This is a genomic window from Pseudomonas arcuscaelestis (genome assembly GCF_016881005.1).
In the GTDB taxonomy this organism is placed as follows: Bacteria; Pseudomonadota; Gammaproteobacteria; order Pseudomonadales; family Pseudomonadaceae; genus Aquipseudomonas; species Aquipseudomonas arcuscaelestis.
In genome coordinates this window covers 53,905-110,012 of record NZ_JACOPV010000005.1, presented here as the reverse complement: position 1 = coordinate 110,012, position 56,108 = coordinate 53,905, and the positions used below count along the sequence as shown (strand labels likewise).

The window sequence follows — 56,108 nt, the reverse complement described above, 5'->3', positions numbered from 1 at the left end:
GCTTCGAGCATCAGTGCGTCCTTGCTATCGAAGTGAGCGTAAAAGCCCCCGACGGTCAGCCCTGCGGCGCCCATCACCTGATTGACGCTCGGTTCGGCCGGGCCCTGCTGAATCAGCGCACTGCAGGCGGCATCGAGAATCCGCTCGCGGGTTTTCGCCTTTTTGTCGTTCATGACTCGCCTCCAAATATTATGGATAGAATATTATTCTCATAATATTTTTCTGCAAGCGATTTCGCCGAACACGTGTGATGAGCCGAAGAAAAAGAGGGAGGGAGAACTTTTTTCGAGGAAAAAACAAAAGGCTCATTCAATAATCGAATGAGCCTTGAAATCCCACAAAGTGGGTAAAATGGCGTCCCCTAGGGGACTCGAACCCCTGTTACCGCCGTGAAAGGGCGGTGTCCTAGGCCACTAGACGAAGGGGACTTGTAACCTTCGTACAGATCCGTTTTCACGAATCCTGGCAAAATTGGTGGAGCTAAGCGGGATCGAACCGCTGACCTCCTGCATGCCATGCAGGCGCTCTCCCAGCTGAGCTATAGCCCCAGATTTCTAGCCTCGCGGCCCAGCGACTCTTTCGATATCGCTTGTGTAAAACTGGCGTCCCCTAGGGGACTCGAACCCCTGTTACCGCCGTGAAAGGGCGGTGTCCTAGGCCACTAGACGAAGGGGACGAACCTTCTTACCTTCACAACCCGACTGCTGGAGCCCGGTTGACTTCGCATTCAGTCTAGCTGACTACGAATCGGAATTTGGTGGAGCTAAGCGGGATCGAACCGCTGACCTCCTGCATGCCATGCAGGCGCTCTCCCAGCTGAGCTATAGCCCCACTATGTCGCTTTGAACTGAATCGCTTGGCTGGGTGCTTCGCGCTTCGTTTCGTTCATCGCTGTGGACGGGGCGCATATTAAGTTCGGAACACAGAGCTGTCAAATTTATTTTCAACAAAACCCTAAAAAAATTTCCGAGATAACAAACACTTACCGTCCAAAGCGTGGAACAACCCCGGTTTTACGGGATTGCAGGCCCTTTGGCGAAGACTGTCAGGCGATCGTAGCCAACAGCTTTTCCCATTCCTTGTTCTCTTTCTTCGACACACCACCCAGCAAGTCCAAGGCCTGACGCAGGCGATAACGCGTCAGGTCCGGGCCAAGGATTTCCATGGCATCGAGTACCGACACCGAACTGGCCTGGCCGCTGATCGCGGCGAACATCAGCGGCATGGCATCGCGCAGCTTCAGCTCAAGGGCTTCAACCACCGCCTGAATGCAACCGGTGATGCGGTCTTTTTCCCACTGGCGCAGGCCTTCCAGTTTCCACAGAATCAACTGGATAACCTGGCGAACCTGATCAGCCGAAAGCTTCTTGTGCTCGAACAGCTTGGCATCGAGCTTCAGCGCGCCTTCAAAGAAGAAGCCGCCCAGCGGAGCGATCTGGCTGAAGGTCTCTACCCTGCCCTGCACATGCGGGGCGATTTTCATCATGTAGTCGCTATTGAACGCCCACTTCTGAACCCGTGCGGCAAACTCTTCGACTGGCAGCTCACGCAACCACTGACCGTTGAGCCAGGACAGCTTCTCGATGTCAAAGATCGGCCCACCCAGGGAAACCCGCGACAGGTCGAAATGCTCGACCATTTCGTCCAGGGAGAACTTTTCCCGCTCGTCAGGCATCGACCAGCCCATGCGTCCCAGGTAGTTGAGCATGGCTTCAGGCATAAAACCCATGCGCTCGTAGAACGTCACCGAAGTCGGGTTCTTGCGCTTGGACAGCTTGCTCTTGTCAGGGTTACGCAGCAGCGGCATGTAGCACAGGGTTGGCTGCTCCCAACCGAAGTACTCATAGAGCTTGATCAGCTTGGGTGCCGAGGGCAGCCACTCTTCGCCACGCAGTACGTGCGTAATACCCATCAGGTGGTCGTCGACCACGTTGGCCAGGAAGTAGGTCGGCAGGCCGTCAGTCTTCATCAATACCTGCATGTCCATGCGGTCCCATGGAATCTCGACATCGCCACGCAGCATGTCCGGTACCACACACACACCTTCGGTCGGTACCTTCATGCGAATAACGTGCGGTTCGCCAGCGGCCAGGCGGCGCTGTACTTCTTCAGCCGACAACAGCAAGGCACGGCCGTCGTAACGTGGGGTCTCGCCGCGCGCCATTTGCTCGGCACGCATCTGGTCCAGTTCTTCTGCCGTGCAGAAGCATGGGAACGCGTGCCCCATATCGACCAGTTGCTGGGCGTACTGCTTGTAGATATCACCGCGCTCGCTCTGGCGGTACGGGCCATGCGGGCCACCCACATCCGGACCTTCGCTCCACTCGATGCCGAGCCAGCGCAGGGCATCGAAGATCTGCTGTTCGGACTCACGGGTCGAACGCAACTGGTCGGTATCTTCAATACGCAAGATGAACTCACCGCCGTGCTGTTTGGCAAAGCAGTAGTTGAACAAGGCGATATAAGCGGTGCCTACGTGGGGATCGCCAGTAGGCGAAGGCGCGATACGCGTGCGAACGGTGGTCATGGGAGTCTCGGACTAGAGATGAATCAAAGGCAGGATGTTAACAGGGAGCGGGCACTCGGCTCCAGCAATGGGCGTGATCGGCACTTGTGGCAATGGATCCAAACACGGTTAAATTTGCTTACATTTTTGGAACGATAGTACCCATGCCCGCCCAACTCAAACGCCGTCTGCTGGTTTTCCTGACACTGGTCCTGCTCATCTCCCTCGGCTTTCTGGCCCACTGGTACTTCAAGGGACGCTTCTACGAAAGTACTGACAACGCCTATGTCCAAGGCGAAATCACCCGGGTATCCAGCCAACTCAGCGCGCGCATCGATGAAGTGCTGGTGCAGGACAACCAGCATGTAGCCAAGGGTGATCTACTGGTGCGCCTTGAGCCGGATGATTTTCGCCTGGCAGTGGAACGCGCCCGTGCCGCCCTCGACACCCGTGAAGCCGAGCGCATTCAAGCTGAAAGCCGCCTGACCCAGCAATCCAGCCTGATTGCTGCAGGCCAGGCTCAAGTCGCCGCCAACCAGGCAACCCTGGGCCGCGCCGCGCTTGATCTCAACCGTGCCCAGGCCCTGCGCAAGCCTGGTTTCGTTTCCGAGGAGCGGGTAACCACGCTGTCCGCAGAAAGCAACGTCGCCCGCTCACAGGTGAGCAAGGCCCAGGCCGACCTGCAAGGCCAGCGCCAGCAGATCAACGCCCTGACTGCGGAAATCAAGCGCCTCGATGCACAAATCGCCAACGCCCGCGCCGACCTGGCCCAAGCCGAATTGAACCTGACCCGCAGTGAAATTCACGCGCCGATCAGCGGCATGATCGGCCAGCGTGCCGCGCGCAACGGCCAAGTGGTGCAGGCCGGTGCCTACCTGCTGTCGATCGTTCCGGACGAGGCCATCTGGATTCAGGCCAACTTCAAGGAAACCCAGATCGGCCACATGCAGCCCGGGCAAAAAGCCGAACTGGTGTTCGACAGCTACCCCGATACTCCAATCCAAGCACGAGTCGACAGCCTGTTTGCCGCCTCTGGCGCACAGTTCAGTCTGCTGCCACCCGACAACGCCACCGGCAACTTCACCAAGGTGGTCCAACGCATTCCGGTGAAGCTGACCTTCGCTGCGGACAACCCATTGCAGGGTAGAATCCGTCCAGGCATGTCAGTTACTGCAACGGTGGATATCCGGGATAGCGCCGACAATGGCCGGTGATTCGCTGATCCGTCCCGTCGGCGAGCCCAGCCGACGCGACTGGATCGCCGTGATGAGCGTGATGCTTGGCGCGTTCATGGCAGTACTGGACATCCAGATCACCAATTCCTCGCTCAAGGATATTCAGGGCGCCCTTTCGGCCACCCTGGAAGAAGGCTCGTGGATCTCCACCTCCTACCTGGTGGCGGAAATCATCATGATCCCGCTGACGGCCTGGCTGGTGCAGTTGTTGTCGGCACGCCGCCTGGCGGTATGGGTGTCGCTGGGTTTCCTGGTGTCGTCGCTGCTGTGCTCGATGGCTTGGAACCTTGAGAGCATGATTATCTTCCGTGCCATGCAAGGCTTCACCGGCGGCGCACTGATCCCCCTGGCGTTCACCCTGACCCTGATCAAACTGCCCGAACACCATCGTGCCAAGGGCATGGCCATGTTCGCCATGACCGCTACATTCGCGCCCTCCATAGGCCCGACTCTGGGTGGCTGGCTGACCGAGAACTGGGGCTGGGAATACATCTTCTACATCAACATCCCGCCAGGACTGTTGATGATTGGCGGGCTGATGTATGGCCTGGAAAAGAAAGAAGCGCACTGGGAACTGCTCAAAAGCACAGACTATGCCGGCATCGTCACCCTTGGCGTCGGCCTGGGCTGCCTGCAGGTGTTTCTGGAAGAAGGTCATCGCAAGGATTGGCTGGAGTCGAGCCTGATCGTCGGTCTCGGCAGCATCGCCCTGATCAGCCTGATCACCTTCGTAATCGTGCAGTTTTCCAAGCCCAACCCGCTGATCAATCTGCGCATCCTCGGCAACCGCAACTTCGGCCTGTCGAGCATTGCCAGCCTGGGGATGGGGGTGGGCCTGTATGGCTCGATCTACCTGCTGCCGCTGTACCTGGCGCAAATCCAGAACTACAACGCCCTGCAGATCGGCGAAGTGATCATGTGGATGGGCATCCCCCAGCTGTTCCTGATACCGCTGGTTCCGCAGTTGATGAAAGTGATCTCGCCAAAGATTCTCTGCACCGTGGGTTTTGGGTTGTTTGGCCTGGCCAGTTTCAGCTCCGGGGTGCTCAACCCGGACTTTGCCGGCGAGCAGTTCAACCATATCCAGATCATCCGCGCCCTTGGCCAACCGATGATCATGGTGACCATCTCATTGATCGCCACCAGCTACATCCTGCCCCAGGATGCAGGCTCTGCTTCAAGCCTGTTCAACATCCTGCGCAACCTCGGCGGCGCGATTGGCATTGCCTTGCTGGCGACGTTGCTGGATGCACGGACCAAGGTGTACTTCGATTACCTGCGTGAAGCGCTGGTACCGAGCAATCCACACGTAGCGGAGCGTCTGGCGCTGCTGTCGGAGCGCCTGGGCGGTGACACTGCTGCGCTTGCCAAACTGAGTGAGATCACCCACCAGCAAGCCATGATCATGGCCTACAACGATGCCTTCCACTTTGTTGGCATTGGACTTGCGATCAGCATGGTCGCAGTGATGATGACGCGCAAACTGCCGCAGGGGCTGAAGGCTGGGGAAGCGCATTGAGCGAATCGCGGGGCTAGCCCCGCGATAACGCCGTCATGCTGTGATCATGCGCTCGCGCAGCGCGGCGATCTCGTCGCGCATTTGCGCTGCGGCCTCGAACTCCAGGTCGCGCGCCAACTGATACATTTTCTCTTCCAGCGCCTTGATTCGCTTGGCAATCTCGCCAGGGGTACGCAGTTCGGCCTCGTAGCGCGCACTCTCTTCGGCCGCCTTGGCCATGCCTTTGCGCTTCTTGCTGCGCGAACCTGGCACGCTGGCGCCTTCCATGATGTCGGTGACATCCTTGACCACGCCCTTGGGTACGATGCCATTGGCTTCGTTGAAGGCAATCTGCTTGTCACGACGGCGCTCGGTTTCGCCAATCGCCCGCTCCATGGAACCTGTCATTCTGTCGGCGTAGAGAATCGCCCGGCCATTGAGGTTACGCGCCGCACGGCCAATCGTCTGGATCAGGGAGCGTTCGGAGCGCAGGAAGCCCTCCTTGTCGGCGTCCAGCACTGCCACCAGCGACACCTCGGGCATATCCAGGCCCTCGCGCAACAGGTTGATGCCGACCAGCACGTCGAACGTACCCAAGCGCAGATCGCGAATAATCTCGACGCGCTCAACGGTGTCGATGTCCGAGTGCAGGTAGCGCACGCGGACGTCGTGATCGGCAAGGTAATCCGTCAGGTCTTCGGCCATGCGTTTAGTCAGGGTGGTCACCAGCACCCGCTCCTCCACCGCCACGCGTTTACGGATCTCCGAAAGCAGGTCATCGACCTGAGTAATTGCCGGGCGCACCTCGATCTGGGGATCGACCAGGCCGGTCGGACGCACCACTTGCTCCACTACCCGACCGGCATGCTCAGCCTCATAAGGCCCCGGGGTCGCAGAAACGAAAATGGTCTGCGGACTTACGCTTTCCCACTCGTCGAAACGCATCGGCCGGTTATCCAGCGCCGACGGCAAGCGGAAGCCATACTCCACCAGGGTTTCTTTACGCGAACGGTCACCTTTGTACATCGCCCCTACCTGCGGAACGCTGACGTGGGACTCGTCAATGACCAGCAGCGAATCGGCGGGCAAGTAATCGTAGAGCGTGGGCGGTGGCGCTCCAGCCGGACGACCGGAGAGATAGCGCGAGTAGTTTTCGATGCCGTTGCAGTAACCAAGCTCAAGGATCATTTCCAGATCGAAACGGGTACGCTGCTCCAGACGCTGAGCCTCGACCAGCTTATTGGCCTTGTGCAGATACTCAAGGCGTTGCTGCAGCTCCTCCTTGATGCCCTCGACTGCTTCGAGCAAGGTTTCCCGCGGGGTTACGTAGTGGCTCTTGGGATAGAAGGTGAAGCGCGGCAACTTGCGGATTACTTCACCGGTCAGCGGGTCGAACGCTGCAATATTCTCGACCTCATCATCGAACAGTTCGATGCGGATGGCTTCCAGGTCCGATTCAGCCGGGAAGATATCGATCACATCACCACGCACCCGGAAGGTCGCGCGGGCAAAGTCCATTTCGTTGCGGGTGTACTGCAAGTCGGCCAGACGGCGTAGTAAGGCGCGCTGATCGAGTTTGTCACCGCGATCAACGTGCAAGACCATCTTCAGGTAGGTTTCCGGGCTGCCCAAGCCATAAATACAGGACACCGTGGTAACGATGATCGCATCACGACGTTCCAGCAGCGCCTTGGTCGCCGAAAGACGCATTTGTTCGATGTGATCGTTTATCGAGGCATCTTTCTCGATGAAGGTGTCCGAGGAAGGCACATAGGCTTCGGGCTGGTAGTAGTCATAGTAGGAAACGAAGTATTCCACGGCATTGTTTGGGAAAAATGCCTTGAACTCGCCGTACAACTGCGCCGCGAGGGTCTTGTTCGGCGCCAGCACCAGGGTTGGTCGCTGCACGTGAGCAATGACGTTGGCAATACTGAACGTCTTGCCCGAACCGGTCACCCCGAGCAGCGTCTGGTGTGCAAGGCCTGCCTCGATACCCTCGACCATCAAGCGAATGGCTTCAGGCTGGTCGCCTGCCGGCTGGAAACGGGTAACGAGCTGGAACTCGGACATGACAAACCTCTGTGTTATCGCGACGTATTCACCGCAGGCGCGGACACCTGTGTTTATAAACAGTACTTATACCCAAATAGTGGCCCTGAGCGCCAGTTTCAACGCAATGTCATGGGTATTTCTGATTATGGACCGGTCAATTCGACTAACGGTCGAAAAATATTCTGCGAAACAACAGTAAAAGCTGCGACAAGCTGTCGCCGTGACCGGTGGGTATCACTATACTGACTCCCCGTTTGTGCACCGCTCTAGTGCATCCGACTGGAGCGTGCGACCCCTATCACTCTCCATTCAGAGCCAAGGTAATAATGAGCCTGTTTTCCGCTGTCGAGCTGGCACCACGCGACCCCATTCTGGGCCTCAACGAAGCTTTCAACGCCGATCCCCGTAGCAACAAGGTCAACTTGGGTGTTGGTGTGTACTGCAACGAAGAAGGGCGTATCCCACTGCTGCGCGCAGTGATCGAAGCCGAAACCCAGCGTGCTGCGCAGCACGCTTCCCGCGGTTACTTGCCGATCGATGGCATCGTCGCTTATGACCAGGCCGTGCAGAAGCTACTGTTCGGCGCAGAGTCGCCGCTGTTGGCCGCAGGCCGGGTTATCACCACTCAAGCTGTCGGCGGCACCGGCGCACTGAAAATTGGTGCCGACTTCCTCAAGCAGCTGTCGCCCAACGCCGTCGTTGCAATCAGCGACCCAAGCTGGGAAAACCATCGCGCCCTGTTCGAAACCGCCGGTTTCCCGGTGCAGAACTATCGCTACTACGACGCCGCCACGCACGACGTCAACCGCAGCGGTATGCTCGAAGACCTGAACGCCCTGCCGTCGGGCTCGATCATTGTGCTACACGCCTGCTGCCACAACCCGACCGGCGTCGACCTCAGTGCAGACGACTGGAACAACGTTCTGGACGTAGTCAAAGCCAAAGGCCACATTCCATTCCTGGACATGGCCTATCAGGGCTTTGGTGACGGTATTGCCGAAGACGCCGCTGCAGTACGCCTGTTTGCCGAGTCAGGGCTGAATTTCTTCGTCTCCAGCTCGTTCTCGAAGTCGTTCTCGCTGTACGGCGAACGTGTCGGTGCCCTGTCCATCGTCACCGACTCGAAAGAAGAAAGCACCCGCGTGCTGTCGCAAGTCAAACGCGTTATCCGCACCAACTACTCCAACCCACCGACTCACGGCGCCAGCATTGTTGCAGCCGTGCTCAACAGCCCCGAGCTGCGCGACATGTGGGAAACCGAGTTGGGCGAAATGCGCCAGCGTATTCGCGGCATGCGCAACCAGATGGTCGATCTGCTCAGCGCCAAGGCCGACTTCAGCTTCGTCGGTCGTCAGCGCGGTATGTTCTCCTACTCGGGCCTTAGCGTTGAGCAAGTCGCCCGCCTGAAGAACGAGTTCGGCATCTACGCATTGGATACCGGCCGAATCTGTGTTGCTTCGCTCAATCAGAACAACATCGAAGTCGTGACCAACGCGATCATCGAAGTTCTGTAAGCGTCAATTGCCAAGGGGAGGCTTGACTTCCCCTTAGCAATCAGTAAGATACGCCACAGATTCCGCGATAGCTCAGTCGGTAGAGCAAATGACTGTTAATCATTGGGTCCCAGGTTCGAGTCCTGGTCGCGGAGCCAAACACTTGAAAAACCTCCAGTTGCGCTAAGCACTGGGGGTTTTTTCGTTTTGGGCAGGCTCACGCTCATGATCCCGCCCTGCTCGTGGCATCAGCTACGGCCAATGGGGTAAAACTGCCCAGCACTCCATACCCCCAGCCATTCCTGCCCGTCGATCTGCTTCGGCACAGCCAGTTCCACCAACTGATAAAACACGTTGCGATGAATCAACGCTTCCAGATTCTGGCGCATGTGCACATAAGGCGACGGCTCCTGGGTTTGCGCATCGATCTCAAAGCGCAACGGGTGCTCAGGGCCTGCCTCTACCTGATCTTCAACATTGCTGGTGAACTTCAGTACCTGCTGCTCTCCCGAACCTTGCACATCCAGGGCCACCGCCACAAAGGGCACGTCATCGACCTTGATGCCAACCTTCTCCACTGGCGTGACCAGAAAGTAGTCATCGCCATCACGGCGGATAATGGTGGAGAACAGCTTGACCATCGGCTTGCGCCCGATCGGCGTACCTAGGTAATACCAGGTGCCGTCTCGGGCGATGCGCATATCAATATCGCCACAGAAGTCCGGATTCCACAGATGCACCGGCGGCAAACCCCTTTCGTCCTTTGGAATCTGAGCCAGTAGATCAATGGCCTTACCGGTATCCGTCATCACCTGCTCCTCAACGACTCATGCCTAAAAGGCTACGAGCGTAATCCTCAAGGGGTGGACCGAGCAAATCTTCTGGCTTGTTGTCATGGAACGTCAGCAATCCGCCACGCGTGTTGATGCGCGTGGTATCGATCAGGTATCGGGTACTGGTCTCAATCAACATTAACTGCACCACACCGGTATCCACACCCAGGCGGTCGACCGCTTGTTCGTCGTACCACTCGTCGCCATTGCCGATGCGATCGTCAGTGCGCGCGAAGCGGGCATAAAGCAAGTAATGGGCACCTACCCCGCGCGCCTCAACCAAGGCCTGCTCCAGCCCCAGAGGGCCCTGGGCGCGACGGACCATGGGGAAGTATTCGATAAAGCCCTTGAATGCCTCCTCGGCCACTACGTTGGGCCGTGGATAGGGGCCCTTGCCGGGCGGGACGAAAGCACCCTGGCCAATGTAGATGAATGAATCAGGCTGCAGGCGTACCGACAGCGAGCGACGGGTATCGCTATGATCAAGCAAACCAGCATCGCTCATGTGATAACGGACGCCCTCGCCCATATCGCTGACATTCATGCAGCCGCCCAGCGCCATGAGCGCGAGCAGCAAAACCAGGCTACGCATCTATCCTCCAATGGCCGGTGACGGAAAACCGGCGAATGGCCGACAGATGCAGCTTTTGCGCCAGTCTTAGCCGCCGATGATTTTCATCACCGTCGCTCCACCGGAAAACGCCAGCGCCTGCTTGTCACCCAGGGCCTTGAGCAGCAACCCTTGCAGGGCCGGTAACGCCTGATGGCGCGGTTTATCGAGCAGGTCGCCGACATAGTGGCGATTGCTCGAGGAGAGGCAGCCATGTAACCAGCCCGTGGAAGACAGGCGCAAGCGCGAGCAGGTGCGACAGAAAGGCACGCTTTCGTTGGCGATGACGCCAAAATAGCCGCGCCCGGGAATCTGATAGCGCAATGCAGTGGCATCGACCGGTGCATTGGCCTGCAGGTATTCATAGCGCTCGGCAATGAGCTGCAGCAAGTGATCAAGGCCGACAAATTGCTGCAGAAAAGCATTACCGTCGCGAGCCAAATGTCCCATGCGCATCAACTCGATGAAGCGCAACTCGTAACCGCGGTCAAGGCAGTAATCCAGCAGCGGCACAACCTGATCGAAGTTCTGCCCGCGCAATGGCACCATGTTGACCTTGATTTTCATCCCCGCTGCACTGGCCTGCTGCATGCCATCGAGTACCGTTGCGAGGTCTCCGCCGCGAGCGATACGGCGAAACGCGTCGGGATCGAGCGTATCGAGGGAAACATTCAAGCGCCCAATGCCAACCTCTCGCAACAGCGGCAACTTGCGCGAGAGCAACTGACCATTGGTGGTCAAACTGATTTCATCCAGGCCCAAACCTGCGACCGAGGTCAGGAAGGATTCAAGTTTTGGGCTGACCAGCGGTTCGCCACCGGTGACGCGCAAACGCTCGATACCGGCTGCTTCGATCAGATAGGCAACACCCCGGGCCATGGCCTGGGCAGATAACTCGTCCTGAGCCGCCACCAGACGCTTGCCGTCGGGTACGCAATAGGTGCAGGCATAATTGCAGGCAGCAGTCAGGCTGACACGCAAGTTGCGAAAACGCCTGCCTTGGCGATCGACGATCATTGAGGTGACTCCGGCATGGATGAATCGGGCCTGCAAAACCTGACTCAAAAATCAGGTTTTTGCAAGCCTCTTGCAAGAGTATAGGCCTCAAGCCTCATCGCACGCGGGTTTGCGCCCGAAACAAGGCGTCAGTTGCCAGCAGGATCCGGGTCGCGCTTGCGCTTGTTACCCATGCGCACACCGATGTCCATCAGGAACTGGAAGAAGCCTTCCTGATCTTCCAGAACATTGCTCCAGAACGGCGAGTGATAAAGCGCTACGGCGCCATGTACCAGCGCCCAGGCGGCGCAGTAGTGGAAGTACGGCGGTACGTCTTCGAGCTTGCCCTCGCTGATACGCCCCTTGATCAGCAAGGTCAGGCGCTCGAAGTTGGAGGCACGAATCTTGTGCAACTCCTCGACCATCTCAGGCACCTGATTGCCCTTGACCACCTTTTCTTCGAGACGATCGAACAACCGATAGCGCTGCGGATCGCGCATACGGAATTCAAAGTAGGCACGCGACAGGGCTTCCTTGTCGCGATCAACATCGGCAGAGTGCAACAGTTCGTTCAAATCGCGCTCATAGTCGAGCATCAGGCGCAGGTATATCTCCGCCTTGGATTTGAAATGCTTGTAGATCGTGCCTTTGCCGATACCGACTGCGTCAGCGATCATCTCGACGGTGACACTGTCTTCACCCTGTTCGAGAAACAGCTTGAGCGCGGTATCGAGAATTTCTTGCTCACGGCGACGAAACTCACGGACCTTACGAGGTTCTTTCTGCATAAGAAGGACTGGATCAAAATCGAAGCCGGTTATTATGCCTAACTTGCGCCAAAATGCACGGATCATCCAACCATGTCTATGTTTCTTGATGAGTTTGAACAGGCTCCAGGCCTTCGATACCTGAATCATGCCGCCGTCGCACCTTGGCCAAAAAGGGCCAGCCATGCGGTCTCACGCTTCGCTGACGAAAACGTTTTCCTCGGTGCCAGGGACTACCCCGACTGGATGGCTATGGAGCAACGTCTGCGAGCGCGCTTGATGCGCCTGACCAATGCACCCTCGAGCGACGACATCGCCCTGGTCAAGAACACTTCCGAGGCGCTCTCGTTCGTGGCCTTCGGTCTAGCGTGGCAGGCAGGCGACCAGATCGTCATCAGCGATGAAGAATTCCCCTCCAATCGCATCGTCTGGGAAGCCTTGGCCGACCAGGGCGTGCAAGTTCTCCAGGTAAGCCTCAAGGGACATGACCCGGAGGCCGACCTGCTTGCCGCATGCAGCGGCCGGGTACGCTTGCTGGCCATCAGCGCGGTGCAATTTGCCAGCGGCCTGCGCCTGGACCTGGTCCGGCTTGGCCAAGGGTGCCGTGCGCGCAATGTGCTGTTCTGTATTGATGCCATCCAGCAGCTGGGTGCCCTGCCCTTCGACGTCCAGGCTTATCAATGCGACTTTGCCATGGCCGATGGTCACAAATGGATGCTTGGTCCTGAAGGACTTGGGGTGTTCTATTGCCGCGAGGAAATTCGCCCCCAGCTCAAGCTGAGCGAGTACGGCTGGCACATGCTGGAGCACATGGGTGATTACACCCGCAGTGACTGGGAGCCGGCTCACAGCGCCCGCCGCTTCGAATGCGGCAGCCCGAACATGCTCGGTGCCGCCGCCCTGGATGCCAGTCTGTCGCTGCTGGAAGAGATCGGCATGCAGCAGGTGTCCGCGCTCGTGGCTGAACGGGTGCAATGGCTGTACGAAGGACTGACTGCCATACCCGGCGTACGCTTGCACAGCCCGGAAGACCCACAACGCCGCTCCGGCATTGTGTCGTTCAGCATTGCCGGAAAGGATAACGCCCAGGTTTATCAGCAACTCAAACAGGAACAGGTGGTGTGCATCACTCGCGGGCCTGGCGTGCGCTTTTCCCCGCATTTCTACACCACCAAACAGATAATCGACGAAACTTTGCGAATCGTGCGCCAGATTGCAGAGCGATGAGCGATCAGCAGCCCTGGGCGTATTCCAAATCTGTTTAAAAAACGAGCAAGCGCCGCTGGCAGCCCGCCAATCCTGACCAATACTTCAGGTGTTGGCGTGGCGCATCCCCCCAAGTGGCGCGCCGATAAAGGTGCTCAGGGACCGCGTACCTTTGTTTTACTCCTAATGGTCTTAACCCGGATTCACCCCCCAGAACCCGGGTTTTTTTTGCCTGTCGTTCAGCCTTGCCACCCGCTCAGCTCACCCGCGCCAGCGGGAACAAGCGTTTGAAGTTCGCTGTGGTCTGCTCAGCCAACTGCTCATAGCGCTCACCGCGCACCATCGCCACGAACTCCGCCACTTCGCGCACATATTGCGGAAGGTTTGCCTTGCCGCGATAGGGAATAGGCGCCAGATAGGGTGAGTCGGTTTCCACCAACAGGCGATCGGCCGGCACCTGGCGGGCGACATCGCGCAAGGCATCGGCGTTGCGGAAGGTGACGATGCCGGACAACGAGATATAATAGCCCAGATCCAGTGCAGCCTTGGCCATATCCCAGTCTTCGGTAAAGCAATGCAGGACGCCCGCCTGGCTCAGATCCGCCTCACGCAGCAGGGTCAGGGTATCTGCGCGTGCTGCGCGGGTATGAATGATGACTGGCTTGCCGGTCACCTGCGCGGCCTGCAGGTGCAAGCGAAACGAGTCCTGCTGAACCTGGGCAGCTTCAGGCTCATAGTGATAGTCCAACCCGGTTTCGCCGATGGCCACTACATGGGGGTGTTCCAGCTCCTTGAGCAGCCAGTCGAGCGGCGGCGCGCCATCCGGCGTCAAGTCCAGGGGATGAATACCCACAGAGCAATCCACGTCGCTGTAGCGCTCGCTCAGGTCCTTGACCGCCTGGGCGTTGTCGGCACTGACGCCGATGCACAAAAAGTGGCCGACGCCGCAAGCACGGGCAGCATCCAGGGCCGCATCAAGCGAGCCTTGATGGGCAGTCAGATCGAGACGATCGAGGTGGCAATGGGAATCTACAAGCATGGACGTATCACAACACTGAAAAAATTAAGGGGCGGTGCCGCTCAACGCTGGCCGGGCAACATGGCCCAGGACGCCAGTAACGCCTCAAGCAAAAGCACGCGATTGAGGTTGGCCTTGGCCATGACTTTCTGACGCTGGGCAAGGATCCAGTCCTGAATGTCCAGAACCTTGCTCTGGCCACTCTTCTGCGCCAGGTACTGAACCACCTTGCGCATGTCATTCAAGCCTAAACCTTCCTCGTCCTCGGTCAACTGATAGCGCAGAACCAGGTTGGACCAGTCACAGAACCAGTCGAACAGTTGCAACAACGGAATGCTGCTCCAGGCTTCGGCCAGCTGACTGGGGGATTGTTGCTGCTTGAGCAACTTCTTCACGCCTTCAACCACCAGCGCACGCTGCTCTCGCACACCCTGCGCCTGCAAACTGACCGCAGCCAGGGGCGAGCCTGCAGCCAGGCTTAGCAACTCAAGGCGTTCCTGCTCATCACACTCGGGCAATGCCGTGTTCAGCCACGCCAGACTTTGCGTGGCATCCGGCAACGGGCAGGCCTGCTGCACGCAACGGCTCTTGATGGTTGGCAGCAATCGGCTGGGCTGGTGGCTGACCAGAAGCAAAATGGTATTGCCTGACGGCTCTTCCAGGCTCTTGAGCAAGGCGTTGGCAGCATTGATGTTCATCGCCTCGACCGGCTCGATCAACACCACCTTGCGCCCACCCAACTGCGCGGTCTGAACCACAAAGGACACCAGGTCACGCACCTGATCGACCTTGATGGGCTTGTCAGCCTCCTCGGGCTGCAGCACATAGTTGTCCGGATGGCTGCCGGCTGCGAGCAACAGGCACGACTTGCACTGCCCGCAAGCCTCCAGGCCGGCAGGTCGCTGACACAGCAACAGCGCCATCAGGCGCTCGGCCAGGGCCCGCTTGCCAATGCCTTGCGGGCCATGCAACAGATAGGCGTGAGCATGCTGGGTTCGCCCAGCCAGTTGCTGCCACAGGGCCTGCTGCCAAGGGTAGGCCTCAGCCACGGCAACGTTCCAGAATCTGCGGCATCAAGGCATCAAGCGCCTGCTGCACCTGAACCAGTGACTGCGCGGCATCAATCAGCTTGTACTGTTGCGGGGTTGCCTTGGCGCGCGCCAGATAGGCCTGACGCACAGCCTCGAAGAAAGCCTGGCCTTCCTGTTCGAAGCGATCCAGACGACCACGGGCCGCCGCCCTGGAGAGACCGATTTCCACCGGCAGATCGAACACCAGGGTCAAGTCGGGGCGCAGTGCACCTTGAACAAAGTTCTCAAGCGTGGCGATACGCTCTAGCGACAAGCCACGACCACCGCCCTGGTAGGCGTAGGTCGCATCAGTGAAGCGATCACAGAGAACGATGGCACCACGCGCCAAGGCCGGACGAATCACTTCTGCCAAATGCTGGGCACGGGCGGCAAACACCAGAAGCAGCTCGGTGTCGGCATCCATTTTTTCGTCGCTAGGGGCCAGCAGTAATTCGCGAATCCGCTCGGCCAGCGGCGTACCGCCCGGCTCACGGGTCAGCACTACATCCAGGCCCTGGGCACGCAGGTGCTCGGCCAGGTACTCGCGATTGGTGCTTTTGCCTGCCCCTTCGGGACCTTCCAGGGTGATAAACAAGCCGGTCACAGGCAGTCCTTACGATTGATCATTGCGGTGAGGTCTCACGGGCAGGCGCCGATGGTTCAGGCTCCGGCTCAGGATTGGCCTCAGTGGGTTCCTGGGTCTGTGGTTCGACCTCAGGCTCGGATTCGATCACAGGTGCCGGGCTGGAACGGTAATCAGCACGACGCTTGATCTGGTACTCGCGAACCGCCGAATTGTGCGCATCGAGGTCGTCGGAGAAAACATGGCTACCATCGCCACGGGCGACAAAGTACAGGCTGGTGCCCGGCGCCGGATTCAATGCCGCATGGATTGCTTCACGACCGACCATGGCGATCGGCGTCGGCGGCAGGCCGGCATTGGTGTAGGTGTTGTAAGGCGTCGGCTGGCGCAGATCGGCACGGGTAATCTTGCCATTGTAGCGCTCGCCCATGCCGTAGATTACCGTCGGGTCTGTTTGCAGCAGCATGCCCAGACGCATGCGGCGCACGAACACCCCGGCTATTTGGCCGCGCTCCTGCGGCACGCCGGTTTCCTTCTCTACCAGCGAAGCCATGATCAACGCCTGGTAAGGATCACGATAGGGTAAGTCGGCGGCCCGCTCAGCCCACTCCTTGGCCAATACTTCATCGAGCCGCGCATAGGCCTGCTGGAGGAACTCTACGTCGGACATGCCCCGAACAAAGCGATAGGTGTCAGGAAAAAAGCGCCCTTCCGGAAAAACCCCGGGATGACCGAGCTTATCCATCACCTCGGCATCGCTGAGGCCGTCGAGGGTCTGCTTTATTTTTTCGTGCTTGGCCAGCGCCGAGCGCACCTGGCGGAAGTTCCAGCCCTCGACCAAGGTCAGGCTGTACTGCACCACATCGCCACGACGCCAGACCTCGAATAGGTCGCGCACGGTCATGCCTGGCGTCATGCGGTACTCGCCGGTATGCAACGGTACCCCAGCCATATTGAATCGCCAGTACAGGCGCAGCCAGAAGGCGTCATCCAGCAGGCCTTGGCTTTCCATGCGGTAGAACATGCGATTGGGGTTGGTACCGGTGGGCACGTCAAGCAGTTGCTCCTGACTGACGTGCAGGGTCTGCTCAAGCGCCGAGTTCACTTTCCAGGCTGAAAAACCCAGGACCAGGCCTGCCAGGATCAATCCGGTCTCCAGCAGCACCAAGAATTTACGTCTCACGAATCATTTATCCAGTAGCGTACGGGCAATGGCCTGCAGTTTACGGGTGAGCGGACCTGGCGACCAGTTCAGCGATACAAATGCACACACAGGCCAGACCCCATAGACGCTGTTGCAGAGAAAAACCTCATCAGCCTGCTCCAGGTCCTGCAGGGACAGATCGGTAATACGTACCGGGATAGCGGCCAATGCAGCCTGCTCAAGCAATGCGCCGCGCATCACTCCCGCCACGCCACAGCGGCTCAAGTCAGGCGTCAGCAGCTCACCATTACGGACCAGGAAAAGATTGCTGTAGACCCCTTCCACCAGCCGCCCGGAAATGTCGCGCATCAAGCCTTCGGCGTACTCGGCACCTTGCCACTCGGCACGTGCCAGCACCTGCTCGAGGCGATTGAGATGCTTGAGGCCGGCCAAAAGCGGTTGCTCGGCAAGACGGGTGGTACAGGCAAACAGTCGAACGCCCTGCTCGGTATGCTGGGCAGGGTATGTGGGTAGCGGACTACCCTGGAGGATGCGTCGTGGTGGCGCACCCGCAGCAGGCGCGTAGCCGCGCTGGCTGTCACCACGAACGAGTATGAATTTGAGCACGCCATCACCGAGCAAGCTGGCATAGCGGCTCAACTCTTCGCGAATCAGCGCGTGATCGGCGTTGATTGCCAAGCGCTGGCAACCCAGCGCGAGACGTTGAAGATGATGGTCGAGCAACGATGGCCGCCCGGCCCTGACGGCAATGGTCTCGAACAGACCATCGCCGTAGGCCAACGCACGACTTTGCAGATTGACTGCATCTGCCGGCAGACCATCGATCCAGCTGTACATCAATCGGCGAACCGGCGGAACACCAGCGAGCCATTGGTACCGCCAAAACCGAAGGAGTTGGATAGCACGATATCAATCGGCATGTTACGCGCCTCATGCGGCACGAAATCCAGATCACAACCGGCGTCCGGCTCATCGAGGTTGATCGTCGGCGGCGCCACCTGTCCATTGATCGACAGCACACTGAAAATCGCCTCTACGGCACCGGCCGCGCCCAGCAGGTGGCCAGTCATCGACTTGGTCGAGCTGACGGCCAACTTGTAGGCATGATCGCCAAACACCGTCTTGAGTGCCGACGACTCAGCCAGGTCACCGGCTGGCGTGGAGGTACCATGAGCGTTGACGTAGTTCACCTGATCAGGGTTCAGGCGTGCATCTCGCAGAGCGTTGACCATGCAACGCGCCGCACCGCTGCCATCTTCTGGCGGTGATGTCATGTGATAGGCGTCACCACTCATGCCAAAACCAACCAGCTCGGCATAGATGGTTGCCCCACGCGCCTTGGCGTGCTCAAGCTCTTCAAGCACCAGCGCACCAGCACCGTCGGCGAGGACAAAACCATCCCGGCCCTTGTCCCACGGACGGCTTGCGCGCGTCGGGTCGTCATTGCGGGTCGACAGCGCACGCGAGGCACCAAAGCCGCCCATGCCCAGACCGCAGGCCGCCATTTCCGCGCCGCCGGCAATCATCACGTCGGCTTCACCGAAAGCGATGTTGCGCGCCGCCATACCGATACAGTGGGTACCCGTGGTGCAGGCCGTTGAAATGGCGTAGTTAGGTCCCTGTACACCCAGGTGGATCGACAGGAAACCGGAAATCATGTTGATGATCGAACCCGGCACGAAGAACGGCGAAATGCGCCGAGGGCCTTGCTCGTGCAGAGTCCGGCTGGTTTCTTCGATATTGGTCAGGCCACCGATACCTGAGCCCATGGCTACGCCAATGCGCTCACGGTTGGCGTCGGTTACTTCCAGGCCGGCGTTGCGCACTGCCTGAAAACCGGCTGCCAGGCCGTACTGTATGAACAGATCGAGCTTGCGGGCTTCCTTGACCGACAGGTACTGCTCAACCTCGAAGCCCTTTACCGAGCCGCCAAAACGGGTGGAGTAGGCAGTCAGGTCCGTATGTTCAATCAGACCTATGCCACTGCGGCCAGCCAGAATGCCCTGCCAACTGCTCGGCACATCCGTGCCCAGTGGCGACAGCATACCCATACCGGTGACCACGACGCGTCTACGCGACACAGCACTCTCCTTATTCAATTGACTTCATCTCTTGTAAAGAAAAAACCGCACGCCGGCGAAGGCAGTGCGGTTTTTCCATGACAAGAAGCGACGACTACAACGTCTTAAGCCTGGTGGCTGGTGACGTAGTCGATAGCAGCTTGAACAGTAGTGATCTTCTCAGCTTCTTCGTCAGGGATTTCGGTCTCGAATTCCTCTTCCAGAGCCATCACCAGCTCAACGGTGTCAAGGGAATCGGCACCCAGATCTTCAACGAAAGAAGCGGTGTTCACAACTTCTTCTTCTTTAACGCCCAGTTGCTCGGCGACGATTTTCTTGACGCGTTCTTCGATGGTGCTCATACCTTGTTTTCACTCCTAATGGACATATGTCAGGCGGCTGGCCGGTGTGTAAGTGTATAGAAAGACGTCTGCTTTTCAAGCGCAACACGCCTCGCCAGACCACACCTGCCAACCGACTAGAATCTGGTTGCAGCTTTATAACGGATTTTAGACAGCTCGTATGACATTTTTTTGAAGCAATCCGTCACATTAGATTTACATGTACATGCCGCCGTTGACCGGAATGGTCGCGCCAGTCACGTAGCCTGCGCCTTCAGAAGCCAGGAAAGCCACCACATTGGCGATCTCCTGAGCCTGGCCCAGACGCCCCAGGGGGATCTGAGTCTGCAGCGCTTCGCGCTGAGCTTCCGGCAGTTCACGGGTCATGTCGGTGTCAATGAAACCGGGGGTCACCGAGTTCACTGTAATCGAGCGCGAGCCCACTTCGCGGGCCAGCGCACGGCTGAAACCTTCCAGACCAGCCTTGGCTGCCGCGTAGTTTACCTGCCCGGCGTTACCCATGGCACCCACTACCGAACCGATGCTGATGATACGACCCCAGCGCGCCTTGGTCATGCCGCGCAGGACGCCCTTGGACAGACGGTAGAGGCTGTTGAGGTTGGTGTCGATGACATCGAACCACTCGTCATCCTTCATCCGCATCATCAAGTTGTCGCGAGTGATACCGGCGTTGTTGACCAAAATGGCCGGGGCACCGAACTGCTCCTGGATCTTGGCCAGGGTAGCGGTAACCGACTCATCGCTGGTCACGTTCAATTCCAGGCCGGTACCGGTGATACCGTGTTCCTTAAGGGTCGCAGCGATGCGCTCGGCGCCCGATGCGGAGGTGGCAGTACCGATTACGGTAGCGCCAAGACGGCCCAGTTCCAGGGCGATAGCCTGGCCAATACCACGGCTGGCGCCGGTAACCAGGGCAACTTTACCTTGCAGGCTCATGCAAGCTTCTCCTAAATCAGGCCAGCGCCGCGCGAGTGGCGGCGACAGCATCCGGGGTGTTGAGGTTGTAGGTGGTCACGCCGTCGGCGCAACGCTTGTTCAGGCCAGCCAGGACCTTGCCTGGGCCGCACTCGACCAGCTGTACCGCACCGTTGGCGGCCAAGGTCTGCACACACTCGACCCAACGCACCGGCTTGTACAGTTGCTCCAGCAGGTCACGCTTGAGCGTATCGAGATCGGCAGCTACGGCGGCGCTAACGTTCTGTACAACAGGAATTTGCGGGACCTGCCAGTCAATGGCGTTGACGCTCTCGGCGAAACGCTCGGCAGCCGGGCGCATCAGCTCGCAGTGTGATGGAACGCTCACCGGCAATGGCAGTGCACGCTTGGCGCCCTTGGCCTTGCACGCTTCCATGGCGCGTTCGACTGCTGCCTTGGCCCCGGCAATTACCACCTGCCCCGGCGAGTTGAAGTTGACTGCGCTGACCACTTCGCCCTGAGCCGCTTCGGCACAGATGGCGACGACGCCAGCGTCGTCCAGGCCGAGAATCGCAGCCATGGCACCCTGCCCGGCCGGAACGGCCTCCTGCATGAGCTCGCCACGGCGCTTGACCAGCTTCACGGCGTCGCCAAGGCTCAGGCTGCCAGCAGCAACCAGAGCGCTGTACTCGCCCAGGCTGTGGCCGGAAACGAAAGCAGGGCGCGCACCACCTTCAGCCAACCACAAACGCCACAGCGCAATGGAAGCAGTAAGAATGGCCGGCTGGGTTTTGTCGGTTTGGTTGAGTTGCTCTTCCGGGCCGGTCTGGGTCAGCGCCCAGAGGTCATAGCCCAGAGCCTCGGAGGCCTCGCGGAAGGTATCAATGACCAGCGGATACTGGGCGCCCAGCTCGGCAAGCATACCGAGGGACTGCGAACCTTGACCGGGAAAGACGAATGCGAGGGATGCAGACATTGAACAAGCCCCTAGTGATCTTGTCGTCGGAAATTAAGCACCCAGCAATAAACTGAGCGCAAGAAACTGAAAACTTGGATGGTAACGAAGACCAAGCGGTCACATTTAACCACTTCCAGAGCCATATGCCTAAAGCAACAAGTCTTCCAGACGGCCATGCAGACGCTGCGGAAGGTTCTCCTGAATCTCGATCAGAGCACGCTGAATGGCACTCTGAAAGCCCTGCACACCTGCAGAACCATGGCTCTTTATAACGATGCCCTGCAACCCCAGAAAGCTTGCGCCATTATGTCGCGCCGGCGCCAGGTCGGCCTGCAGGCGCTTGAGCAGGGGCATTGCCACAGCCCCGGCGAGACGCGCGCCGATACCTCCCTTGAACAAGGCCTCAATGCGCGAAGCGATCATCGTTGCCAGACCTTCACTGGACTTGAGCAGGATGTTGCCAACGAATCCGTCGCAGACCACTACATCCGCTTCACCGCGGTACAGGCCATCACCTTCGACAAAGCCTATGTAGTTAAGGCCCCGAGCATTCTGCAACATGCTGGCGGCGAGCTTGACCTGCTGATTACCCTTGATGTCCTCGGTGCCGACATTGAGCAACGCCACACGCGGCCGGGAAATACCCAAAGCCTGCGCAGCCACGGAGCCCATGACAGCAAACTGAAAGAGATTGTCCGCACTGCAATCAACATTGGCACCCAGGTCGAGCAACTGACAGTAGCCCGTCTGCGTAGGAATGGCCGCGACCATGGCCGGGCGATCGATACCTGGGAGGGTCTTGAGCACGTAACGCGACAGCGCCATCAGCGCACCCGTGTTACCTGCACTGACGCAGGCCTGAACCTTGCCATCACGCAATAATTCCAACGCCACACGCATGGACGAATCTGGTTTTCCGCGCAAAGCCTGGGACGGCCGCTCGTCCATGCCGATCACTTCGCTAGCTGCAACTATCTGCAGGCGCGCGCGATCCGCTGCCGACTGGCCAGCTATGAGATCTTCAAGGAGAGAGGGTTGACCGACGAGGGTCAGGTGTAGCGAGGGAGTAGCAGATAGACAAGCAATACTTGCCTGAACAATGCTGCGGGGACCGAAGTCCCCGCCCATTGCGTCAATCGCGATGATCTGAGCGGACAAGGATTACTCGTCAGCGCCCTTGTCGATCACTTTACGACCACGGTATACGCCTTCTGGCGATACGTGGTGACGCAGGTGTACTTCACCAGTGGTTTTCTCTACGGACAGAGCGTTTTCCGAGAGAGCATCGTGCGAACGACGCATGTCACGGGCAGAGCGGGATTTTTTGTTCTGCTGAACAGCCATAATTGATTAACTCCTAAACGTTTGGGTCACGCTTTAACTGCGCCAATACACTGAACGGGTTGGACCGTGTTACCTCGTCCTTGCTCGGTTCGGGCTCATCGGCGCCCGCCGGCTGCTGGCATTCTTCCGGATGATGAGCAGGCACGATGGGCAAGGCAAGCAAAAGCTCTTCCTCGACCAAGGCCTGCAGATCCAAAGGATCTTCGCCCAGTTCCAGCACGTCATAACCTTTCGGCAACGACTGGGTATTCGCACCCTCCTTCACCACAGCGTAAGTACTTTCGCTGTGGATCGGCAGGGTGACCAGCTCAAGACAACGCTGGCAAACCATTTTGACCTCGACGCTCAGTTCGGTGTGGATAACCACAGCCTTCTGCTCGTCTCGCTCAAAATCGAATTTAGCCTGCACCGTACCGACATTGTCGGAAAGCGGGTCGCAGAGTCTCTCCAAATCGGCGAGCTGCAGCGTTCCTTCGAGAGAAACACCACGATCGGCCAATTTGCGCGGGTCAACGTGAGGTGGAATCGGGTCATTCAACATAGGCGCAGCATTCTAGGGATGACCCCCGCCCCTGTCAAAGGAAATTCGGTTCCGTTCAGCATGTTAGAATCGTTTCACCTGCCCAGGAGTTTACCATGCTGCCTTTATTACTGGCTTCCAGCTCACCGTACCGGCGTGAATTGCTTGAACGCTTGCGCCTCCCTTTCAGCTGGGCGTCCCCTGATATCGACGAACAGCGCCTGCCCGACGAGCCCGCCGCAGACCTGGTGAAGCGCCTGGCCCGGGAAAAAGCCATGGCCCTTGCCACCAGCCATCCCGACCACCTGATCATCGGCTCCGACCAGGTTGCCGTGCTCGGCGAACAAATACTCGGTAAGCCACACACCTTCGAGCGGGCCTGCGAGCAATTACTGGCCGCCAGCGGTAACCATGTCACCTTTCTTACCGGCCTGGCGCTCCTCAACAGCAAGACCGGCGACTGCCAGGTCGACTGCATCCCCTTCACCGTCAATATGCGCGAACTGGACCTGGCCCGCATCGAGCGCTATTTGCGCGCCGAAGAGCCCTACGACTGCGCTGGCAGCTTCAAGGCCGAGGGCTTGGGCGTCAGCCTGTTCCAGAGCACCCATGGCGTAGACGCCACCAGCCTGGTGGGCCTGCCACTGATCCGTCTGGTAGACATGCTGTTGAGCGAAGGCGCCTGCCTCCCCTGACTCGCTGCATGTCGTACAAGTCGCACAATGTAAAAAGCCGGCACCAAGGCCGGCTTTTCACTCAATGCGCCTCAGCGCAACGATGGCCCCTGAAAGCCCATCCACATTGCCAGGCGCTCGGCAATGCTGGTGCCCAGGCGCTTGGAGAAACGGTCGAAGGGTGACTCTTCAACCGTGAAGTCGACCAACTCCTTTTCACCCACCACCTCACGCGCCACGTAACTGGCACTCCCCAGCCCATCAACCAGCCCCAGCGCCACGGCTTGCTCGCCAGACCAGATCAGGCCACTGAACAGCTCAGGGTGTTCCTTATCCTTCAAGCGCTCACCACGGCCTTGCTTGACGCTGGCGATGAACTGCTTGTGCGTGGTTTCCAGCACGCCCTGCCAGAACGCGGTTTCTTCGGGCTTTTGCGGCTGGAACGGATCAAGGAACGCCTTGTGTTCGCCCGCCGTATAAGTGCGCCGTTCGACGCCGAGTTTCTCCATGGTACCGACAAAACCGTAACCGGCCGCAGTAACACCAATGGAACCGACCAGACTGGCCTTGTCGGCGTAGATCTGATCTGCAGCGCTGGCAATGTAATACGCGCCGGAAGCCCCCAGATCACTGATCACCGCATACAGCTTGATATCCGGATACTCAGCACGCAGACGACGAATTTCGTCATAGATGTAGCCCGACTGTACAGGGCTGCCACCTGGGCTGTTGATACTCAGGATGACGGCCTTGGTCTTCGCGTCCTTGAACGCCTCGCGCAAGCCGCCAACGATATTGTCGGCACTGGCAGGCTCCTGATCGGCAATGACCCCGCGCACCTCAACCACTGCAGTGTGATTGACGCTGCGTGAAGCAGCCTTATCCATGCTGGTCAGCGGACTGAACAGGGCCAGAATGCCGAACAGATAGGCAAAGGTCAGCAACTTGAAAAAAATCCCCCAGCGCCGCGCCCGACGCTGCTCCTGCACACCCGCCAGCAGGGTTTTTTCCAACAGCTTCCAGCTTTTCTGCTCTTCGCCGCCTTCAGCGCTTGGCGCCTTCCATTCGTCAGCCATGCTCACCTACCTTGGAATTGCTGCAGCAGGCGACCGGCTCAGCCAGGCCTGCAAATGTGAAAAGTGTTCGATACAGACTTGCGGCCCGAATGCACCCAGTGCTTGCGGTGACATGGCGCCATAACTAACGGCGACCGAATGCATGCCGGCGTTGCTTGCCATCAACAAATCGAAGGCCGAATCCCCAACCATCAGTGCACGGCCCGCGTCGACCTGGCAATGCAGCAGAATCTCCTCGAGCATCTGAGGATGGGGCTTGCCCCGGGTTTCATCGGCAGCGCGAGTAATATCGAAATAATCCTGCCAACCATTGGCCCGCAACACTCGATCCAACCCTCGTCGAGCCTTGCCAGTCGCTACTGCCAGGCGGTAGCCCTGGCCACGGAATGACTCCAACGATTCCACCACACCTTCGAACAGGGGCGACGGTTGCTCATCAAGGGCCATGTAGACATCAGCATAGTGCTGCCGAAACACCGCCACCTGATCGTCACTCAAGTGCGGATACAAGGTACTGATGGCTTCAGGCAATGCCAGACCGATAATGCCCTTGACGGCGTCATCAGCGCAGACTGCATGCCCGGCACGCCCAGCAGCCACATGCATTGCCTCGACGATACGCCCGATTGAATCAGCCAGGGTACCGTCCCAGTCGAAAATCAGCAGATCGTAATCACGCCGCACTCAAGCGCTCCACAGTCTTGGACCACATCTCATCAACCGGCGCCTCGAGCTTGAGTTCGCCCCCGTCAGGCAGCGGCACCGTCAGCGCATAGGCATGTAGAAACAGGCGCTTGCCACCCAGGTCGCGAATTTCACGACTGAAGTCTTCATCACCATATTTGCTGTCACCGGCGATGCAGTGACCGGCATGCAGGGCATGAACGCGGATCTGATGGGTGCGCCCGGTGATCGGGCGCGCCTCGACAATGGTGGCGAATTCACCGAAACGACGCAGGACGCGGAACAGCGTGAGCGCCTCCTTGCCCTCGTCGTTGACCTCGACCATACGTTCGCCGGAACGCAGATTACTCTTGAGCAAGGGCGCATTGACCTGTTTTTTCGCCGTAGCCCAATGACCGCGAACCAGGGCCATGTATCGCTTGTCGACACCATCGCCGCGCAACGCCGCATGCAAGTGGCGCAACATGCTGCGCTTCTTGGCGATCATCAGCAGACCCGAGGTGTCGCGATCCAGACGATGGACCAGCTCCAATTCCTTGGCATCGGGGCGCATCTGACGAAAGGCTTCGATCACACCAAAATTGAGACCGCTACCGCCGTGCACGGCAATACCTGCGGGTTTGTTCAAGACGATCAAGGCCTTGTCTTCGTAGACAATCGCGGCCTCCAGACGCTGAAGCAAACCCTGGGCCACAGGCACAGGCTCGTCGCGCTCAGGCAGACGAACGGGCGGAACGCGCACGATGTCGCCAGCTTGCAACTTGTACTCAGGCTTGATCCGCCCCTTGTTAACACGCACTTCGCCTTTGCGCAAAATGCGGTAAATCAAGGTCTTGGGAACACCCTTGAGCGCAGTGATGAGGAAATTATCGATTCGTTGCCCGGCAAGTTCCGGGGCGACCTCTATCAGCTGGACGCCGGAGGTCGGAGGGGTGTTTGTCGTCATTTGCCAATCATAACAATTTTTTATGGATTTGAAGCACTTAATGATTGCTGCTATAGTCGCGAACGCCGCCAAAAGCGGCTGGCCAGCGGACTCACGGCTTATAGCCGGCCCTGACCGACGCAAAATCTCGAGGACGCGAGGCCGTCCGACGGGGCTTTTGCCAGTTTACAGAGTTGCCTGGAATCGCCACCAGCGCCGTGCAGAGAAGACCGATAAAAAACTACAAGAGCGGTGTTTTGCCCTCCCCCATGTTTTTTTCGATGCCACTCTGTCAGTGCCGTCAGTTTCACGCAGTCATGGTGAAAGCTTCGGAAATACCAGCCTTGAACATACAAAGGCGCGGGCTCCCGTATGGAGCTGGCGAAAATGCAACCCGTTGCGGATTCAGCGCGCGGCAGCACCCGAATTATCAGGGATACGTGTAGGGTGGAGATGCACAACCGTCGGACCGTGTAGTACTGCGTCCAGTCCATAGGCCTTCTGGCCTGGCGACAGGACCCGGTCTTGATCAAGATGCCCCTGGGGCGTCCACGGCCGAAGGCTGATTCCTCCTCCTGTCTGAGTGCATTTGACACCACAGCAAGCAGGACGCGTCGTCGCGACTTCGGCAGTACTGGGTTACCAGTTTGGCTCGACAGTCGCTGGACACGGGGGTGGCCCGCCACCCCTTGCGCACCTGACACCGACCGTGAGAAGTCGTGTGTGCCGAACGCCGTTTCCGGCAGCCCGGAAACCGACGGTATTACATGAAAAGAATGCTGATTAACGCGACTCAACCTGAAGAGTTGCGTGTAGCTCTGGTAGACGGCCAACGCCTCTACGACCTGGACATCGAGTCTGGTGCGCGCGAGCAAAAAAAGGCCAACATCTACAAAGGCCGGATCACCCGGATAGAACCTAGTCTGGAAGCCGCCTTCGTCGACTTCGGCTCCGAACGTCACGGCTTTCTGCCGCTGAAGGAAATCTCCCGCGAATACTTCAAGAAGTCCCCGGAAGGCCGGGTGAACATCAAGGAAGTACTTAGCGAAGGCCAGGAAGTCATCGTCCAGGTCGAGAAGGAAGAGCGCGGCAACAAAGGCGCAGCCCTGACTACCTTCATCAGCCTCGCCGGCCGCTACCTGGTGCTGATGCCAAATAACCCGCGTGCCGGTGGCATCTCCCGCCGCATTGAAGGCGAAGAGCGCAACGAACTGCGCGAAGCCCTGAACGGCCTGGTTGCTCCTGCCGACATGGGTCTGATCGTACGTACTGCTGGCCTTGGCCGCAGCAGCGAAGAAATGCAATGGGACCTGGACTACCTGTTGCAACTGTGGACCGCCATCAAAGAGGCCTCCCAGGACCGCGCTGCGCCTTTCCTGATCTACCAGGAAAGCAACGTCATCATCCGCGCCATTCGCGACTACCTGCGCCAGGACATCGGCGAAGTGCTGATCGACAGCATCGACGCCCAGGAAGAAGCCCTGACGTTCATCCGCCAGGTAATGCCGCAGTACGCCAGCAAGATCAAACTGTACGAAGACAGCGTCCCGCTGTTCAATCGCTTCCAGATCGAAAGCCAGATCGAAACCGCCTTCCAGCGCGTGGTCGAACTGCCGTCTGGTGGCTCGATCGTTATCGATCCAACCGAAGCACTGGTGTCCATCGACATCAACTCGGCACGCGCCACCAAAGGTAGCGACATCGAGGAAACCGCACTGCAGACCAACCTGGAAGCGGCTGAAGAAATCGCCCGCCAGCTGCGCCTGCGTGACATCGGCGGCCTGATCGTCATCGACTTCATCGACATGACCCCGGCCAAAAACCAGCGCGCCGTCGAAGAAAAGGTACGCGAGTGCCTGGAAGCCGACCGCGCCCGCGTACAAGTCGGTCGCATTTCGCGCTTTGGCCTGCTGGAAATGTCTCGCCAGCGTCTGCGCCCTTCCCTTGGCGAAAGCAGCGGCATCGTATGCCCACGCTGCAGCGGCACCGGCATCATCCGTGATGTTGAATCACTGTCGCTGGCGATCCTGCGCCTGATCGAAGAAGAAGCCCTGAAAGACCGCACCGCCGAAGTTCGCGCCCAAGTGCCAATTCCAGTTGCAGCCTTCCTGCTCAACGAAAAACGCAACTCGATCACCAAGATCGAACTGCGTACCCGCGCACGTATCGTCATTCTGCCGAACGACCACCTGGAAACCCCACACTTCGAAGTGCAGCGTCTGCGCGACGACAGCCCGGAAGCCCAGAACAGCCAGTCCAGCTACGAAATCGCCGCAACCGAGACCGAAGAGGCTCAGCCGACTGCAGCGACTCGCACCCTGGTTCGCCAGGAAGCTGCGGTCAAGACCGCTCCAGCGCGTGCCAATGCACCGGTTCCGACCGCTCCAGAGCAACCTGCCGCACCGGTCCACGTCGCGCCTGAACCAAGCCTGTTCAAAGGCCTGGTCAAGTCGCTGGTCAGCCTGTTCGCCGGCAAGGACGAACCTGCTGCAGCGCCTGTAGTTGCCGAGAAGCCGGCCACCGAGCGCCCACAGCGCAACGAAGAACGCCGTAACGGCCGCCAGCAGAGCCGCAACCGCAACGGCCGTCGCGATGAAGAGCGCAAGCCACGCGAAGAGCGCGCCCCGCGTGAAGAGCGTCAACCACGCGAAGCGCGTGAAGAAACCCAGGCCCGCGAAGAGCGCGCACCACGTCAACCTCGCGAAGAACGCCAGCCTCGCGCCCCGCGTGAAGATCGCCGTGCACGCGAAGAGCGCCCGGTCCGCGAGCTGCGCGAAGCACTCGACACCGCCACCCCGGCAGTGCGTGAAGAACGCCCTGAGCGTGCTCCACGTGAAGAACGCCAGCCGCGTGAAGAGCGCGCACCCCGCGAAGAACGTGCACCTCGCGAAGAGCGCACGCCTCGTGAAGAACGCGCACCTCGTGAAGAACGTGCACCACGTGAAGAACGCCAACCACGCCCACCACGTGAGGAGCGCCAGCCAAACCCGGCGGTCGAAACGACTGAAGCTGCTGAAGAGCAACTGCCTAACGAAGAACTGCTGCAGGACGACAACCAGGAAGGCACCGAAGGCGAACGCCCACGTCGCCGCTCCCGTGGCCAGCGTCGCCGCAGCAACCGTCGTGAGCGCCAGCGTGACGCCAATGGAAATGTGCTTGAAGGCTCCGAAGACGGTGCCGAAGACGGCAACGAACCTACAGGTGCCGAACTGGCAGCCGGCCTGGCCGTTACCGCTGCAGTTGCTACCAGCAACATCAGCGCTGATGCCGAAGCCCAGGCCAACGTCCAGGCTGAGCGCGCGACGGCCGCCATTGAAGAAGCAGCTCCAGTGATTGCCCCGGTAACTACTGAGGTCGCTACTGTAGAAACAGTTGAAGCCGTTGAGCCAGCTGCAATCGAACCGGTCGTGGTCGAAGCACCGAAGCCGGTTGTAGCCGAGCAAGCAACCGTTGCTCCAGTTGTTGAGCAACCGGTCAGCGAACCTATGGCAATCGTTGAGCCACGCGTTGAGCCGGTTGTCGAAGCGGTTGCCGAGCAAGCAGTTGAAGCGCCAGTTGAAGTTGCTGTTGTGGCAGAGCCCGTAGCCGAAGCTCCACGCGCGCCAGAAGTTGTTCAGGCGCCTGTGACTGAAGCTGAAGCAGCTCAACCAGTCGCCAGCGAACCAGCACCTGCTGTTGAGGAATCTACCCCTGCTGCTGAGCCAGTGGTGGTCGAAGCCCCAGTGATGCTGCCAAACGGCCGCGCACCAAACGACCCTCGCGAAGTGCGTCGCCGCAAGCGTGAAGCTGAAGCAGCCGCCAAGGCAGCAGAAGTCGAGCAACAACCTGAAGCACTGGAAACTGCAGAAGAGCAAAAGCCACTCGTCTGATCCAGCGCTGAAATAAAAAGCCCCGCCAGGTAACTGGCGGGGCTTTTTATTGCCGCTATGAATGCAATCGACGGGGCTTTGTTACAACAGATTCGGCTCCATCTCGAGCGTGACGCCAAATCGATCGAAGATATCCGCCTGGATTTTCTGCGCCAACTGATGCAGTTGCAGGCCACTGGCCTGACCGTAGTTGACCAGGACCAGAGACTGCAATCGATGCACCCCGGCATCACCGTCACGGAAGCCCTTCCAACCAGCCTGTTCGATCAACCAGCCCGCGGCCAACTTCATCTGACCATCCGCCTGTGGATAAGCCACCAGCCCCGGGTGCTGTACACGGATCGCATCAGCCAGCACTGCAGTTACGATCGGATTTTTGAAAAAACTTCCGGCGTTGCCCAGCTCTACCGGGTCGGGCAGCTTTTCGCGGCGAATGGCACAAATGGCATCGCTGATATTCTGCGCCGTCGGTTGACTGACGCCCTGCTCGCTCAGGCGTTGACGCACCGGACCGTAATCCAGATGAGCCTGCATGACTCGACTCAAGGCAAAACGAACGCGCAGGATCAACCAGCGCCCGGGATTGCGCTTGAACACGCTGTCACGATAGGCAAAGGCGCACTCTTGCAGACTGAAATCACGCAGCTCGCCGGTGTGGCGGTCCAACGCAGTCAGCCCAGCGAACACATCCTTGATCTCAACGCCGTAGGCGCCGATATTCTGCATCGGTGCCGCACCGACGGTACCTGGAATCAAGCTGAGGTTTTCAAGCCCGGAAAAACCCTGGGCCAGCGTCCACTGTACAAACTGATGCCAAGGTTCACCCGCCTCGGCCTCGACCACCACACGCTCACCATCATCGGCAAGAATCCGCACGCCGCGACTGACCATGCGCAGCACCAATGCGGGTACATCAGTGGTCAGCAGCAAATTGCTGCCACCGCCAATAACCAGCACCGGCACGTCCTGCCCTGCTGCCTGGGCCAGCGCCTGACGCACATCATCGTCGTTGTGCGCTTCGGTGAAAAAGCGGGCTTTCACCTCGATACCGAAGGTGTTGTAAGGCTTGAGCGAAACCTGCTCCTGCCACTGCCTACTCATAGACGTCCCTTGAGTTCGATGACCAGTTTGCGGCACGCGTCTTCAATCAGGTCCAGCACCTGCTCGAATCCTTGCTCACCGCCGTAATAAGGATCGGGCACCTCTTGCAGCGCACTGTCGTAGCGCCGCAGGAACAAGTCGAGCTCCGCTTTCGCCCCAGCAGGCTGCATGGCCCGCAGGTTACCAAGATTGCTCTCGTCCATTGCCAGGATCAGGTCGTACTCGGCGAAATGTCCGACCCGAACCTGCTGTGCCCGCTGCTGCGACAAATCATAACCGCGCAACTGCGCGGCACGACGGGTACGGCTGTCCGGTTGCTTGCCGACATGCCAGTCGCCGGTACCGGCTGAAGCCACATCGATCAGCTCACTCAGACCTTCGACCTGAAGCTGGTGACGCAGGACACCCTCCGCCGTGGGCGAACGGCAAATGTTGCCCAGGCACACAAAAAGAACGCGCATCAGGCCTCCAGAATGCGCCTGACGCGCTCCAGATCTTGTGGGGTATCAACGCCCACAGGGGGCGCCTCGATTGCATCGGCAACGTGAATGCGCACGCCATGCCAAAGTGCACGCAGTTGCTCAAGCGATTCGGTGCGCTCCAACCAGCAGGGGCCCCAACTGACAAAGTCATGGAGAAAGCCTGCACGGTAGGCATACATCCCAATGTGGCGGCGGTAAGGCACGCCTTCGGGCAAGGCATCCTGGCGGCTGGCGAACACGTCTCGCGCCCAAGGCAATGGCGCCCGACTGAAGGTCAAGGCCAGGCCATTGCAGTCACTGACAACCTTGACCGCGTTGGGATTGAAAACCGCAGTGACGTCCTCGATCGGTTCGGCCAAGGTGGCAATGCCTGCCTCAGGATGCGCCGCCAGGTTAGCTGCCACCTGATCGATGATGATCGGTGGAATCAACGGTTCATCGCCCTGGACATTGACCACGATGGCGTCAGCAGGCAACCCCAGCTTGATGGCAACTTCTGCCAGGCGGTCGGTGCCGGAATCATGATCCTCGCGGGTCATTAGCACCTGTGCGCCGAAAGCTTCGCAGGCCTGATAGATACCGGCGTCATCAGTGGCAATCACTACACGGCTGGCGCTGCTTTTACACGCCTGCTCCCAGACGTGCTGGATCATCGGCTTACCGGCGATAGGCAGCAAAGGCTTGCCCGGCAGGCGCGTGGAGGCCAGCCGGGCCGGAATCACGACAGTGAAGGCTGGGGTCATTTATCCAGGCGCTCATCATCGGTCAGGGTGCGCGCTTCGCTTTCCAGCATGACCGGAATACCGTCGCGGATTGGGTACGCCAGACCCGCGCCCTTGCTGATCAGTTCGGTTTTATCGGCACTGAGCTTGAGCGGGCCTTTGGTGATCGGGCAAGCCAGGATGTCGAGCAGTTTGGTGTCCATGGGTATTCCTCAGGCCAGTGGCCGGAAAAAGAAACGAATCAGGAGTGCCGCGAGCCGGGTAACAAGCGGTCAAGCTGAGCATCGAACCACACCCGGAAGGTAGGTGAAGGCACAGCATCGACCGCAAGGTACCACCAGTCGTCAGCAGCGAAGGCGCGGCATTTGACCGCGTCCTTCTCGGTCATGATCAGCGCAAGTGCAGGCGCAAAGCTCAAGGCTTGGGCGCTGTACTCGGCATGATCGGCAAAAGGGTGTGGCACAGGTCGCAAGTTTAGCCCTTGCAGGGTATTGAAGAAACGTTGCGGATTACCAATACCGGCCACCGCATGCACGGCCTGGCCTGCAGCGAAGTGATCCAGGCCTTTACGCTCACCGCTGCGCAAATTGACCAGTGCTGTGGGCTGTAAGGCAAAGGCAAAGCCGTCGTCGCGATCGGCGCTGGCCCCGTTGTAGAGCACTGCATCAACCTCCTGCAAACGCTCCACCGGTTCACGCAGCGGTCCGGCGGGTAAACAGCGACGATTGCCCAGGCCCCGGGCGGCATCGATCAACACCAGTTCCAGGTCACGGGCCAAGCGGTAGTGCTGCATGCCGTCGTCACAGAGAATCAGGTCCAACGACTCACTGGCCAACAACGCCTGAACCGCGCGCGCGCGGTCGGGGTCGATCATCAACGGCACGCCGCTACGCTGCACAATCAATAGCGGCTCGTCGCCAGCTTCGGCAGCATTGTGCTCGGCACGCACACGCCAGGGCAGTTGCGCAGGCTTGGCGCCATAACCACGACTGACCACGCCCACGCGCAACCCTTGCTGACGGCAATGGTCGATCAGCCACAGGATCATTGGCGTCTTGCCGGTGCCGCCAATGGTGATATTGCCCACCACGATAACCGGCACTGGCGCACGATAACTGGGGCTATCCCCCGCGAGAAAACGCGCCCGCTTGCGCATTACCACACGCCGGTACAGCGACTCCAGCGGACGCAGCAAGGCAAGTGCTGGATGCCCGGCATACCAGGCATTGAGCAATCGGTCGGCTAACGCCATCAAGGTGTCCCCTGGGCAGCCTCGACCGTGGTCATGCGCAATTGGCTGAAACCGAGCTTGCCGGCCGCATCCATGGCAGTGACCACCGCCTGGTGCGGGGTCTTGCCGTCGGCACTGATCGACAACGGCAGTTTAGTATCGCCTGCAGATTCTTTCTGCAGGGCCTCGGTCAGGGTCGCCAGGTCGCTCTTGGGCAGTAGGTTGTTATTCACCGAATACACGCCGTCGGCGCTGATGGTGATATCCAAGTGCTTGACCTCATCGGCGGGCGCAGGCGCGCCACTGACCGACTCAGGCAACTCGACCCGCAATTGGGTTTCACGGGTAAACGTAGTCGTCACCACAAAGAACAGCAGCAGGATGAACACCACGTCAATCAGCGACGCCAAGTTGATATCCACGGTCTCCCGGGGCTTGCGCCGAAATTTCACGCCTTGCCCTCGGCCAGGTCGACATCACGGTCGCCCTGCACCACTTCGACCAACTTGATGGCCTCTTGCTCCATGCCGACGACCAACTCGTCGATACGGCGCTGCAGGAAGCGATGGAAGAACACCGAGGGGATACCGACCATCAAGCCTGCCGCAGTAGTGATCAGCGCCTTGGAGATACCGCCCGCCAGCACCGCAGCATTGGTGGTCATGCCGGTGCCCATGAACGCACTGAAAATGTCGATCATGCCCAGCACTGTACCGAGCAAGCCGAGCAGCGGCGCCATCGCCGCAATGGTGCCCAAGGCATTGATGTAGCGCTCCAGCTCGTGAATGACTCGAGCCGCCGCCTCTTCGATGCACTCTTTCATGATCTCGCGACCATGACGGGAGTTCGCCAGGCCAGCAGCCAGGATCTCGCCCAGCGGGGAGTCGGCACGCAGGGCCTTTAGCTTGTCACTGGTGAGCTGTTTGTCTTTTATCCACAGCCACACCTGACCCAGCAAGTGAGGCGGGGTAACCCGGCTGGCGCGCAGGGTCCAGAGACGCTCGGCGACGATAGCCATGGCAGCGATGGAACTCAGAATGATCGGCAGCATCATCCAACCACCGGACTTGACCAATTCCCACACAGTTAGCATCCCCTTGAAAAAGTCCGCCACTTTACCATAGGACCCTTGGAGGCTCATCTGCCGAAGGTCGTCAACTTGGGTCGCGCCAGAATCGCCGCTGGCTACGCTGTTTCAGCGGCTCGGCAAACGTCCCCAGGCGCAAGCGCAGGGCGCCATGCAGGGCACTGTCGAATACTTCGATGCCGCTTGTCCGGTAGCGCTGCATGACTGATGCATGCGGATGGCCGAATGCGTTGTAACGACCTCTGGAAATCAACACGCCTCGAGGCGACGTCGCCGTCAGCAACGCTTGGCTCGAAGATGTGCGACTGCCATGGTGCGGCGCCTGTAGCCAGTCAAGCCGGCTTGCCTGCCAGTCGTTGAGCCAGGCCTGTTCGCCAGCAGCATCAATGTCGCCAGTCAGCAGCAGCCGTTCGCCCCCGCCTCGACCAACAGTACGCAGGATGTCTGGTTGTTGTCGCCTGCGCCCTGCCACTGCCAGAGAGAAAAATTCACGCCATCCCACTGCCAACGCTCGCCACTGACACAGGGCTGCGCCTGCAACGCTTCGGCGTGCTTGGCAGCTTCGCCACTAAGCACTCGCTGCACGGGCAAACCACGCTTGAGCGCCAACGCACCACCAGCATGGTCGGCATCGGCATGGCTGAGCAGCATCAAGTCGATTTTGGTTACCCCCATTTTATGCAAGGCAGGCAGGACCACACGTTCACCGAGATCGGCATCACCGACCACAGGTCCGGCGTCGTAAAGCATCGTGTGCTGTCGAGTCTGCAACACAAACGCCAAGCCCTGGCCGACATCCAGTTGCCAGACTTCCAACTGCCCGTCCGGCACTCGTTCTCGCGGTGCGAACACCGCCAGCAACACCAGGGGCCAGCCCAGCACCCGCATCGGCAGGCCCGCAGGCAACAACAGCAACACCACCCCCAGGCACAGCAACAACCACAGCGGCCACGGCACAGCGTCGGGGATCCATGCCGGCTGCAAATGCGCCAACAAACCCAGCAAGCGGAACAACCCATCAAGTAGCCCACCGGCGAGCCAGATCAAGCCCTGCCCCACTACTGGCACTGGCAACAACACAGTGCCCAGCAGTGCCAACGGCAGTACCGCCAGGCTGATCCAGGGTACGGCGAAAAGATTGGCCAACGGAGCGGTGAGACTGACCGGCAGCCCCAACGCGATCAACGCAGGCAAGAGGCCAAGGGCAATCAACCACTGCGCCCGGCCCCAAGCCATCCATGCGCTCCAGGCCCCCAAACGGCCGCTGAAAGTGAAAATCAACACCGCCACAGCCGCAAAAGACAACCAAAACCCCGGGAGAAGACTGGCCAGAGGCTCCCACAGCAGTACGGCATTGAGCGCTAGCAACCAGGGCACCCACATGCCCAGGTGGCGATAGCGCAAACGCCATAGCAACACCACTGCCAGCATCATGCACGCTCGCTGCACCGGCACTTGAAAGCCTGCCAGAAGGCCATAACCCAACGCCGTCACAAACGCCGCCGCGCACGCCCAAGGTAACCAGGGCAAGGCCTGCGGCCACCAACCCAGACGCGCCAACAGGGCGATCAATGCGTAGACCAGCCCCGCCAACAGGCCAATATGCTGTCCGGAAATGACCAGCAAGTGCACGGTGCCGGTGGCCTGCAGTGTTTGCCAGCTTTCGCGCGCCAAGCCTGCACCGTCGCCCAGCACCAGCGCTATCAACTCCCCCTCCCGCCCCTGCGCATCAGCCTGCATCAACCGCTGGCGAATATCGCTGCGCCAGGCCCGCTCGGCGGGGGCCAGCAACTCGCCAGCCTTTACGCTGCCTGTACCGCCAATGCGCCGGGCCAACAAGGTTGCCTCACGATCCGGCCCATGGGGATTGAGCAAACCGTGAGGCCGCCTGAGGTTGACCGCCAGCCGCCAACGTTCACCACTGCTGACGCCAGGCCCTGCAAACCAACTTAATTGCAGACGTGACGGCAATATGGCACGTCGGGATTGCGCGCCCTCCAATTCGAAGCGTGTTGATCGACCGTCTTGCGATGGCAAGCCAACAACGGTGCCCTCCAACCACAGGATGCGACCATCGAGTTCGGGCGCAAGGCGATCATCCAGCGCCTGCTGGGCCGACAGACAAGCCCAACACAAACCCAATAGAAACAGTCCCAGCGGATACGTTCGCCCTGCCAGGCAAACAATGGCGATCAAGGCCAATACCAGCAGCCACCCGACCGATGGCAAAACGGGTAGAACACTCAGGCATAGAAGGCCCAGTGCCAGCGCCAACATCCCTGTGCGCATGCGTCGAAGCTCCAAAATAAACCCACACCCACAGGCTTAGATCAGCGCAGCCAAGCACTCACTCAATAATTGTCACAAAGTCTGTAATGGGGGGCTTTTAGATTCCGTGCATACTTGCCACTTCACCCAGTCGAGAGCCTACATGCCGCGTCGTCTCTTTAAACGCTACATGCCCGATCCGACCAGCATCAGGGAACATAAATCCTTACGCTTTCTCGGCCGGCTGTTGCACGACCCGAACCTTTGGCACCTGAATCGACATTCGGTTGCCCGGGCAATGGCTGTCGGCCTGTTCGCAGCGTTCATTCCCGTGCCCATGCAGATGTTGCTGGCCGCGAGCCTGGCGATCCTGGTGCGTGGCAACATGCCGATTGCTGTCAGCCTGGTCTGGCTGACCAACCCGTTCACCATGCCGCCGGTGTTCTATTGCACCTACCAGATGGGGGCCTGGCTCATGCAGGTTCCAGCCAGGACCCTGCCGGATGAACTCACCTTCGAATGGATCACCGGCCAGCTGTCGACCCTGTGGCAGCCATTCCTGCTTGGCTCGGTGGTCTGCGGCCTGCTGCTCGGCGCCCTGGCTTACTGCCTGACCATGCTCTACTGGCGCTGGTGGGTAGGCCGGCAGTGGCGCCGACGCAAACAGAAGGTATCAGGTACGCATTCCACGCCCACTGACCAGTAAGCGCACACAGCCTAAATACAACACGGCAGTGGCAGCGAGCATGAAGCTGATAGCCACCCCGATACGAATGTCCGAAACACCCAGGATGCCGTAGCGGAACGAGTTGACCATGTGCAGCACCGGGTTGGCCATCGATACGGTCTGCCAGAATGGCGGCAGCAGGTTGATCGAATAGAACACGCCCCCCAGGTAGGTCAGCGGCGTCAGGACGAAAGTCGGAATGATCGAAATATCGTCGAAGTTGCGCGCAAACACTGCGTTGATAAAACCCAGCAACGAGAAGATGGTCGCGGTCAGCACCACCACCAGAATGGTCACACCCAGGTGATGCACCTGCAGGTGGGTGAAAAACAGCGAAAGCATGGTGACGATCACCCCCACCGCCAGCCCGCGCAAGACACCACCCAAGGTGTAGCCGATCAAAATGGTGTGAGGCGACACAGGCGACACCATCAACTCTTCGATGGAGCGCTGGAACTTGCTGCCGAAGAAACTCGACACCACGTTACCGTAGGAGTTGGTGATCACCGACATCATGATCAACCCCGGTACGATGTACTCCATATAGGTGAAACCACCCATATCGCCGATCTGCCGACCGATCAGGTTACCGAAGATCACGAAGTACAGAACCATGGTGATCGCCGGGGGCAGCAGGGTCTGCGGCCAGATCCGGGTAAACCGACGCACTTCGCGATAGACGATTGTATTCAGCGCGACCAGATTGGCGCTCAATTCCGAACTCATACCGCCACCTTCGCCAGGTTTTTTTCCACCAGGGACACGAACAACTCCTCGAGACGGTTGGTCTTGTTGCGCAGGCTTTGAACTTCGATGTTCTGCAAGGCCAACTGACCGAACAGCGCCGTGATACCCACATCCTTGTCCACTTGCACTTCCAGCGTGTGCGGACTTGTTAGCCGGCACGGATAACCGACCAGGTTCGGTGCCTGGGGCAGGTCTTGCTTGAGATCGAGTAGGAAGGTTTCCACATGCAGCTTGCCGAGCAATGCGCGCATGCTGGTGTTTTCGACAATGGTGCCGTGGTCGATGATGCCAATATGCCGACAAAGCTGCTCGGCTTCTTCCAGGTAGTGGGTGGTCAGAATAATCGTGATGCCCTGCTGATTCAGCTCGGTGAGAAACGTCCACATCGAGCGGCGCAGCTCAATGTCCACACCTGCCGTCGGCTCGTCGAGAATCAACAGCCGCGGCTCATGCATCAGCGCCCGGGCGATCATCAGGCGGCGCTTCATCCCACCAGACAACGAACGCGACGGCACATCGCGCTTATCCCAGAGGCCCAACTGCGTCAGGTACTTCTCGGCGCGCTCCTTGGCCACCTTGGCGTTAATGCCGTAGTACCCCGCCTGGGTCACGACAATATCGAAGGTTTTTTCGAACTGATTGAAGTTGAACTCCTGCGGCACGACACCAATGCTGCGCTTGAGCGCTGCGGGCTGTCGATCGAGGTCGTTGCCGAAAATGCTCACCGTACCGCTGGTTTTATTGACCAGGGTCGAGAGAATACCAATGGTGGTGGACTTCCCGGCGCCATTGGGGCCGAGCAAGGCGAAGAAATCACCTTCGGCGACATCCAGGTCAATGCCCTTGAGGGCCTGGAAACCGTTGCCGTAGGTTTTGGTTAGCTGCCTTATGGACAGAGCAGAACTCATAGCGGATCGCGTACCAGTTTGAAGGGTTCAAGACGCGACCGGACAGGCCGGCCGCAGCGAATATGGCCATGGTGCTTGTCCAGGCCATACAAGTACAGTCATGTGTATCGATAATAACTATCAGCTTGACCGCTGGACTCAGGTCAGTGCTGTCATCACCGCGGCCTGGAAGGCCGGGCGCTCCTGCAAACGTTCGTACCAGGCGCGCAAATGGCGCATTTCTGGACGTTCGATGGGCATTTCGAACCAGGCGTAGGCAAAGCAGCCCAGCGGGATATCGCCCATGCCCAACTCGCTACCGGACAAGTAAGGTTGGCGAGCCAGGGCTTGATCGGCAATGGACAGCATTTGTGCGCAGGTTTTGTGCGCCGCGTTGATCGCCACCCAGTCCTGCTGCTCGGCGGGCGTTCGCAGAATCCCCCAGAACAGAGGCCGGAAGGGCGCGGCTAGCGATGACGTGGTCCAGTCCATCCATTTGTCTGCCTCGGCACGCTGGCGCGCGTCATCCACATACCAGCCAGATTCGGCACCATAGCGCGCCGACAGATACCGCACGATGGCATTGGACTCCCACAGCACCAGCCCGTCATCTTCGATCATAGGCACCAGGCCATTGGGATTGAGCGCCCGGTACTGGGGCTCGTTGACCAACCCAAAAGCCCCACCGGCATCTACCGACTCATACTCCAGCCCCAACTCTTCAGCGCACCACAGTACTTTCCTGACATTGGTCGAATTCTTCCGGCCCCAGATCTTGAGCATGACGACGTCCTGATGAATGTGCGGCCGTCCAGTCTACCGCAGACATCAGCCATGACAATTGCCCTACTCCCCCAACGAACTCCTGCAGCCACAACCTGTCACTGTTCTGACCAGCCGATTGTCGGATGCGGTCTAAGCTCTGATGGTTCGCGCAATGCCTTTTTCGTTTCACGGAGGAATGGACATGTTGCTGTTGTGGTTAGTAATTCTGGTGATCGGCGCCGCCTATATGGCCCACCGTCGCATCGCCGCCGTGCCTGCCCTGGCGGTGCTTGCAGCATATGTACTGCTGATGGGTATTTTCAGCCATGCGCCTGGCTGGCTGCTGGCGATCCTCTGGCTGATGTTGGCAGCCAAGGCCGCACTGGTACTGCTCCCCGACGTGCGTCGCCGGGTTTTCAGCGGCCCCTTGTTCGGATGGTTCAAGCGCACCTTGCCGCCCATGTCGCAAACCGAGCGTGAAGCTATCGATGCGGGAACCGTATGGTGGGATGGTGAACTGTTCAGCGGCCGTCCGAACTGGAACACCTTGCTCGATTACCCCAAGGCTGAACTGACCGCAGAAGAACAAGCTTTCATCGACGGCCCCACCGAAGCGCTGTGTGCCATGGTCAGCGACTGGCAGATCGGCCAAGACCTGGATCTGCCGCCAGAGGCCTGGGAGCACATCAAGTCCCATGGCTTCTTTGCCCTGATCATCCCCAAGGAGTATGGCGGCAAAGGCTTCTCGGCCTACGCCCACTCGCAAGTAGCGATGAAACTGGCCACCCGCAGCGGCGATCTGGCCTCGACGGTCATGGTTCCCAACTCCCTCGGCCCGGCTGAATTGCTACTGCACTATGGCACCGACGAACAGCGCCAGCACTACCTGCCGCGCCTGGCCCGTGGCGAAGAAATTCCCTGCTTTGCCCTTACCGGACCACTGGCCGGCTCCGATGCCGGCGCCATGCCCGATACCGGTGTTATCTGCAAAGGCCAATGGCAAGGCGAAGAAGTCATCGGCCTGCGCCTTAATTGGGAAAAGCGCTACATCACCCTCGGCCCTGTAGCCACCTTGCTGGGCTTGGCGTTCAAGGCCTACGACCCGGAACACTTGCTCGGCGAAGAAGAAGAGCTGGGTATCAGCCTGGCCTTGATCCCCACTGATACGCCCGGCGTCGAGATCGGCCAGCGCCACTTGCCGCTGGGCGCTGCCTTCATGAACGGGCCTAACAGCGGCAAGGATGTGTTTATCCCGCTGGAGTTCCTCATCGGTGGCCAGAGCATGCTCGGCAAAGGCTGGATGATGTTGATGAATTGCCTGTCGGTGGGCCGCTCGATCTCCCTGCCGGCAGTGGGTACCGGGGCAGCCAAATACACCAGCCTGGTGACCGGCCAATATGCACGGGTACGTGAACAGTTCAACGTACCGCTGGCGGCCTTTGAAGGCATTCAGGAATCACTGGCGCGAATCGGTGGCAATGCCTTTCTGATGGACAGCGCGCGGCTGCTAACTGCCAAGGCCGTGGACCTGGGCGAAAAACCCTCGGTGCTTTCCGCTGTGCTCAAATACCACCTGACCGAGCGTGGCCGCGAGTGCATCCAGCACGCCATGGATGTGCACGGTGGCAAGGGCATCATCATGGGGCCGAAAAACTACCTGGGGCGCAATTGGCAAGGTGCGCCAATATTCATCACGGTCGAAGGCGCCAATATTCTCTCGCGCAACCTGATGATCTTTGGTCAGGGTGCCATCCGCTGCCACCCTTTCGTGCTCAAGGAAATGGCCCTGGCCGGACGCGAAGACCACCATCAGGCACTCAAGGAATTCGATCAACTGCTTATGCAGCACATCGGCTTCGCAATCGGCAATGCCGCCAGCACATTGATCCTTGGACTGGGACTGGGCCATTTCGAGAGGGTTCCGGGCGATGCCCTCAGCCAAGGCTACTTCCGCGCACTCAATCGCCAGGCCGCAGCGTTCGCCATGCTTGCCGACATGAGCATGATGTTGCTCGGTGGCGAGCTCAAGCGCCGCGAGCGCCTCTCGGCTCGCCTGGGTGATGTACTGAGCAATCTTTACCTGAGCTCTGCCGCGCTCAAGCGCTATCACGACCTGGGGGCTCCGGAGCATTTGCAGCCACTGCTGCGCTGGGCCATGGAAGAGAGTCTGGGCCAGGCTGAAAAAGCCCTGGACCGTCTGCTCGACAACTTCCCCAATCGTTTCCTCGGCTGCGCCTTGCGTGCAGTGGTATTCCCTTTCGGCCGCAGGCATACCGGCCCGAGCGATGCCCTGGATGCCGAAGTGGCCGCCTTGATCGGACGCGCCAAGGGCGATCCGGCGCTAGAGGAACTGCTTGCTGGTTGCTACCGCCCGGTGGATGCCAACGATCCGGTCGGCGCCCTGCAGCACGCCTGCACCCTGCTCGATGAATGCGCACCCCTGCATAAAAAACTGCATCAGGCGCTCAAGGAGGGCAAGGTGAGCCCGACACCCGGTGAGTCGACAATCGACGCAGCCCTGCGCGCTGGCGTACTACACGCCACGGAGGCGCAAACACTGCATGCTGCCGAAGCGGCGCGGCGCACCGTGATTGATGTCGATGCTTTCAGCAAGGAGGCGCTACTGCCTAGCCCCGGCAAAATTCGTTAACGGCGGGACATCGGGCGCCGGGGGCCGTATACTCCCGCGCCCGTTTTGCTCAAGAGGATCGCCAGCATGGCTACCGATCGCCTGGAATATCATCTCGCCCTGCTTACCCACCTGCGTACCATCCTGGCTGCCTTGGGCGAAGCCGAGCAAGTACCGGAAGAAAGTCACGCGCTGTTTCTCGAGCGCTTCGATGACCTGATGCTACAACTTCCGGTTGATCCGGAAAGCACCTACCTGGGTCAGGATCTGATTTGCCAGATCATCCAACGCTACCCACAAATTGCCCACTTGGTGCCGCGCGATCTGTTGTGGTTTTTCGGCGGTGACTGCCTGCACTACATGCCTGATGAAGAGCAGATGATCTACCAGACCCTGGAAGAGCGCCGCTTTGAAGCCGAGGAGAATGACGAGCCGTTTGACTGGAACCAGGAAAAGCAGTTGTTGAGCATGTCCGACGACGACAGCAAGCACTGATCCGCACAGGCGGCAGGATTGAAAAGTTCTGCCGCCTCAGTCAGCAAACAAATTCCAGACGAAAAAAAACGCCGTTCAAACGAACGGCGTTTTTCTGTTTGGAGCGGGAAACGAGACTCGAACTCGCGACCCCGACCTTGGCAAGGTCGTGCTCTACCAACTGAGCTATTCCCGCAAATTTTGTAGCTGCCGATTTTACTCGGCGAGAAAAAAGGCAAACAACCCTTTGACTCATCACTACAGCGCTATTAAACGCTGGAGCGCCATATTTGGAGCGGGAAACGAGACTCGAACTCGCGACCCCGACCTTGGCAAGGTCGTGCTCTACCAACTGAGCTATTCCCGCAAAATGGCGTCCCCTAGGGGACTCGAACCCCTGTTACCGCCGTGAAAGGGCGGTGTCCTAGGCCACTAGACGAAGGGGACGACGCCCAAAACATGCAATGCATGTTTCAGTTACCAGAACCAACCATTAAAGGTGCATTCTGGATTTTTACAAGCCCCGCAATTAAGCAGTGCCTTTGTAAACTGGAGCGGGAAACGAGACTCGAACTCGCGACCCCGACCTTGGCAAGGTCGTGCTCTACCAACTGAGCTATTCCCGCAATGGCGTCCCCTAGGGGACTCGAACCCCTGTTACCGCCGTGAAAGGGCGGTGTCCTAGGCCACTAGACGAAGGGGACACACTACAACATTCACTCCCTGCCGCGTTTAGCTGTTCGCTTTACGCTGCAAGTGGCGCGCATTCTAGGGATGCTTTGGCAACCCGTCAACCCCTATGTATAAATTTATTTAAATCAATGACTTCCCTGCGCTTCGCAAGGATTCACAGACATCCGCACGCCTGAACCTTGACGTTTATTTTCTGGCACCCGCCATGGCTGAAACCCAACGCCTGCGGCGGTTTATGTACAAAATGCCATCATCGCGCCCACGACACCCGCCAAACAGCTCTATCCGCCCAAAAGCGAAGCCACTACACTCAAATGGTAAATCATCCTGTATGAGGCGTTAACGGTGACACCACTTATGATCACCCTGCTTATAGTTGCAGGGATCGCGTTATTGATCGTGATCGGCTACCTCAACAATGTGGTCGAGAACAACAAGCTTGAGCGTGCCCGGCTGAAAATCGAACTGGCCGACCGCTTGCGCCGCTGTGGCGAGATCACCGAAACCTTTCCTGGCCAGTTGATGAACCCGGCATTGAAACTGCTGTTGACCCGCCTCGAACTGAACATCACCCAACGCCAGCTGGCCCTGGACAAAAACAACCGCGATATCCGCGCGCGGATTGCCGAACTTGAAGGCCTGATCGCACAAGGTGAGTCGCTGCCGGTGAACAACCCACCGGCACCTATCCAGACTGAAGCGCGCGCCAAGGATGTACGCTTTCTACTTGAAGGCATGCACAACCAGATTACCCGTGCAGCTCAGGAAGGTTTTCTGCCCACCAACGAAGCCAAGTACTGGGTCAAGGAAATACGCCACATTCTGGTGCTGTTGCATATCGAGTTTTTCAATAACCTGGGCCAACAAGCCCTGCAGCAGAACCAGCCTGGGCATGCGCGCCTGGCCTTTGAACGCGGCGTTCAGTACCTGCGCAAGCAACAGGACCCTGCGGTGTATCGCGAGCAACTCGAGTACATGGAAAAGCTGCTGGCCCGGGCTAATGCCCAGGTCCTGAGCCAGCTTGAGCCTGCCGAAGACGAAGTCAACGAGCTGACTGAAGGCCTGAAGACCGATACAACTGAAGATTGGAAGAAAAAAGTCATCTACGACTGATCAGTGCGTGTTAATGCATGGGAGCCGGAATGCCTATCGCTAGGCACGCCCGCTCCCACTGGCAGGCCCTACCTCAGCAATCGGTCAGGCGCAAAAAGATCGCCGCCAAGCGCTCCAATCCCGCCTGATCCGCTGCACTGAAACGTGCAAGGCGAGGGCTGTCCAGGTCCAACACGCCAATCAACCGCCCTTCCTTTACCAGCGGAATCACCAGTTCGCTGTTCGATGCGCTGTCGCAGGCAATATGCCCAGGGAACGCATGCACATCTTCAACGCGCTGGGTTTCACGACTGGCCGCCGCCGCGCCGCACACACCTCGACCAAACGGGATACGCACGCAGGCAACCTGGCCCTGGAACGGCCCCAGCACCAGCTCTTCGTTGCGGTTGAGGTAAAAGCCTGCCCAATTCAAGTCTTCAACCTGACTGTAGAGAAAGGCCGAAAACTGCGCGGCATTGGCAATGAAATCACGCTCATCGGCAAACAGAGCTTCCAACTGTGCAGCCAGTAAGCCGTAGCCTTCCAGACCTGCGCCCGAGGCGTTGAGGTCGATCATTTTTTCTGCTCCAACAATTGCAGTCCAACCCAGTAGCGAGCGAACTGATAGGCACAACGGCCGTTACGGTTACCGCGACCGGTTGCCCAGCGCACGGCGAGAATGTCCAGCGCTTCACTTCGTTCCCAGGTCAGCCCTGCGCTGGCAGCCAGCTGGCCGATCCAGTGCTCGACAACATTGAGGAAATGCTCCTGGGTGAAGGGGTAGAACGACAGCCACAGACCGAAACGGTCCGACAAGGCAATCTTGTCTTCCACCGCCTCGTTGGGGTGGAGTTCACCGTCGATCATTTTCCAGTTTTCGTTATCACTCTGCTTTTCCGGCACCAGGTGCCGGCGGTTAGAGGTTGCGTACAACAGCACGTTATCAGGCGCCTGCTCCAGCGAGCCATCGAGCACACTCTTGAGCACCCGGTAGTCGCCCTCCCCGGCCTCGAACGAGAGGTCGTCGCAAAACAGCACAAAACGCTGGGGCAACTTGCTCAATTGCTCCACGACGCGCGGCAGGTCAGCCAGGTTATCGCGCTCGATTTCAATCAGACGCAAGCCTGCCTTGGCATGCTCCGCCAACAGGGCACGCACCAGCGAAGACTTGCCGGTGCCGCGCGAACCCCAGAGCAGCGCGTGGTTGGCGGGCATGCCATCAAGGAACTGGCGAGTATTGCGTCCCAGTTGCTCCCGCTGTTGGTCTACACCAATAAGATCGGACAGGCGCATGTCGAGGCTGACTTCCAGCGGCAGCAAGTAGCCACTGCGACCGTCACGCTGCCAGCGTGCGGCCAGGCACTGACTCCAGTCGATCTGCTGGCGCAGTGCAGGCAACAAAGGCTCAAGGCGGGCCAGCACGGTTTCGGCGCGCTCCAGAAACGAATTCAAACGAGAGTCCACAGCGATTCCTCAAGATAGATGCAAGGTCAACGGCATTGCTGAATGTGTGACAGAACGTGCCAGTTGCCGGGGCTGATCGGCTATGCTTGCGCAGCGCACGGAATGTGAAACTGGCTCGGGTCTCATGGATATCAAGTTCACCAATCGCCTGTCCTTCAAGCAAGCCCGGCTGACGGTCCTGGTCGGCTTCATCCTGGGTACATTGCTTAGTCTCATCCAGATCGGAATCGATTATGCCAGTGAAGACGCCTCCATCAACCGTGAGATGCAGGCGCTGCTGCAAATCAGTCACAACCCGGCCTCGCGCATCGCCTACAACATCGACGCGGAGCTGGCGCAGGAACTGGCCGGTGGCCTGCTGCAATCTCCGGCGATTATCCGCGCCCGCCTGATCGACAACAACGACACAGTGCTGGCCGACGTCCAGCGTCCACGCGAAGAAAGCCGTTACCGGTTTATCAGCGATTTTCTGTTCGGCGAGAACCGGCAGTTCGAACATCCGCTGTTTTTGAGCAGCATGCCGACGGAGAACCTCGGCACCCTCTACCTGGAAGTCGACACGTTCGCCTTCGGCAACCACTTCCTCAAGCGCGCCGAGATCACCCTGCTCAGTGGTTTCATTCGCAGCCTGGTGCTGACCCTGATCCTCATGGCGTTGTTCTACTTCATGCTGACCAAACCCCTGGTTCGCATCATCAGCGCCCTCGCCAACCGCGACTTGCGGCAACCGGAACAGTCCAAGCTGTCCTTCCCTCCCGGCCACGAGCAGGATGAGATCGGCGTACTGGTCAAAGTCGCCAACCAGCAATTTGTCAGCATGGCGACCGAAATCCAGCAACGGCGCAATGCGGAAAACCGCTTGACCACTTACCTGAACCAACTGGAGGACGCTGTTTCGGCCCGCACCAATGAGCTCAAGACCAGCAACGCGCGCTTGAGTCAAACCAATGACGAACTCGACGCAGCGCGGCGCCGAGCCCTGGACATGGCTCAGGCACGAGCGGCCTTCCTGGCCAACATGAGTCACGAGATTCGCACACCGCTCAACGGCCTGCTGGGAATGATTGCCCTGTCGCTGGACAGCCCGCTCAATGCCGAACAGCGTCAGCAGTTGTCGATTGCCCACGACTCAGGCAAGGTCCTGGTCGAGCTGCTCAATGACATTCTCGACCTGTCCAAATTCGATGCTGGTCAACTGGAGCTTGAGCGCATCCCTTTCGACCTTGGCGCCATGGTTGAAGACACGGCCAACTTGCTGTCGCAGAACGCAGCCCCCAGCGTCGAACTGACTTGCCTGATCGACCCACAATTTCCCGCCATGGTGCTGGGCGACCCCACCCGGGTGCGGCAAATCATCAGCAACCTGCTTTCCAACGCGCTCAAGTTCACCCGTTTTGGGCGTGTCGATGTACGCCTGCGCGCCCACCCCGGTGGGGTCCGCCTGGACGTTTGTGACACCGGTATCGGCATTCCCCACGAAGCCCAGGCGCGAATCTTCCAGCCCTTTATCCAGGCGGGTGCAGGTATCACCCGCCAGTATGGAGGCACCGGCCTGGGCCTGGCCCTGACCAACAATCTTTGCGAAGCCATGCAGGGCCGCCTGAGCATCAATTCGCAAGCCGGCTTCGGCAGCCAGTTCAGCGCTGAACTCCCTCTGCTCTGCCACTCCCCGGCAGTGCCCGCAGCCCCCCTGCACGGTAAAGTCGCCATCCTCACCAACCCAGGCAGCGGGCTGGCCGAGTTGCTGCAGATGCTGTTGCCGGGCTGGAGCCTGGACTATCGACGCTACGAACACGCCGAATCGATTGCCGAGCCCGCTCCCGACCTGTTGATTACCGACGACCTTGACAGCCTGCTCGACCTACGCCCAAAGATCGGCGCACCGATTCTGCTGGTAACCGCCTATGGCAACTTTCTGCCCAGCGACCAGGCCGCGCAACTGGCGCCATTACAACAACTGGCGCGACCGCTGGCACGCAACGCCCTGTACCAGATTCTGCGCCGCACACTTCATGGCACCGACAGTGCTCACGCCAACGCACAGAACGGCGCCTCGCACAGCCAACGCCGCGCCCGCATCCTGCTGGTGGAAGACAACCCGGTAAATCAATTGGTGGCAAAAGGCATGCTGGCCAAGCTGGGCTGCGAAGTGAATATTTCCGCCAATGGCGCCCAGGCCCTGGAGCAGTTGGAGTACACCGCTTTCGACATGGTGCTGATGGATTGCAATATGCCGGTCATGGACGGCTACGAAGCAAGCCGCAGAATCCGCCAGAGCGGACGCTGGCCTAACCTGCCAATCGTCGCCCTGACGGCCAATGCCATGCCCGAGGAACGTGAACGCTGCCGCGCCGCAGGCATGAATGACTATCTGGCCAAGCCCTTCCGTCGCGAAGAGCTCCTGGCCCTGATTGATCACTGGGTACCGCTGGTGACTACGTGAGCATTTTCTCGATCGACGCACTCAACGCCTGCGGCTTGGTGCTCGGCGCGTAACGCGTGACCTTGCCAGTACCCGGCTCGACAAGGAACTTGGTGAAGTTCCACTTGATATTTTGTGATCCGAACAAGCCGGGGGCGCGCTTCTTCAGTTCGGCGAACAAGGGATGAGCGCTGCCGCCATTGACTTCGATCTTGCGAAACAGCGGAAAGCTGACACCAAAATTCATCTCACAGAACTGTGCGATCTCCCTGGCGTCACCCGGCTCCTGCTTGCCGAACTGGTTACAGGGAAAACCCAGCACCACGAGCCCGCGCTCGCGATAACGCTGCCATAGCTGTTCCAGGCCCTTGTACTGTGGGGTAAAGCCGCACTGGCTGGCAGTATTGACCACCAACAGCGCTTTACCCTGAAAATCAGCCAAGGTCTTTTTCTCACCCGCCAGGGTGATGCAAGGAATACTCAACAATGCGTCGGCCATGACCCTATCCTCTGTTAGCGTGGAACCAGGTCCAGGCAGACCGAGTTGATACAGTAGCGCAGTCCGGTCGGAGGCGGGCCATCGGGAAACACATGCCCCAAATGGGCATCGCACTGCGCGCAAGTGACTTCGGTTCGGATCATCCCGTGGGAGATGTCACGAATTTCGATCATCGCACTGTCCTCGATCGGCTCGTAGAAGCTTGGCCAGCCACAACCGGAGTCGAACTTGGCCTTGGAATCGAACAGTGGAGCATTGCAGCAAATGCAGTGGTAGACACCCTCGGTCTTGGTACCGTTGTATTTACCGCTGAACGGCCGTTCGGTGCCTTTCAAGCGGCAGACGTTGTACTGCTCGGGATCGAGCATGGCACGCCATTGCTCCGCAGTTTTCTCTATCTTTTCCATATGCAGGCCTCGGCAGACTAAAAACCCCGCGTTGCGTCTTTTCCCCAACGCGGTCGGCACGTATATTATTGCGCCTCATCAGACATCAGTCTGGCACCCGCGTTACACGCTTTTCAAACGATTTCACAGCGCAGTGCGCGGCGATCTTTTCTAATCGGGATCACATCATGCAGGTCAGCAAATCGAACAAGCTCGCCAATGTCTGCTATGACATTCGCGGCCCGGTGCTCAAGCACGCCAAACGCCTGGAAGAGGAAGGTCATCGCATCCTCAAGCTGAACATCGGCAACCCTGCGCCGTTTGGTTTCGAAGCGCCGGACGAAATCCTCCAGGATGTAATCCGCAACCTGCCAACTGCCCAGGGCTACAGCGACTCCAAGGGCCTATTCAGCGCACGCAAGGCGGTGATGCAGTACTACCAGCAGAAACAGGTCGAAGGTGTCGGCATCGAAGACATCTACCTGGGCAACGGCGTGTCCGAGCTGATCGTGATGTCGATGCAAGCGCTGCTCAATAACGGCGACGAAGTGCTGATTCCGGCACCGGACTACCCGCTGTGGACTGCTGCGGTAAGCCTGGCGGGCGGCAACCCCGTGCACTACCTGTGCGACGAGCAAGCCGACTGGTTCCCGGACCTTGACGACATCAAGGCCAAGATCACCTCAAACACCAAAGCCCTGGTGATCATCAACCCGAACAACCCGACGGGCGCGGTGTACTCGCGCGAGTTGCTGCTGGGCATGCTCGAATTGGCACGCCAGCACAACCTGGTGGTGTTCTCCGACGAGATCTACGACAAGATCCTCTACGACGAAGCCGTTCATATCTGCACCGCCTCGCTGGCGCCAGACTTGCTCTGCCTGACCTTCAACGGTTTGTCCAAGTCCTACCGCGTTGCGGGCTTCCGTTCCGGCTGGGTGGCCATTTCCGGCCCCAAGCAGCACGCTCAGAGCTACATCGAAGGCATCGACATGCTGGCCAACATGCGCCTGTGTGCCAACGTGCCGAGCCAGCATGCCATCCAGACCGCCCTGGGCGGCTACCAGAGCATCAATGACCTGGTCCTGCCACAGGGTCGCCTGCTTGAGCAACGCAATCGCACCTGGGAGCTGCTCAATGACATTCCCGGCGTCAGCTGCGTCAAGCCAATGGGCGCGTTGTATGCGTTCCCACGCATCGATCCGAAAGTCTGCCCGATTCACAACGACGAAAAGTTCGTTCTCGACCTGCTGCTGTCGGAAAAGCTGTTGATTGTCCAGGGCACCGCCTTCAACTGGCCATGGCCCGATCACTTCCGTGTGGTAACCCTGCCGCGCGTCGATGATCTGGAACAGGCCATTGGCCGTATCGGAAACTTCTTGAAGACATATCAGCAATAACTGTCAAAGCCCTGCCGAAAGCCTGCATCCTTTCTGGTGCAGGCCTTACAGGCTGATTTCCCCTTCTGTAAGACCTGATGATCTCGCGTGCGGGATGATGGAATTCGACTGTAATACAAAGAAGTACACAGTTTGAAATAGTCGCCCGGTTGAATCACTCGAGCCCGCACCTTATATACCCCGGCATACGTGACACTTTTATCCGTCAGGAGAACGTAACAACCATGATGCGCATCTTACTGTTTGTAGCCACCAACCTTGCGGTTGTGCTGATTGCCAGCATCACCTTGAGCCTGTTTGGCTTCAATGGGTTCATGGCGGCAAACGGGGTTGACCTCAAGCTCGATCAGCTGCTGATTTTCTGCGCCGTGTTCGGTTTTGCCGGCTCGCTGATTTCGCTGTTCATCTCCAAGTGGATGGCGAAGATGAGCACGGGCACCCAGATCATCAGTCAGCCGCGCACCCGCCATGAACAATGGCTGCTGCAGACCGTTGAAGAGCTGTCCCGCGAAGCTGGCATCAAAATGCCGGAAGTGGGTATCTTCCCGGCCTACGAGGCCAACGCCTTTGCTACTGGCTGGAACCGCAACGACGCACTGGTTGCTGTTAGCCAGGGCTTGCTCGAGCGCTTCTCGCCCGACGAAGTACGTGCAGTGCTGGCCCACGAAATCGGCCACGTAGCCAATGGCGACATGGTTACCCTCGCGCTGATACAAGGTGTGGTCAACACCTTCGTGATGTTCTTCGCTCGCATCATCGGTAACTTTGTCGACAAGGTGATTTTCAAGAACGAAGAAGGCCAAGGTATCGCCTACTACATCGCGACCATCGTAGCCGAGCTGATTCTGGGTATCCTCGCCAGCACGATCGTCATGTGGTTCTCGCGTAAACGCGAATACCGTGCTGACGAAGCCGGTGCACGCTTGGCCGGTACCGGCGCGATGATTGGCGCTCTGCAGCGCCTGCGTTCGGAACAAGGGGTACCGGTGCATATGCCCGACACCTTGAACGCCTTCGGCATCAACGGCGGCCTCAAGCAGGGCCTGGCTGGCTTGCTGATGAGCCACCCACCGCTGGAAGATCGCATCGAAGCTCTGCGCCGTCGCGGTTAAGGGACAGCGCAAGGAACAAGGGCGGCCTCAGGGCCGCCCTTTTTTATGGTTGTTCAGGGAATTCCGGGAACTACGCACCGGGCCTGCTAGCGGGCGAGCACCGGAATGTGGCTCGAGTGGCGATGGGTATATCCGTTTGATGGGGGGTGACTCCAAACCGCTCACGCCAATGGATCTGCGTCTGGCTGTATGCGTCACTGACTACACAGTTGGCCGCCCGCGAGTGAGTACCGGAATGTGGCTCGTGTGTCGATGGGCATATCCGTTTGATATGGTGGCACCACTGGCTGGTTTCGCCTTTACGGCGACCCACTTTTGTCGGGGCAAAAGTGGGCAAACCCCCTGTCCCTGCATTCGGCCCTACGCTGCGCTCCGGGTCCCCTCATTCCACCCTTGCTCCCGCGGGGACCGCGCCGAAGGGCCGTCCTGGCCCTGCGGCGCTCGCCGGCCATCCATGGCCGTCGCCCCACTACGCAAGGGTTCCATTCGGCCTACTGAAGGGACGATTTGTGGCGTCTGCACGATTTGTGTAGGTAGAAGCACTGCAGCGGCAACGGCAACAGCAACAGCAACAGCAACAGCGAGGCGCTGGTGTGCAGCTTTTGCTTTTGATCTGGCTCTTCGTACATCGCCAGCCCAGACACCCTGGATCGTCCCTTCAGCAGGCTGAGTGTAGGTATTGCGTAGTCGGGTGCAGGCCATGGATGGCCTGCGAGCACCGTAGGGCCAGGACGGCCCTACGGTGCGGTCCCGACGGGAGCAATGCCGGAGCGAGGGGACCCGGAGCGCAGCGCAGGGCCGAATGCAGGGACACACGGTTTTGGTTCCTTTTGCCAAGACAAAAGGGACCCGCCGTAAGGGCGGAAGGGGCCAACAGCGGCGCCGCATTGAATGGATAAGCTCACAGACTCAATCCCAGCCCAGCCCAGCCCAGCCCAGCCCAGCCCCAAGATCATGCCCTGGGATTTCGTGAAAGACCTTTTTTATATCAGCGTTGCAACTGATAGACCCGCTCCAGCAAGCGCGTGGCGCCAGCCTGTTGGAATTTCGGACTCTCGGCCAGCACATCATGCGATACCCGCTCACGCGGCTGCCAGGCGGCGAACAGCGCCTGCACTTCGTCATCGACGACGGCAAACGGCGGCCCGTCGATCTGCGACTGGTCGTAGTCCAGGGTGATCAACAAGCCCTTCACCGGTGGCGCAAGCAGGGTCTGCAAATGCTCGACATAACGCACGCGCATAGGCGCGGGCAGCGCGATCAGTGCAGCTCGATCGTACAAAGCAGCACACGCGCCGACGTCCTCAGCGCGCAAGGCGAAGAAGTCGCCGCAGCGAATCTCAATGGCGTCGCAGCGAAAAACCTTGAACGGACCTTGCTGAGTGATCTGGGGCTGCAACTGATGCTCAGCGAAAAAATCCTCCACCGCACGCTCCGACAACTCCACGCCAAGCACCTGCAGGCCCTGCCCTGCCAACCAGAGCATGTCCAGGCTCTTGCCGCACAGCGGCACCAGCACGCGCGCTCCGGCTGCCACAGCCAACGCCGGCCAGTGCTGTTGCAGATGGGCGTTGACCTGAGACTGGTGAAAGCCGATCTGATTATTCTTCCAACGCGAATGCCAAAACTCTGCCTGCATGCCTCACCTCGATAAATTCGATCAAATACTGCGAAAACTTATATTAGATTTAGATCAATGCTTTGCCCGAAGATGAGCACATCTTAACGTCCGGAGCACCCTTATGCTGCCCAGCCTGTTCATTTCCCATGGCTCGCCCATGCTCGCCCTGGAGCCAGGTGCCAGTGGCCCTGCCTTGAAACGCCTGGCTGCTGCATTAAAACGACCCAAAGCAATCGTGGTGGTCTCAGCACATTGGGAAAGCCGGGAGTTGCTGGTATCCAGCAGCCCCAACCCGCAAACCTGGCACGACTTCGGCGGCTTCCCCGCCGCACTGTATGCCGTGCAGTACCCTGCCCCCGGCGACCCGGCCCTGGCTCAACAGGTAACAGAACTGCTCTGCGCGGCCGGCATGCCAACCCGCCTCGACCCCCAACGGCCCTTCGACCATGGCACCTGGGTTCCTCTATCGCTGATGTATCCGAACGCGGAGATTCCGGTGGTGCAGGTTTCCCTTCCCACACAACTTGGGCCGAAGTTTCAGGAACTGGTGGGCAGCGCGCTTGCGAGTTTGCGAGATGACGACATTCTGCTGATCGGCTCCGGAAGCATCACTCACAACCTGGGCGAACTGGACTGGCGCGCAGGACCGCAAAGCATTGAGCCCTGGGCGCTGGCGTTCCGGGACTGGATGATCGAAAAACTGCAGGCGGATGACACTCAGGCCTTGCATGATTACCGACACTTGGCCCCCTTTGCTGTGCGCAATCACCCAAGCGATGAGCATTTACTGCCCCTGTACTTCGCTCGAGGTGCGGGCACGAAGTTCGCAATCGTTCACCAGGGCTTCACCCTGGGGGCGCTGGGCATGGACATCTATCGCTTCGATTGAAATAGCCTGGGCAAAAAAAATCCCCGACTCAGTCGGGGATTTTTTTAGTGCTCGCGGATCAGTCTTCGCGATAACGGCGCAGCTTCAGCTGCTTACCGGCAACGCGAGTGTCCTTGAGCTTGGCCAGCAGACGCTCCAAACCCTCTTCCGGCAGTTCAACCAGGCTGAAGCTATCACGCACCTGAATGCGGCCGATTGCTTCGCGGGCCAGGCCGCCTTCGTTGAGGATGGCGCCGAGCAGGTTCTTGGCAGCGATACCATCACGCGCACCCAGCGCGGTACGGCAGCGTGCACGACCTTCGCCCAGCGGCATAGGTGCACGACGCTCACGCTCGCCACGGTCTGGACGATCGCCAGTGCGCTCACGCGGGGCGGAGGTCGGAACCAGCGGCTGCTCCTTCTCGACAGCTTCCAGGGTCAGGGCCTGACCGTTGGTAGCCTTGCGCAGCAGCGCTGCGGCCAGGGCACGCGGGCTGCAACCGATGTCGGCAGTCAGGCGATCGAGCAGATCACCATGGGTCGACTCGGCGTCGGCAACCAATGGCGCCAGGCTGTTGGTCAGCTTCTTGATGCGAGCATCGAGAACGGCCTGAGCATTTGGCAGACGCACTTCGGCAACCTTCTGACCGGTGACACGCTCGATCACTTGCAGCATACGACGCTCACGCGGCGTTACCAGCAACAGTGCACGACCTTCGCGACCGGCACGACCGGTACGGCCGATACGGTGAACGTAGGACTCAGGATCGTAAGGCATGTCAACGTTGAACACGTGAGTGATGCGCGGTACGTCCAGACCACGAGCGGCAACGTCGGTAGCGACGACGATGTCCAGGCGACCATCCTTGAGCGAGTCGATAACGCGCTCACGCTGGTTCTGGGCAATGTCACCGTTCAACGCTGCAGCTTTGTAGCCTTTGGCTTCCAGGGCACTTGCCAGGTCCAGGGTCGCTTGCTTGGTACGCACGAAGGCGATCAGCGCGTCGAACTC

At 59.1% G+C, this 56,108-nt stretch carries 51 protein-coding genes, 10 tRNA genes and 2 pseudogenes (2 of these 63 only partly in view); 15 read left to right on the top strand and 48 right to left on the bottom strand.

Features of this window, described 5'->3' with window-relative positions:
- The 6 genes from H8F21_RS09040 to gltX all read right to left on the bottom strand — a co-directional run.
- A protein-coding gene (locus H8F21_RS09040; protein ID WP_203479142.1) for a TetR/AcrR family transcriptional regulator crosses the window boundary here: on the bottom strand, positions 1–173 show its start. Its footprint begins 367 nt before the window's first position; the window shows 173 of its 540 coding nt (coding positions 1–173); the start codon lies at positions 171–173; its stop codon lies off the left edge, out of view.
- A 179-nt stretch (positions 174–352) separates the two neighbouring features.
- A tRNA-Glu gene (locus H8F21_RS09035) sits at positions 353–428 on the bottom strand.
- A gap of 44 nt (positions 429–472) precedes the next feature.
- Positions 473–548 (bottom strand) — tRNA-Ala (locus H8F21_RS09030).
- Positions 549–600: 52 nt separating this feature from the next.
- Positions 601–676: transfer RNA gene (locus H8F21_RS09025), tRNA-Glu, on the bottom strand.
- Positions 677–755: 79 nt separating this feature from the next.
- Positions 756–831 (bottom strand) — tRNA-Ala (locus H8F21_RS09020).
- A gap of 214 nt (positions 832–1,045) precedes the next feature.
- Positions 1,046–2,527, bottom strand: a complete 1,482-nt coding sequence (gltX, locus tag H8F21_RS09015; protein ID WP_203479143.1) for a glutamate--tRNA ligase — start codon at positions 2,525–2,527, stop codon at positions 1,046–1,048.
- 143 nt (positions 2,528–2,670) lie between these two features.
- Between gltX and H8F21_RS09010 the strand changes: the two genes are divergently transcribed.
- Positions 2,671–3,720 (top strand): HlyD family secretion protein, encoded by a 1,050-nt coding sequence (locus tag H8F21_RS09010; RefSeq protein WP_203479144.1) that lies wholly within the window; start codon positions 2,671–2,673, stop codon positions 3,718–3,720.
- Positions 3,710–5,260, top strand: a complete 1,551-nt coding sequence (locus tag H8F21_RS09005; protein WP_211201992.1) for an MDR family MFS transporter — start codon at positions 3,710–3,712, stop codon at positions 5,258–5,260. The genes H8F21_RS09010 and H8F21_RS09005 overlap by 11 nt, the downstream gene beginning before the upstream one ends.
- Positions 5,261–5,293: 33 nt before the next feature.
- On the opposite strand, the gene uvrB is transcribed toward H8F21_RS09005, so the two are convergent.
- Positions 5,294–7,309 (bottom strand): excinuclease ABC subunit UvrB, encoded by a 2,016-nt coding sequence (uvrB, locus tag H8F21_RS09000; protein ID WP_203584251.1) that lies wholly within the window; start codon positions 7,307–7,309, stop codon positions 5,294–5,296.
- 308 nt (positions 7,310–7,617) lie between these two features.
- Here uvrB and H8F21_RS08995 point away from each other — a divergent pair, with 308 nt between their 5' ends.
- Positions 7,618–8,805, top strand: coding sequence for an amino acid aminotransferase (locus tag H8F21_RS08995; protein ID WP_203584250.1), 1,188 nt, complete (start codon positions 7,618–7,620; stop codon positions 8,803–8,805).
- A gap of 61 nt (positions 8,806–8,866) precedes the next feature.
- A tRNA-Asn gene (locus H8F21_RS08990) sits at positions 8,867–8,942 on the top strand.
- Positions 8,943–9,032: 90 nt separating this feature from the next.
- Here H8F21_RS08990 and H8F21_RS08985 read toward each other — a convergent pair.
- The 4 genes from H8F21_RS08985 to H8F21_RS08970 form a co-directional block, all read right to left on the bottom strand.
- Positions 9,033–9,593: a DUF1285 domain-containing protein gene (locus H8F21_RS08985; RefSeq protein ID WP_203479148.1), complete on the bottom strand. Its 561-nt coding sequence runs from the start codon at positions 9,591–9,593 to the stop codon at positions 9,033–9,035.
- Between the two features lie 10 nt (positions 9,594–9,603).
- Complete coding sequence (locus H8F21_RS08980) at positions 9,604–10,209, bottom strand: DUF4823 domain-containing protein (protein WP_203479149.1); 606 nt, start codon at positions 10,207–10,209, stop codon at positions 9,604–9,606.
- 66 nt (positions 10,210–10,275) lie between these two features.
- On the bottom strand, positions 10,276–11,244 hold the full coding sequence (locus H8F21_RS08975; protein WP_203542920.1) for a GTP 3',8-cyclase MoaA: 969 nt from the start codon (positions 11,242–11,244) through the stop codon (positions 10,276–10,278).
- A gap of 128 nt (positions 11,245–11,372) precedes the next feature.
- The gene (locus H8F21_RS08970) at positions 11,373–12,011 is read right to left on the bottom strand and encodes a TetR/AcrR family transcriptional regulator (RefSeq protein ID WP_136475189.1); all 639 of its coding nucleotides are present in this window, start codon (positions 12,009–12,011) and stop codon (positions 11,373–11,375) included.
- 72 nt (positions 12,012–12,083) lie between these two features.
- On the opposite strand from H8F21_RS08970, the gene H8F21_RS08965 reads away from it, so the two are divergent.
- Positions 12,084–13,217: an aminotransferase class V-fold PLP-dependent enzyme gene (locus tag H8F21_RS08965; RefSeq protein WP_203584249.1), complete on the top strand. Its 1,134-nt coding sequence runs from the start codon at positions 12,084–12,086 to the stop codon at positions 13,215–13,217.
- 235 nt (positions 13,218–13,452) lie between these two features.
- Here H8F21_RS08965 and H8F21_RS08960 read toward each other — a convergent pair whose 3' ends face one another.
- From H8F21_RS08960 to H8F21_RS08905, 12 genes are all read right to left on the bottom strand, one after another.
- A complete protein-coding gene (locus tag H8F21_RS08960; RefSeq protein WP_203479152.1) occupies positions 13,453–14,235 on the bottom strand; it encodes a TatD family hydrolase in 783 nt (260 codons plus the stop codon).
- A gap of 41 nt (positions 14,236–14,276) precedes the next feature.
- Entirely contained in the window at positions 14,277–15,263 is a 987-nt protein-coding gene (locus H8F21_RS08955; protein WP_203479153.1) for a DNA polymerase III subunit delta', read from the bottom strand.
- On the bottom strand, positions 15,256–15,888 hold the full coding sequence (gene tmk / locus H8F21_RS08950; RefSeq protein ID WP_203584248.1) for a dTMP kinase: 633 nt from the start codon (positions 15,886–15,888) through the stop codon (positions 15,256–15,258). The genes H8F21_RS08955 and tmk overlap by 8 nt, the downstream gene beginning before the upstream one ends.
- Before the next feature lie 19 nt (positions 15,889–15,907).
- Positions 15,908–17,050, bottom strand: coding sequence for an endolytic transglycosylase MltG (mltG, locus tag H8F21_RS08945; RefSeq protein WP_203542923.1), 1,143 nt, complete (start codon positions 17,048–17,050; stop codon positions 15,908–15,910).
- Positions 17,051–17,053: 3 nt separating this feature from the next.
- Positions 17,054–17,869 carry an aminodeoxychorismate lyase gene (gene pabC / locus H8F21_RS08940; protein WP_203584247.1) on the bottom strand — a complete coding sequence of 272 codons (816 nt, stop codon included), beginning with the start codon at positions 17,867–17,869 and terminating at the stop codon, positions 17,054–17,056.
- Entirely contained in the window at positions 17,869–19,113 is a 1,245-nt protein-coding gene (fabF, locus tag H8F21_RS08935; RefSeq protein ID WP_203479157.1) for a beta-ketoacyl-ACP synthase II, read from the bottom strand. Before fabF ends, pabC begins: the two co-directional genes overlap by 1 nt.
- Before the next feature lie 104 nt (positions 19,114–19,217).
- Entirely contained in the window at positions 19,218–19,454 is a 237-nt protein-coding gene (acpP, locus tag H8F21_RS08930; protein ID WP_003175607.1) for an acyl carrier protein, read from the bottom strand.
- Between the two features lie 195 nt (positions 19,455–19,649).
- Entirely contained in the window at positions 19,650–20,390 is a 741-nt protein-coding gene (fabG, locus tag H8F21_RS08925; RefSeq protein ID WP_203479158.1) for a 3-oxoacyl-ACP reductase FabG, read from the bottom strand.
- 16 nt (positions 20,391–20,406) lie between these two features.
- The gene (gene fabD / locus H8F21_RS08920) at positions 20,407–21,345 is read right to left on the bottom strand and encodes an ACP S-malonyltransferase (RefSeq protein ID WP_203584246.1); all 939 of its coding nucleotides are present in this window, start codon (positions 21,343–21,345) and stop codon (positions 20,407–20,409) included.
- Between the two features lie 129 nt (positions 21,346–21,474).
- Complete coding sequence (plsX, locus tag H8F21_RS08915) at positions 21,475–22,485, bottom strand: phosphate acyltransferase PlsX (RefSeq protein ID WP_136475179.1); 1,011 nt, start codon at positions 22,483–22,485, stop codon at positions 21,475–21,477.
- Between the two features lie 3 nt (positions 22,486–22,488).
- On the bottom strand, positions 22,489–22,671 hold the full coding sequence (gene rpmF, locus H8F21_RS08910) for a 50S ribosomal protein L32 (RefSeq protein WP_010223221.1): 183 nt from the start codon (positions 22,669–22,671) through the stop codon (positions 22,489–22,491).
- Between the two features lie 13 nt (positions 22,672–22,684).
- Positions 22,685–23,212, bottom strand: a complete 528-nt coding sequence (locus H8F21_RS08905) for a YceD family protein (protein ID WP_136475178.1) — start codon at positions 23,210–23,212, stop codon at positions 22,685–22,687.
- A gap of 95 nt (positions 23,213–23,307) precedes the next feature.
- On the opposite strand from H8F21_RS08905, the gene H8F21_RS08900 reads away from it, so the two are divergent.
- Positions 23,308–23,886, top strand: coding sequence for a Maf family protein (locus tag H8F21_RS08900; protein ID WP_136475177.1), 579 nt, complete (start codon positions 23,308–23,310; stop codon positions 23,884–23,886).
- A gap of 71 nt (positions 23,887–23,957) precedes the next feature.
- Here H8F21_RS08900 and H8F21_RS08895 read toward each other — a convergent pair whose 3' ends face one another.
- From H8F21_RS08895 to rluC, 3 genes are read right to left on the bottom strand one after another with little or no spacing between them, the layout of a single operon-like run.
- Positions 23,958–24,941, bottom strand: a complete 984-nt coding sequence (locus H8F21_RS08895) for a S49 family peptidase (protein WP_203479161.1) — start codon at positions 24,939–24,941, stop codon at positions 23,958–23,960.
- Between the two features lie 6 nt (positions 24,942–24,947).
- Positions 24,948–25,625 (bottom strand): HAD family hydrolase, encoded by a 678-nt coding sequence (locus tag H8F21_RS08890; RefSeq protein WP_203584245.1) that lies wholly within the window; start codon positions 25,623–25,625, stop codon positions 24,948–24,950.
- Positions 25,615–26,571: a 23S rRNA pseudouridine(955/2504/2580) synthase RluC gene (gene rluC, locus H8F21_RS08885; RefSeq protein ID WP_136475174.1), complete on the bottom strand. Its 957-nt coding sequence runs from the start codon at positions 26,569–26,571 to the stop codon at positions 25,615–25,617. The genes H8F21_RS08890 and rluC overlap by 11 nt, the downstream gene beginning before the upstream one ends.
- Before the next feature lie 746 nt (positions 26,572–27,317).
- On the opposite strand from rluC, the gene rne reads away from it, so the two are divergent.
- On the top strand, positions 27,318–30,419 hold the full coding sequence (gene rne / locus H8F21_RS08880; RefSeq protein ID WP_203584244.1) for a ribonuclease E: 3,102 nt from the start codon (positions 27,318–27,320) through the stop codon (positions 30,417–30,419).
- A gap of 81 nt (positions 30,420–30,500) precedes the next feature.
- On the opposite strand, the gene murB is transcribed toward rne, so the two are convergent.
- From murB to H8F21_RS08840, 8 genes and pseudogenes are all read right to left on the bottom strand, one after another.
- Positions 30,501–31,520 carry a UDP-N-acetylmuramate dehydrogenase gene (gene murB / locus H8F21_RS08875; protein WP_203584243.1) on the bottom strand — a complete coding sequence of 340 codons (1,020 nt, stop codon included), beginning with the start codon at positions 31,518–31,520 and terminating at the stop codon, positions 30,501–30,503.
- Entirely contained in the window at positions 31,517–31,981 is a 465-nt protein-coding gene (locus H8F21_RS08870; protein WP_203479165.1) for a low molecular weight protein-tyrosine-phosphatase, read from the bottom strand. The genes murB and H8F21_RS08870 overlap by 4 nt, the downstream gene beginning before the upstream one ends.
- Complete coding sequence (gene kdsB, locus H8F21_RS08865) at positions 31,981–32,745, bottom strand: 3-deoxy-manno-octulosonate cytidylyltransferase (RefSeq protein ID WP_203479166.1); 765 nt, start codon at positions 32,743–32,745, stop codon at positions 31,981–31,983. The genes H8F21_RS08870 and kdsB overlap by 1 nt, the downstream gene beginning before the upstream one ends.
- On the bottom strand, positions 32,742–32,927 hold the full coding sequence (locus H8F21_RS08860) for a Trm112 family protein (RefSeq protein ID WP_003247142.1): 186 nt from the start codon (positions 32,925–32,927) through the stop codon (positions 32,742–32,744). The genes kdsB and H8F21_RS08860 overlap by 4 nt, the downstream gene beginning before the upstream one ends.
- A 38-nt stretch (positions 32,928–32,965) precedes the next feature.
- Positions 32,966–33,976, bottom strand: a complete 1,011-nt coding sequence (gene lpxK / locus H8F21_RS08855; RefSeq protein ID WP_203584242.1) for a tetraacyldisaccharide 4'-kinase — start codon at positions 33,974–33,976, stop codon at positions 32,966–32,968.
- Entirely contained in the window at positions 33,976–34,407 is a 432-nt protein-coding gene (locus tag H8F21_RS08850) for an ExbD/TolR family protein (RefSeq protein WP_203584241.1), read from the bottom strand. Before H8F21_RS08850 ends, lpxK begins: the two co-directional genes overlap by 1 nt.
- Positions 34,404–35,039 carry a MotA/TolQ/ExbB proton channel family protein gene (locus tag H8F21_RS08845; RefSeq protein WP_038608555.1) on the bottom strand — a complete coding sequence of 212 codons (636 nt, stop codon included), beginning with the start codon at positions 35,037–35,039 and terminating at the stop codon, positions 34,404–34,406. The genes H8F21_RS08850 and H8F21_RS08845 overlap by 4 nt, the downstream gene beginning before the upstream one ends.
- Positions 35,040–35,109: 70 nt before the next feature.
- Positions 35,110–37,331, bottom strand: a pseudogene (locus H8F21_RS08840) (DNA internalization-related competence protein ComEC/Rec2).
- A 142-nt stretch (positions 37,332–37,473) separates the two neighbouring features.
- Here H8F21_RS08840 and H8F21_RS08835 point away from each other — a divergent pair.
- Complete coding sequence (locus H8F21_RS08835; RefSeq protein WP_136475166.1) at positions 37,474–38,016, top strand: DUF2062 domain-containing protein; 543 nt, start codon at positions 37,474–37,476, stop codon at positions 38,014–38,016.
- Here H8F21_RS08835 and H8F21_RS08830 read toward each other — a convergent pair.
- The 3 genes from H8F21_RS08830 to H8F21_RS08820 all read right to left on the bottom strand — a co-directional run bounded on the left by H8F21_RS08830 (position 37,984) and on the right by H8F21_RS08820 (position 40,454).
- Positions 37,984–38,763: an ABC transporter permease gene (locus H8F21_RS08830; protein ID WP_136475165.1), complete on the bottom strand. Its 780-nt coding sequence runs from the start codon at positions 38,761–38,763 to the stop codon at positions 37,984–37,986. The two genes, H8F21_RS08835 and H8F21_RS08830, sit on opposite strands and share 33 nt — an antisense overlap.
- A complete protein-coding gene (locus tag H8F21_RS08825; protein WP_203584240.1) occupies positions 38,760–39,692 on the bottom strand; it encodes an ABC transporter ATP-binding protein in 933 nt (310 codons plus the stop codon). Before H8F21_RS08825 ends, H8F21_RS08830 begins: the two co-directional genes overlap by 4 nt.
- A gap of 138 nt (positions 39,693–39,830) precedes the next feature.
- Positions 39,831–40,454, bottom strand: a complete 624-nt coding sequence (locus tag H8F21_RS08820) for a glutathione S-transferase family protein (RefSeq protein ID WP_203584239.1) — start codon at positions 40,452–40,454, stop codon at positions 39,831–39,833.
- 184 nt (positions 40,455–40,638) lie between these two features.
- Here H8F21_RS08820 and H8F21_RS08815 point away from each other — a divergent pair, with 184 nt between their 5' ends.
- Together H8F21_RS08815 and H8F21_RS08810 are read left to right on the top strand one after the other, a co-directional pair.
- Positions 40,639–43,086 (top strand): acyl-CoA dehydrogenase, encoded by a 2,448-nt coding sequence (locus H8F21_RS08815; RefSeq protein ID WP_203584238.1) that lies wholly within the window; start codon positions 40,639–40,641, stop codon positions 43,084–43,086.
- A 66-nt stretch (positions 43,087–43,152) separates the two neighbouring features.
- On the top strand, positions 43,153–43,560 hold the full coding sequence (locus tag H8F21_RS08810) for a PA2817 family protein (protein WP_203479173.1): 408 nt from the start codon (positions 43,153–43,155) through the stop codon (positions 43,558–43,560).
- Between the two features lie 99 nt (positions 43,561–43,659).
- On the opposite strand, the gene H8F21_RS08805 is transcribed toward H8F21_RS08810, so the two are convergent.
- The 5 genes from H8F21_RS08805 to H8F21_RS08785 form a co-directional block, all read right to left on the bottom strand.
- A tRNA-Gly gene (locus H8F21_RS08805) sits at positions 43,660–43,735 on the bottom strand.
- Between the two features lie 95 nt (positions 43,736–43,830).
- Positions 43,831–43,906, bottom strand: a tRNA-Gly gene (locus H8F21_RS08800).
- Between the two features lie 4 nt (positions 43,907–43,910).
- A tRNA-Glu gene (locus H8F21_RS08795) sits at positions 43,911–43,986 on the bottom strand.
- Positions 43,987–44,089: 103 nt separating this feature from the next.
- Positions 44,090–44,165, bottom strand: a tRNA-Gly gene (locus H8F21_RS08790).
- Between the two features lie 2 nt (positions 44,166–44,167).
- A tRNA-Glu gene (locus H8F21_RS08785) sits at positions 44,168–44,243 on the bottom strand.
- A gap of 334 nt (positions 44,244–44,577) precedes the next feature.
- Between H8F21_RS08785 and H8F21_RS08780 the strand changes: the two genes are divergently transcribed.
- Positions 44,578–45,345 (top strand): hypothetical protein, encoded by a 768-nt coding sequence (locus tag H8F21_RS08780; RefSeq protein ID WP_203584237.1) that lies wholly within the window; start codon positions 44,578–44,580, stop codon positions 45,343–45,345.
- A gap of 73 nt (positions 45,346–45,418) precedes the next feature.
- Here the strand turns inward: H8F21_RS08780 and H8F21_RS08775 are convergent, their stop codons facing one another.
- Positions 45,419–45,901, bottom strand: coding sequence for a GAF domain-containing protein (locus H8F21_RS08775; protein ID WP_203479175.1), 483 nt, complete (start codon positions 45,899–45,901; stop codon positions 45,419–45,421).
- Positions 45,898–46,788, bottom strand: a complete 891-nt coding sequence (locus H8F21_RS08770) for an ATP-binding protein (RefSeq protein WP_203479176.1) — start codon at positions 46,786–46,788, stop codon at positions 45,898–45,900. The genes H8F21_RS08775 and H8F21_RS08770 overlap by 4 nt, the downstream gene beginning before the upstream one ends.
- A gap of 82 nt (positions 46,789–46,870) precedes the next feature.
- Between H8F21_RS08770 and H8F21_RS08765 the strand changes: the two genes are divergently transcribed.
- Positions 46,871–49,231, top strand: a complete 2,361-nt coding sequence (locus H8F21_RS08765) for a hybrid sensor histidine kinase/response regulator (RefSeq protein ID WP_203584236.1) — start codon at positions 46,871–46,873, stop codon at positions 49,229–49,231.
- Here the strand turns inward: H8F21_RS08765 and H8F21_RS08760 are convergent.
- Positions 49,224–49,709, bottom strand: a complete 486-nt coding sequence (locus tag H8F21_RS08760; RefSeq protein ID WP_203542939.1) for a glutathione peroxidase — start codon at positions 49,707–49,709, stop codon at positions 49,224–49,226. The genes H8F21_RS08765 and H8F21_RS08760 overlap by 8 nt on opposite strands.
- Before the next feature lie 14 nt (positions 49,710–49,723).
- On the bottom strand, positions 49,724–50,116 hold the full coding sequence (msrB, locus tag H8F21_RS08755) for a peptide-methionine (R)-S-oxide reductase MsrB (RefSeq protein WP_136475150.1): 393 nt from the start codon (positions 50,114–50,116) through the stop codon (positions 49,724–49,726).
- A gap of 167 nt (positions 50,117–50,283) precedes the next feature.
- Here msrB and H8F21_RS08750 point away from each other — a divergent pair, with 167 nt between their 5' ends.
- Entirely contained in the window at positions 50,284–51,495 is a 1,212-nt protein-coding gene (locus tag H8F21_RS08750; protein ID WP_203479179.1) for a pyridoxal phosphate-dependent aminotransferase, read from the top strand.
- A 224-nt stretch (positions 51,496–51,719) separates the two neighbouring features.
- Complete coding sequence (gene htpX, locus H8F21_RS08745; protein WP_203479180.1) at positions 51,720–52,607, top strand: protease HtpX; 888 nt, start codon at positions 51,720–51,722, stop codon at positions 52,605–52,607.
- Between the two features lie 988 nt (positions 52,608–53,595).
- On the opposite strand, the gene H8F21_RS08740 is transcribed toward htpX, so the two are convergent.
- Complete coding sequence (locus H8F21_RS08740; protein WP_203584235.1) at positions 53,596–54,246, bottom strand: thiopurine S-methyltransferase; 651 nt, start codon at positions 54,244–54,246, stop codon at positions 53,596–53,598.
- A gap of 103 nt (positions 54,247–54,349) precedes the next feature.
- Here H8F21_RS08740 and H8F21_RS08735 point away from each other — a divergent pair, with 103 nt between their 5' ends.
- Complete coding sequence (locus H8F21_RS08735) at positions 54,350–55,117, top strand: DODA-type extradiol aromatic ring-opening family dioxygenase (RefSeq protein WP_203479182.1); 768 nt, start codon at positions 54,350–54,352, stop codon at positions 55,115–55,117.
- A gap of 58 nt (positions 55,118–55,175) precedes the next feature.
- Here the strand turns inward: H8F21_RS08735 and H8F21_RS08730 are convergent.
- Positions 55,176–56,108 (bottom strand): annotated as a pseudogene (locus H8F21_RS08730) (DEAD/DEAH box helicase) (it continues 763 nt past the right edge of the window).

Bases quoted from the DNA above. Each gene is read 5' to 3' on its own strand.
- gltX (WP_203479143.1), bottom strand. From the start codon at position 2,527: ATGACCACCGTTCGCACGCGTATCGCGCCTTCGCCTACTGGCGATCCC.
- H8F21_RS09010 (WP_203479144.1), top strand. From the start codon at position 2,671: ATGCCCGCCCAACTCAAACGCCGTCTGCTGGTTTTCCTGACACTGGTC.
- H8F21_RS09005 (WP_211201992.1), top strand. From the start codon at position 3,710: ATGGCCGGTGATTCGCTGATCCGTCCCGTCGGCGAGCCCAGCCGACGC.
- uvrB (WP_203584251.1), bottom strand. From the start codon at position 7,309: ATGTCCGAGTTCCAGCTCGTTACCCGTTTCCAGCCGGCAGGCGACCAG.
- H8F21_RS08995 (WP_203584250.1), top strand. From the start codon at position 7,618: ATGAGCCTGTTTTCCGCTGTCGAGCTGGCACCACGCGACCCCATTCTG.
- H8F21_RS08985 (WP_203479148.1), bottom strand. From the start codon at position 9,593: ATGACGGATACCGGTAAGGCCATTGATCTACTGGCTCAGATTCCAAAG.
- H8F21_RS08980 (WP_203479149.1), bottom strand. From the start codon at position 10,209: ATGCGTAGCCTGGTTTTGCTGCTCGCGCTCATGGCGCTGGGCGGCTGC.
- H8F21_RS08975 (WP_203542920.1), bottom strand. From the start codon at position 11,244: ATGATCGTCGATCGCCAAGGCAGGCGTTTTCGCAACTTGCGTGTCAGC.
- H8F21_RS08970 (WP_136475189.1), bottom strand. From the start codon at position 12,011: ATGCAGAAAGAACCTCGTAAGGTCCGTGAGTTTCGTCGCCGTGAGCAA.
- H8F21_RS08965 (WP_203584249.1), top strand. From the start codon at position 12,084: ATGTCTATGTTTCTTGATGAGTTTGAACAGGCTCCAGGCCTTCGATAC.
- H8F21_RS08960 (WP_203479152.1), bottom strand. From the start codon at position 14,235: ATGCTTGTAGATTCCCATTGCCACCTCGATCGTCTCGATCTGACTGCC.
- pabC (WP_203584247.1), bottom strand. From the start codon at position 17,869: ATGTACAGCTGGATCGATGGTCTGCCGGCAGATGCAGTCAATCTGCAA.
- acpP (WP_003175607.1), bottom strand. From the start codon at position 19,454: ATGAGCACCATCGAAGAACGCGTCAAGAAAATCGTCGCCGAGCAACTG.
- fabG (WP_203479158.1), bottom strand. From the start codon at position 20,390: ATGAGCCTGCAAGGTAAAGTTGCCCTGGTTACCGGCGCCAGCCGTGGT.
- fabD (WP_203584246.1), bottom strand. From the start codon at position 21,345: ATGTCTGCATCCCTCGCATTCGTCTTTCCCGGTCAAGGTTCGCAGTCC.
- rpmF (WP_010223221.1), bottom strand. From the start codon at position 22,671: ATGGCTGTTCAGCAGAACAAAAAATCCCGCTCTGCCCGTGACATGCGT.
- H8F21_RS08905 (WP_136475178.1), bottom strand. From the start codon at position 23,212: ATGTTGAATGACCCGATTCCACCTCACGTTGACCCGCGCAAATTGGCC.
- H8F21_RS08900 (WP_136475177.1), top strand. From the start codon at position 23,308: ATGCTGCCTTTATTACTGGCTTCCAGCTCACCGTACCGGCGTGAATTG.
- H8F21_RS08895 (WP_203479161.1), bottom strand. From the start codon at position 24,941: ATGGCTGACGAATGGAAGGCGCCAAGCGCTGAAGGCGGCGAAGAGCAG.
- rluC (WP_136475174.1), bottom strand. From the start codon at position 26,571: ATGACGACAAACACCCCTCCGACCTCCGGCGTCCAGCTGATAGAGGTC.
- rne (WP_203584244.1), top strand. From the start codon at position 27,318: ATGAAAAGAATGCTGATTAACGCGACTCAACCTGAAGAGTTGCGTGTA.
- murB (WP_203584243.1), bottom strand. From the start codon at position 31,520: ATGAGTAGGCAGTGGCAGGAGCAGGTTTCGCTCAAGCCTTACAACACC.
- H8F21_RS08870 (WP_203479165.1), bottom strand. From the start codon at position 31,981: ATGCGCGTTCTTTTTGTGTGCCTGGGCAACATTTGCCGTTCGCCCACG.
- kdsB (WP_203479166.1), bottom strand. From the start codon at position 32,745: ATGACCCCAGCCTTCACTGTCGTGATTCCGGCCCGGCTGGCCTCCACG.
- H8F21_RS08860 (WP_003247142.1), bottom strand. From the start codon at position 32,927: ATGGACACCAAACTGCTCGACATCCTGGCTTGCCCGATCACCAAAGGC.
- lpxK (WP_203584242.1), bottom strand. From the start codon at position 33,976: ATGGCGTTAGCCGACCGATTGCTCAATGCCTGGTATGCCGGGCATCCA.
- H8F21_RS08835 (WP_136475166.1), top strand. From the start codon at position 37,474: ATGCCGCGTCGTCTCTTTAAACGCTACATGCCCGATCCGACCAGCATC.
- H8F21_RS08830 (WP_136475165.1), bottom strand. From the start codon at position 38,763: ATGAGTTCGGAATTGAGCGCCAATCTGGTCGCGCTGAATACAATCGTC.
- H8F21_RS08825 (WP_203584240.1), bottom strand. From the start codon at position 39,692: ATGAGTTCTGCTCTGTCCATAAGGCAGCTAACCAAAACCTACGGCAAC.
- H8F21_RS08820 (WP_203584239.1), bottom strand. From the start codon at position 40,454: ATGCTCAAGATCTGGGGCCGGAAGAATTCGACCAATGTCAGGAAAGTA.
- H8F21_RS08815 (WP_203584238.1), top strand. From the start codon at position 40,639: ATGTTGCTGTTGTGGTTAGTAATTCTGGTGATCGGCGCCGCCTATATG.
- H8F21_RS08810 (WP_203479173.1), top strand. From the start codon at position 43,153: ATGGCTACCGATCGCCTGGAATATCATCTCGCCCTGCTTACCCACCTG.
- H8F21_RS08775 (WP_203479175.1), bottom strand. From the start codon at position 45,901: ATGATCGACCTCAACGCCTCGGGCGCAGGTCTGGAAGGCTACGGCTTA.
- H8F21_RS08765 (WP_203584236.1), top strand. From the start codon at position 46,871: ATGCTTGCGCAGCGCACGGAATGTGAAACTGGCTCGGGTCTCATGGAT.
- H8F21_RS08760 (WP_203542939.1), bottom strand. From the start codon at position 49,709: ATGGCCGACGCATTGTTGAGTATTCCTTGCATCACCCTGGCGGGTGAG.
- msrB (WP_136475150.1), bottom strand. From the start codon at position 50,116: ATGGAAAAGATAGAGAAAACTGCGGAGCAATGGCGTGCCATGCTCGAT.
- H8F21_RS08750 (WP_203479179.1), top strand. From the start codon at position 50,284: ATGCAGGTCAGCAAATCGAACAAGCTCGCCAATGTCTGCTATGACATT.
- htpX (WP_203479180.1), top strand. From the start codon at position 51,720: ATGATGCGCATCTTACTGTTTGTAGCCACCAACCTTGCGGTTGTGCTG.
- H8F21_RS08740 (WP_203584235.1), bottom strand. From the start codon at position 54,246: ATGCAGGCAGAGTTTTGGCATTCGCGTTGGAAGAATAATCAGATCGGC.
- H8F21_RS08735 (WP_203479182.1), top strand. From the start codon at position 54,350: ATGCTGCCCAGCCTGTTCATTTCCCATGGCTCGCCCATGCTCGCCCTG.